Here is a 57,671-nt window from a genome sequence, read left to right as displayed (position 1 = left end):
TCTACTTGACGAAGCACATGTCGCTGTGACCCCTGGATCCTTCTTCGGCGAATACGGTGAAGGCTACGTCCGGATCAGCTTGATTGCTGACGTTGAACGTCTAGAAGAAGCCGTCGATCGAATCGGAACGCTCAACCTGTTCCGGACACCTGTTGCGGAATAATTCTGAAAAAACATTTGACAGATGGGAATCATTTCCGTTAAAGTAAGTCCCAACAGCATAACTACTTATCGAGAGCGACCGAGGGATTAGGCCCAACGACGTCCGGCAACCACCTGTAAGGAACGGTGCCACATCCTACAGAATGATTTTCATTCTGAGAGATAAGTTACGAAATCTTACACTTTCGTCGCTTTTTTCTGGTTGCTCCGCTACTAGGAAAAAGCGACTTTTTTTGTATGAGGAGATGAGCGGATGATTGAATTCAAACATATTACAAAACGGTTCGTTCGAGATCGGACCCCGATTTTTGCATTACGGGATGTCGATTTGACGATTCAAAAAGGAGAAATCTTCGGAATCATTGGCGAGTCTGGTGCCGGTAAAAGTACGTTGCTTCGCCTAATCAACGGGCTCGAGCATCCGACACAAGGAACCGTCAAGGTCGACGGTGTCTCGCTCGGCGGGATGTCAAAAGCAGATTTGCGTCAACTTCGCTTGCGGACAGGAATGATCTTTCAGCATTTCCAATTGATCCAGTCGCGCAACGTCGCGGATAACATCGCTTTTGCGCTCAAGGCCGCTGGCGTCAAACGAGCAGATTTCCCGGAGCGGATTCGCGAACTCGTCTCGCTCGTCGGACTTGAAGGATTTGAGACGAACTTCCCGAGTCAATTAAGCGGTGGGCAGAAACAGCGCGTCGGGATTGCCCGGGCACTCGCAAACAATCCGACCGTCTTGTTATGTGATGAAGCGACATCCGCTCTTGACCCCGTTACGACACTACAGATCCTTGAACTGCTGAAGGATTTGAATGAACGACTCGGGTTGACGATCGTCCTCATCACGCATGAGATTGATGTCGTCAAACAGATTTGCCATCGTGTCGCGGTCATGTCACAAGGTGAAGTCGTTGAAGTCGCCTCAACCTATGACTTGTTCAGTCAAGCTAAGCATCCGGTGACGCAACATTACGTCGATACGGCACTACAAATCGAATTGCCGGAACGCATCTTACAGGCAACCCCAGGCAAGATCATCCGCTTGCAGTTCACGGGCGAGAAGACCGGTGAGAGTACGTTATCAGAAGCGATCCGCCGTTACGATATCTCAGTCAGTATCTTGCACGGCAAGGTCGACTATATTCAAGACGTCGCCTTCGGTGTCCTCATTGTCAGCTTGACGGGATCATCCGATCAAATCGCTCCTGCCCTCGACTGGCTCGCGACGGAACTTCATGCACTCGAGGTGATTCAGGATGTGGCTTGATCGTATTCAAACGATGTTACCTGAACTCTTGAAGGCACTCGGCGAGACAGCATGGATGGTCGGAATTTCACTTGCTTTCGCATTGGTCGTCGGGATTCCGCTCGGAATTCTCTTGTTCGTCACCGACCGCGGATTATTTTTTCAAAACCTTGCCGTCCGCCGTGTTCTTGACTTCGTCGTCAACATCGTCCGGTCGCTACCGTTCATCATCTTGCTGGTTGCCCTCATTCCGTTGACGAAGTTCTTACTCGACAATACAATCGGTCCGACGGCAGCATCTGTCAGCCTTAGTGTCGCAGCGATTCCGTTTCTCGCACGCCTTGTCGAAACATCACTCCGCGAGATTCCGCCTGGTTTGATTGAAGCAGCAGAAGCATGTGGGGCGAAACCCTTGCGGATCATCGTCAGTGTCCTCTTACCGGAAGCACTCCCTGGCATCATTCAGGGCATCACATTAACGACGATCAGCTTGATCGGCTTCTCAGCGATGGCTGGTATCGTCGGCGGCGGTGGTGTTGGTGACCTCGCGATCCGTTTCGGTTACTATCGCTACGATAATCTCATCATGATCGTGACGATCGTCGTGCTCATCGTCATCGTTCAAAGTATTCAAGCACTTGGCAATCAACTGGCGCGAAAAACAGATAAACGCTAATCATACATGCAAAGGGAGAGTGCAATCATGAAAAAACGATATGCCTTTTTAGCAACAGCCTTACTCGGTGCAGGAGTCCTCGCAGGATGTGGAGACAGCAGCGCTGATGAAAAAGACAAGACGATCAAGATCGGGGCGACGAGCGGTCCGTATAGCGACATGGTCAAACAAGCGATCCAGCCACAACTCGAAAAGAAAGGCTACAAAGTCGAAATCGTCGAGTTCAGCGATTACATTCAACCGAACATCGCCCTCGGTAGCGGCAATATCGACGCCAACTTGTTCCAACACTCGATCTATCTCAAGACGTTTTCTAAAGAAAAGAATCTCGACTTAAAAGGACTGATCACGGTTCCGACAGCACCGATGGGACTATACAGCAAGACAGCGAAGACACTTGACGACGTCAAGACAGGTGCTGAAGTCGCGACGCCGAATGATCCGACGAACCAAGCACGGGCACTGAACTTGCTTGCGGAACAAGGCTGGATTGAACTCAAGCCGGATGCTGATCCTCTGACCGTTTCAGAAAAAGATATCGTCAAGAATCCGAAGAAACTCGTCATCAAACCACTCGAAGCGGCTCAACTGCCACGCGCTGTCGAAAGTGTCGATATCTCAGCCGTTCCAGGGAACTTCGCACTTGCTGCGAAATTCGACTTACTTGATGCGTTAGCACTTGAGACGATGGACGAACAATACCGGAACCTCGTCGCTGTCCAAACGAAAGATGCGGACAAACAAGTCGCAAAAGACTTAAAAGCAGCCGTCGAATCGGACGCCTTCAATGAAGTTATCGAAAAATCATTCAAAGGCTTCAGCAAGCCTGAATGGGCAAACTGATGTAAAAAACGACCGGAATTCAAGGAGAGATCATCTCTTTGAATTCCGGTCGTTTGGTGTTAGAACCGATACCACATCAGTTCTTCATCATGATAGGTATCATCGATTTTCAGCGCCCGTGGTTCAATCGCGTATGATTCAAAACCAAGCGACCGATACAACGCTTTAGCAGCTTCGTTCGTCCGGACGATCGAGAGATGGACTTGCTCAATTACAGGATGCTGCTTTAATGTACGTAATGCCTCTTCTACAAGGCGTCGTCCGACCTGTTGTTTTCGGGCGCGTGGCGTGACGTACATCGCAAATACATTCGCTCGATGTCGCATCTTGAACGGCTCGGAGCAGACGATAGTGACGACACCGACGAGTTCATTTTCATGAAACGCACCAAACGTCATCGACTGTTCGCTTTCAAGACGAGTTGCGTACCGTTCGACGGATCGATCTTTTTCTGATTCATAATCAGAGCCAAATGCCTCAGGATGGTTTCGTAAGGCTTCTAATCGCAACGCTTTATAGAGTACTGCATCTTCTGGATTCAATCGACGGATTTCCAACATCCCCACCTCCTGCCTTTAGTGTAAAACACATCGCTTCATGAAAAAGAGGACGACATCGTGAAATATCGTCCTCCATTTTTCTATTTTAAGGTGTTCGGAAATTAATCGTGAAGTATGGCGCGTTACTCCGGAAAGCCACACCGATGTCAGCTTGTTTGTATTCTTTTTTCAAAATATTTTCTCGGTGCCCTTTTGAATTCATTAAGCCCCAATGTGATGCAAAGACATTCGGATAGCCCATTGATAGATTTTCACCAGCATAGCTGAACCTGATTCCTTCACGCTTCATCCGGTCGAAAGGATCACGCCCTTGCGGATCCGTATGTGCGAAGAAATTATTCTTCGCCATATTTTCGCTATGACCGCGTGTCACTGGCTTCAGTGCCGTATACGGAGCCAACGGATTTAACTTGTAGTCAGCCCGTTCCCAGTTCATCAATCGTAGCATCAGCTTCTCATCCGTCGTTCGTAACGCATTCGAAGCCGTACCATAGAAACCCTTTTTCTTCGCTTCGACGTCTTTCGGAATCGACAGTGTCGCTTTCACCTTATTCCCATCATGTTGGTCGAAGAAATAGGTGACGTAATTCCCCTTCTTCTCATAGACGGCTGCATGATCCAGGTTCAACATGTAGTTCGTGTTGCCTTTACGGTAGGACTTCACTGCGGTCCATCCTTTTTTCTTCAGCGATGATTCCGTATCCTTGTTCAAGACTGCCCCTTGCGTTGTTATACCATTTTTAAATCGGTACTTTCCGTATTCCTTACCGTCCTTCGTCAACGATACGAATTCTTCGCTGGACGTCCGCCTGACTTCCCAGTCGTAACCTGGATATTCACTGCTATATCGATCAATCAGCTTGCCGCCACTTTTCGGATAATCGGCTTCTGCCTGTTCCATTGGAATGTTCTCGTAGCCGAAAAAAGCTACTGCTGCTACTCCGACGATCAACCATTTTTTCATATCTTCGTTTCGCCTCCTTTAATCATTACCTTTATTTTAAAAGAAAATGATTCTTTCGAACAGTCATTGGCTCTTAATTGTCTAAATCACATTTTCCGTTCACAAATTAGACACGTTTTATGAGAACGTTCTCATATTATTAAAATGCTTTCGTTAAGAGGATTCTTAAAAGTATTTAGTACATATACTAAACCATCTTTCCCTTTTCTTAAAATGTGTGAACATTCTTTTATTTCATCATTCGAGATTTTTGATTGCTCTCGGAATTCTTACTCGGTATCATTAGAATTCGTAAGCCAAACTTTCAATGCTTTTCCAAATAACATAATGAAATGAAGGAGTTGACCTATGGTTTTACTGTATTTCATTTATGAGTCCATCGCCTTTTTACCGATTCAGCAATATTTATTTTCTGGATGGATGATTCTCGTCGTGTTGACGGTTTCATTCAGTTTAGCGAATGCACACGAAGATGTACGATTGAATCAACGACTCGGTTTTGAGTTACTCGTTCCTGGTTCTGGTATGTTGCTTTGCAAACAATTCATTCCTGGTCTCGCCATTATCCTATTTTTGATCATGGTACACTTCACGTATATGTTCCGCGTCATCCCTCTTCCTGTCGCGTTAATCTCGACACTTTCGATTAGCACACTTTCTTTTCTTTCTCTCTTTTTCTCGTCACGCAAAAAAGCGGACCGTTAAGTCCGCTTTTCATCATTGATATTTCGTTGTTTCTTTCAAACGATAGAAATGAGAACGTTCTAACCAAATCGTTTTTCCTTTTTTCGTCTTCACTTGAATATATGGTCGATCTTGCGATACACGCAGTGCGAGCAACTCACCTTGTTGCTCTCCAGTTGTTCCGCTCGCTTTTAACCAATGACGACCTAATTTCCATTCGAGGAAGATATGTTTTCCTTTTTGAACGGCACGCCATTTTCCGATTTCTGCGATGCCTTTGACCGGAACGGCTGTCTCTGCACCTTGAATCGAGATGATCGCCGGATCGTGGTCACTCGCGCTACCGTCTGCTTCCATATACTCCGAGTTGATGTTGACGATATCAGAAGACGTATAACGTTTTAAGTTGTTTGAGATCAAGATGTGATCGAGCACTTGAGCATTTCCGTTATAGACGTAAGAGTATCGCTCGGATTCTGGAAGATCATCGACTGTATTCCAGAGGTTTTTCCCTTTCAGGATATTTAGCGTTTCTGAGAACTGGAAGTCGTTCAAGTCACCGAGAACGACGACGTTCGAGTCTTTGACTTCCGTTTTCAATTCAGAGACGAAATCTTGGACGATGTTCGCGATCGCATGACGCTGGACTTCACTCTTACGTACGACCGGTTGGTTCTTACCGAAGTCAGCTCCGTCGCCACCTTTTGAGTTGAAGTGGTTGACGATGACGTGATACGAATCACCGTTGAAGAGGAATTCCGCGACGAGTGGTTTTCGAGAACTGGCGAAGTTCGGATCCGTCGGCTGGATGCGACCCGGGTTTTTCGTCAGCTTGCCGTTCTCCACCGCAACAGCTTCCGTTGCACCACCTTTTTCACCTGGTGCGAGCGATACACGCGCCGGGTTGTAAAGGAATCCGACACGGATGTTTCCACCCGGCTGTCCACCGTCTTTCTTATCTTCAGGCGCGATGTCCGTATAGGCATAGCGGACACCTGTTTTTGCTTCGATTGCTGCAATCAATGTCTCGAATGATTTTGATGCGTCGACTGTTCCGCTATCCGTCGCACCATCATTATCCTGCATCTCTGTCAAACCGACGATGTCCGGCGTCTTCAGGAATGTCGCGATGCCTTCTGAGACACGATCGATTTTTCCAGCGTCTGCCGTTGAGGCGAAATTCTCGACGTTGTACGAAGCAACCGTCAAGCGTGATTCCCCCGTCTTGATGTTCGTCGGTTGACGCTCCACTTCGCTCGTGACGAGTTTCGGAAGGTCCGCTGCTTTGGCGAGTACTTTATAAGCCGAATAGTTATAGCTCATGACGCCTTCGATTGTTCCATCGAATGTATCACCAGCTTTCGCACGGTACGACGAGCTGCCCATCTCGACAAATAGACGTTCTGGGTTGACATTATCCTTCGTCAGGATTGGTGTGCCACGTTTTGTGTAGACCTTGTTTGCGTCTGTTTGTGTCCGAACTGGGATTGTTCGGTTTGCTTGCGGCCCTGTGACGATTGCGTTCGGTAAAGCGACACGCATACCTTCTAAGCTTTCGTATAAATCGATCGCATCTTCTTTTGGATCAAACTGCGCGAAGGAATCATTGTCGACGACTTGCGTCGGAATCAAGACCCCTTTATCACCAAGAACGATACTTGCTGGTAAGCCTTCATTAAGCGCACCCTTCACGAGATTGACCGTACTGATTTCCGTGACAGCAAGGTCTGTATCTGCTTTATCGCTGTATCCGCCAAGTAACCACTCTTTGACATATCCTGTCGTCGCGATCTGTTGTCCAACAGCAGCACCATGGTTTTTCGCATAGACGAGAATCCCTTCCGATGTCCGGCTGTCGTTATCCGGATTCGGATCTTGCATGTAGAAGTTGTTCGCATCGACGACGTACGTGACGACACCTGTCGTCCGGACGAGCTGTTCTGCATAAGGCGACGTATGCGCAATACCTTGGATGTTGCTGATTTTCGTGATTGGTGGTGCGATATAGTACTTGAATGTCGAAACCGCTGACGTTTTACCGTCCTTGACGGCAACTGCTTGAATCGTCACTTCATCGTTGATTGTAATCGGTGACGTGTACACCGGACTGTCGACAGTTGGTGTCGTGCCATCGACCGTATAATGAATCGTTCCTTCACCTGATAATGTCACTTGATCTCCACGTTCAACTTCACCGACTGGAGAAGCTGTAGGTGCTGCAAGAACGTCGCCCGCTTCTGTCTGATGACTGCCGAGATTCGTCAGTGTATCGACCGGGAAGCTCGTCCACTGTGATGGTTCGTACGTTTTAGCACCAGACGTGACGCCGGCATTCCGGACGAGTGTCGTATCTTTTGCGAAATCCGTTGATGAACCAAGTGGTCCGATGATATCAAGAACAACATCACCCTTTTTCAGTGCGATGGGATCATTTCCGTTAAAGTTCAATGATCCCGTCGTCAATTGTGCTTTTGCTTTGATGTCCGCATTCGCACTCGAATTCGCGATGACGAACGTCTTCCCTGGATCCACTTTCCCCGATAGTGTGATTTTCGCTTCTGACGGTCCACCGTTCGTATATTGAACGAGTGTATAGTCTGCTAAATCAATGATTTGCCCCGACCCATTATATAGCTCAATTGCCTTGTTATTACTTGTTCCTTCTATGTATTCAGACAAGATGACGCCTTCGCCTTCTGCCCCGACAAGACCCGCTTGTGGAAGGATTCCTGCTGTTAATACTCCGGCCAATGCCCACTTTCCAAACGTACTGCCGTATTTCATGATGAGACCCCCTATTGAATTTTCTGACACTTCTTCATAATATCAGATTATATTCTCAATAGTGTATATTTTTCGTAAAAAAAGATACCATCCTTCGTAAATGAAAGAAATGGTATCGCTTACAACTTTTTATTGTTCGTCTTTGTGACTTTCGTACCATTTTTCAGCTTGCGATGTCGCGATCGGAATGGCGCGTCCCTCTTCATAGCCGTCTTTTAATAACGCGTTCGCGATTTCGATCGCTTTCTTTCGAAGCGGCGGATCAAAGTTCTTGAATGACTCCGGATAGTCGTTCTCATTCCATGGCATGTCGTCACCCCCTTCTTTCAGCATTACCCGAAAAAAGGCACAAAAAAAACGCCTCATCAGCGTGTCGTTGTTTTTGGTTGTCATGAGAATCGAGGATTACAGGTGATCAAAACACCTGAAACGACGAAAGCCCTACCTCTCTTTCGTTGTTACGGCTCCTTGGCCGCGCCAGCTGAATCAAGCATTTTAGCAAGAATCGTGATGCGTCTGCAACGGACGCATGATACTGGGATTTTTAGAAATAGCTCGGGAATGAGCGGAAAAGTATCGATTGGAAGGTTTATCTTGCTGGGTCAACTTCTCCTCGTAGTATGAAGAAGGACAAAATAAAAGCGATGACTTATGTCTGACTCATTTGTCAGTAGCGGTCTAAAAATCCTGACCTGTCGATTTAATTGTATGATATGGATTGAAGATTCTCACATGAGTGATCATCCCCGATTCATGACTTATATTAATCTATCACACTTTCTTTTATAAAGTCAATCTTTCTTTTTAAAAATCGTTTTCTCCTGTCTCAGAATTGGAGTTGCACCTGCCGTAAAAGCCGAGTATCGTGAAGAGGACTTATTATTATAGAAGAAACGAGGGAAATCCATCATGTCGAATCGACTTATCCATGAAACGAGTCCCTACCTATTGCAACATGCTCACCAGCCTGTCGATTGGTACCCGTGGGGCGAAGACGCCTTCACTGCCGCTCGAGAAAGCGGCAAGCCGATCTTTTTATCGATTGGTTATTCGACGTGCCATTGGTGCCATGTGCTGTCTCATGAGAGCTTCGAAGATGAAGAAACGGCACGACTCTTGAACGAACGCTACATCGCAATCAAGGTCGACCGGGAAGAACGTCCTGACATCGACCATGTCTACATGACGGCGGCTCAAGTCATGAACGGACAAGGTGGCTGGCCACTGAGCGTCTTCATGACAGCGGACCAGCAACCATTTTACATCGGCACGTATTTTCCGAAGACGCCTCAGTTCAACCGCCCGAGTTTTCGTCAGGTGACGCTTCAGCTCAGCGAGCAATTCCGCCGTTCACCAGAAAAAATCGCACAAGTCGGTCAGAACATGTCGCAAACGCTTCGCGACGTATTGCAGCCTACGACGTCTACCCATACTTGGAATGAATCCATCATTCACGAGACCTTTGATCAAGCGATGCGCCAATTTGACCGTCAACACGGTGGATTCGGCGAGGCACCGAAGTTTCCGTCGCCAGCCCTGCTTCGTTTCTTGCTTGATTATTATCAATTCGCGGAAGACGAAACAGCGCTCCATATGGTCATGCGGTCACTGATTGCGATGCGTGACGGCGGGATGACGGATCAAGTCGGCTACGGTCTGTTCCGCTATACGGTCGATGCCGAGTGGCAGATTCCTCATTTCGAGAAGATGCTGTACGACAATGCTTGGTTTGCAACCCTATGTATCGAGACGTACCAAGTGACCGGACAAATACGCTTCCGACGTTACGCGGAAGAAGTACTGACGTTCGTAGAGCGTGAGTTGTCTGCACCGGACGGCACCTTCTACGCCGCCTTGGATGCGGATAGTGAAGGAGGCGAAGGACATTATTATACGTTCACGGCTTCTGAACTGACCGACTTACTCGGACCAGACGCGCTGTTCCCGCGCTTTTACCATGCCTCCCAGTCCGGGAACTTCGAAGGAAGGAATGTCTTTTACCGGACAGGACAAACACTCGAGATGTTCGCACGTGAAATCCACTTGTCACCTGCTGAGACAGCAGCGCAACTCGAACGCGAGCGACAAATTCTTCTTCGTGCGCGAAGTGAACGCCCGCGACCATTTTGTGATGATAAGCGCCTGACATCGTGGAACGCGATGATGATCTCGACGTTCGCTAAAGCCGGTCGTGTCTTTGGTGAACCGCATTATACACGTGTCGCCACGCGTGCGATGACATCACTCGAGCGATTCGTCCGCACGGAGAATCAACTTGCTGTTCATTACCGAGACGGACAAGCGACCGGTCACGGATTCCTCGATGACTATGCATATTTGATCGATGCACATCTTGAACTATTCCAATCAACACGACGGGCGCTTCATCTAAAGGAAGCTTTAGCATTCGCAGATGTGCTGCAGGACCAGTTTCAAACAGCAGATGGTTATTTTTATCTGACGTCGTCACGCTCCGATGAGCTACTCGTTCGTCCACTCGATCTGTATGATGGCGTCACACCTGCTGGAAATAGTATTGCCTTAAACGCCTTCTTCACGCTCAGTCGTCTGACTGGTCGTCTCGTTTATCAGGAAAGTGCCGAACGGGCGCTCGCAGCTTTAATCGAAGAAGTCGAGCAACAACCGACCGGATTCGCCTCACTTGTCAGTACCTTCACCTACCGGCAGATGGAACCGAAGGAATTGATTATCTTGATTCCAGAAAACGTAGACATCCCGGTCGAAATCGATCAACTGCAACAGATGCGCTTGCCGGAAGTCGCCTTGTTAATTGGTACGAAGCGTGACCTTTTGCCGCACGTCTCTTTGCTCGCGGATTATCCAGAACCAGAAGAGCCAACGGCGTATCTCTGTCATGATTTTACTTGTGAACGCCCGACGACGAATTTAACAGAAATCCTCGCACGTCTCACTATCTGATCCTATTCCCTCTTGTTTAAACAAACAGGAGGGTTTTTCAAAAAACTAAATCCCTTTTTTCAAAAAAACCCAATATTTTCTTCATAAAAATCCGATATGGTCGATAGTAGGAATAGGCATAAGTACGTACACCTTAGACCAGACATCCTAGAAGCCGATTCCGTCCGCTTGGACGAATATCTACTAGGAGGAAAGATACTTTGAATACGACATCCATCTCGAAACCTTTGAAGGTGTTCGCGAGTCTTCTTATCGTGTTTAGCATCATTCTATCATCTCTACCGATAGTGAACGCAGCAACAACGAAAGTAACGGCTTATCGTCTATCGGCAGATACGGATCTGTATGATAAGACGACATCTTCACGGAAACGCTTGTTGACGATCAAGACCGGAACGGTCGTTTCATCCGCATATGATGCCGGAAGCTACAAAAAAGTAACATATGGCGGAAAAACGGGATATGTCGCTTCAAAATATTTAGTGTTGTATGAGAAAAAGCAAACGATCTCTGGACAACGCTATATCGTCTCTACGAATACGGCGATTAAAAATGCGGCACGCACGACAGCAACGACAATTGGTACCTTGCAAAGTAAAGATGTGTATTATACGACACAACGGATTACCGATCCATACGGCAAAACGTGGTATCGCCTGAACTACGCAGGAAAAACAGGATATGTCCCATCTGGTGCCACTCCTGTTTCCTATCAGAAGATTGCGAACGAAACATCACGTACGACGGATACCTACACGCTACATACTTATGCAGGAACGGGTTATCCAAAAGTCGAATCGATTCCAGTTGGGACAAACGTTGAAGTAGTCGGAAAAATCGACGGCTGGTATAGCGTTCGTCACGGCAAAAATAGTGGATACATGCACCGTGACGCTTTTTTACAAGTCTCTAAACAAAGTGTCAAAACGATTCCTACTACACGTGTTCTCTTGAAGAAATCCGTCGAAATCAAATCATCTGCCTCTTCGACGAGTAAAACGATTGCTTCTTTAAAAACAGGCGATGCGTATTACACGACGACACTTGCAACGGATTCTCGAGGTAGCACGTGGCACAAAATTAAAAAAGACGGTCAAACCGGCTATCTTTTAGCGAATCAAGGAACGATTGTGAATTATGAAAGCCTGAAGAACGTCTCTTTCGTCACAACAGCTAAAACGACACTTCGCTCTTATGCAGGCAGTTCGTATGCAGGAATCAAGTCGATTCCGGCCGGTGCAAAACCGCTCGTCTCTGGTCGAATCGGTACATGGTATCGTGTCACGTACGATGGTGTAACAGGATATGCGTCGGCTTCGACGTTTAAGACAGCAGCCCTCGTCCAAACCATTTCAGGTACACGTTTCGCCGTCACATCATCCACCGATATCTTAGTCGCTCCTGAAGCAGATGCGTTTAAAATCGCTACGCTTCAAGAGGGTGATATCTATTACACGACACGTCTCGTCACACTTGGTTCTAAAAAATGGTATCAGATCAAAAAAGACGGAAAGACCGGTTACATCGCTTACGGAACAGGAGAAAAAGTCTCCTATCAAGCGGATGCCGTGACGATGAAAACAACCGACGCTACAGGATTAAAGTCTTATGCTGGCGTATCTTACGCTTCCATCAAGTCTATCCCAAGCGGTACGAAGGTATCCGTAACAGGGGCTATCAATGAGTGGTACCGTGTGACGTATGCAGGAAAAATCGGATATGTTCATCAGGATGATTTGAACGAATATATCGTAACGTCTACGATCTCAGCAGCGCGTTATGTATTAAATACATCCATCGACGTCAAAACGACGTATCAGGCGGATGCCGATACATGGAAGACGCTAAAAAGCGGAGATGTCTATTACACGACGCGCCTTGTCACGAACGGTCACGGTCAGTCGTGGCATCGTATTTCAGTAGACGGGAAAACAGGATATATCCGAGCGAATCAAGGAAGTCCGATTTCATACCGTAAGATTTCAGCCCATCGCTATAAGACGGTACAAACGACTTCTCTGAAGTCATATGCTGGTCCGACATACAGCGAAGTCTCATCGCTTACGAAAGGAACAGTCGTACAAGTGAATGGTTCAATCGGGACATGGATGAACGTAAGTGTTAATGGAAAAACAGGGTATATCGATGGCGCTCTTTTAACACCTTATACAGAAACGAAAAAGATTAGTGGCGCTCGTTTCCTCGCGAACGAGAACTTAATCATTCGAAATTCACCTTTAGAAGAAGCAACAGCACTTACGACACTAGCTAAAGGAAACGTCTACTACACGACTTCACTGATTACGTCACATACGAATAAACAGTGGCATAAAGTAACGATCAATGGAAAAACAGGGTATGTCGATACGAACGCATCTACAAGTAAGATTGACTATGTATCGAAAGATTCGTTATACGTCCGAGCTACAAGTCCTACTCCACTTCGCTCGTATGTCGGAAGTTCCTATCAAGTCGTGACGACGATTCCTTCGAACGTCGTCGTCAGCGTCACCGGACAAATCGGCCAATGGTATAAGATTTCCTATCAAGGTAAATCAGGCTATGCGTATAATGGAACACTTGTAACGACATCTTCAAAACTAAATGTCTACAACTCCATTGCGACACCGTATACATTTGATAACTTCATCAGCACTCAAATGAAGTTAAATCCTTCACCTCAAACCGATTTGTATAAAAATAAGATGATGTATGTCAGCTCGATGTATGTTCGATTCGGTGGATCAGAAGACCCAGTCAATGGTACACTCGCGACCGTATCGTCAACGACACCACTCAACATCCGATCGGGTGCGGCGACGGATAGCCATATTTATGGACAATTCCAGCCGAAACAGATGATTAAGGTCTATCAACGAATCGGTGATTTCTATACGACGTATCCGCGTGTTTACACGTCTTCCACTGGATACTGGACACTCAGTTGGTTGAATGCACTCGAGTCCGATGTCCGGAACGTCGCTGACCCATTAAAAGTCAGCCGCTCTTCAAAGGAATTCTTCCAATTCCTTGATTTATCGAAGACGACAGGCGCATCTGCCGCAACATTAGATAAGATCATCAGTACAAAAGGCATCTTTGGTAAATGTACGACTGGAAGCTGTGGACAAGCATTCATCGACGCTGGTACAGCCTTTTCCGTCAACGAAATCTACTTGATCTCCCACGCGCTACTTGAGACAGGAAATGGAACGTCAACTTTAGCGAATGGCGTCATGTGGAATGGAAAAATGGTCTACAACATGTACGGCATCGGTGCTATCGATTCAGATCCAATCAACGGTGGAGCAAGAACAGCTTACGAAAAAGGATGGTTCACACCGGAAGCAGCCATCATGGGTGGAGCCGAATTTATTGGAACCCAATATATTCACCATGCATACAATCAAAACACACTCTATAAAATGCGCTGGAACCCAATGAATCCTGGTCGTCATCAATATGCGACAGACATGGGATGGGCAGCGAAACAAACGACTCGCATCTATGATTTATATCAACAAATGGATAGCTATACAGCTGTCTTCGATATTCCAGTCTTCGCTCGTTGAGGAAACGATGAAGCCGAGTCTTTAAATCATTGAAATGATTCCAACAAAAAAAGGAAAGACCGTTCTGGTGACTTCACTGGAACGGTCTTTCCTTTTTGATTGATGTAGAACGAAAAATGTCATCCTCCACTCCTACAGGATAAAAAAGCGCGCTCGGCGCTTTCGTCAGGGTTAGGTAAGACCCGGCAGACCGCATCAAATGCAGGGATGCCGCGGCTTACCTCCCGCCCTGAGGACAGGGAGAATGACCGACTCGTTCGTCTTGTGAAACGACAAACTTCGAAGAGAACCCCTGCATTTACGCGGAAGGGCTCCCCTAGCGTTCCATGTCATCGGCAACGATTTGAATATCAATCCCGCGGACATGACGCATGATTTCATTGATGATTGATCCGCGCCGAATTTCCTGCCAACGGGTCCGTGCGGATTGACCGAGGACGATTTGAGTGATGCGATGATGCTTGGCAGCTGCCGTGATCGCTTGGGCGATCGAGCGCTCGCCTTGGATTCGGATTAGAACTTCTGCTCCGAACAAGGAGCCGCTCTCGCGTACCATCGCTAAGACTTCTTTCTGTTTCGCATTCAATTGATTTTCCGCTGCCGGTAAAATCGTTAGGACATACAGTTCTGCCTTCAATCGACTTGCCATGCGAAAGCCGCGATAGATCAACTTCCGCGCGTTGTCGTTGAGTTGGATACAGACGAGAATTCGTTCTTGTAGCGACGCCGGATCTTTTTCGATCAGCAAACGTGATTGATAGACTTGATCGTCGACTTCGTCCGCGACCTGACGCAGCGATAGCTCACGTAAGCTCGCAAGATTCTGAAGCGAGAAGAACGAATTCAAGCTCTGTTCAATCTTTTCTTTTTTATAGATCTTTCCTTGCTCGAGTCGTTCCCGTAACGTCTGTGGCGTGACGTCGACGAGTAGAATCTCATCGGCTTCCCCGAGAAACGGATCCGGGATGCGTTCCCGCACTTCGACACCCGTCACTTCCTTGACTTTAAAGAGCAAGCTTTCGAAATGCTGGATGTTGACGGCCGAATAGACATTAATTCCTGCTTCAAGAAGTGCTGCGACATCTTGATAGCGTTTCTTTCGTACCGATCCTGGCGCATTCGTATGCGCCAGTTCATCGATCAGAACGATATCGGGGCGACGGGCAATGATCGCGTCCACGTTCACCTCGGGGAATGTCTTGTCCTTGTAGACGACTTCAAGTAGCGGGACTTGTTCGAGTTGCCCGACCATCTCCGCCGTCTCTTTTCGACCGTGTGTCTCAATCAGACCGATGACGACATCCTTGCCTTCAAGCGTCAATGTTCGTGCATCGGCAAGCATCTTATACGTCTTTCCGACACCAGGAGCTGAGCCGATGTACAGCTTCAGCTTTCCTCGTGTCATGACTTACTCCGATCAAGGGCTAAGTTCAAACGCAGGACGTTGACGTAATCAAGTGTTCCTGCTTCCTTCGTGATCAACTTCCGTACTTCTTCACGCGACAGGTCGCGCGCGGTTGCGATACGCTTCGCCTGAACCAAAGCATAATCGACTGAGATGTGCGGATCGAAGCCAGAACCGGATGTCACGAGGGCATCGTCCGGAAGCGAAGCGCCGTCCACTTGGTTCTGTTTCTGTAATTCCGCCATCTTCGTGCCAAGCTCCGGGTTCGACGCTGCTAGGTTATCCCCAGCAGACGCTCCCGCTAATTGATCGACCGCTGATGGACGTCCGTGAAAATACTGTTTCGACGTGAACGGCTGGGCAATCAATTCCGATCCGATGAATTTTCCGTTTTCTTGTACTAAAGAACCTTCAGCTTTATCCGGTACGAGTAGTTGACCGAACAGGGTCAATAAAGCGGGAAAGACGATCCCGCATAACGCCGTGACGAAGACCGTCACACGAATGGCTTGTTTCATGATTCGTTTTCTCCTTAGAGGATGCTTGCAAGCAAGACATCGATGATTTTAATCCCAATGAATGGAACGACGACACCGCCAAGACCGTAGATCAGTAAGTTACGACCGAGTAATTGATCCGCCGTCATCGGTTTATAGGTAACTCCTCGCATCGCAAGCGGAATCAACATCGGAATGATGATCGCATTGAAGATCAAGGCAGACAAGATCGCGCTCGTCGGGGAATCAAGACGCATGATATTGAGTACTTCCATCTGCGGGATTGCGACCATGAACATTGCCGGGATGATCGCAAAATATTTCGCGACATCGTTTGCGATCGAGAACGTCGTCAACGCTCCTCGTGTCATCAAGAGCTGTTTCCCGATTTCGACGACTTCGATGATCTTCGTCGGGTTCGAATCAAGATCGATCATGTTCGCCGCTTCTTTTGCGGCTTGCGTTCCGCTGTTCATCGCGAGTCCGACATCGGCTTGAGCGAGTGCCGGTGCATCATTCGTTCCGTCTCCTGTCATCGCGACGAGGTGACCGGCTGCTTGTTCCTGCTGGATGACACGAATTTTATCTTCCGGCTTACATTCCGCGACGAAATCATCAACGCCTGCTTCGCGGGCGATCGTTGCTGCCGTCAATGGGTTGTCACCCGTACACATGACCGTCTTGATCCCCATCTCGCGCAACCGATCGAATCGTTCGCGCATGCCCGGTTTCACCGTATCTTTTAAATAGATGACGCCAAGGATCGTTGCGTCGATCGCTACGACAAGTGGTGTGCCACCAAGACGAGAGACCGCATCTACTTTCTCTTGCAAATCATTCGGAATGGTTCCACCTTGTTCCTTGACCCATTCTTGAATCGCTTGCCCCGCCCCTTTCCGTACACGGCGACCATCTCTTAAATCGAGTCCGGACATCCGTGTCTCTGCGCGGAACGGTACGATCTCTGCTCCATCTAACCAGTGTTGTTCCACCGGCATCGCGCGAAGTTCAGCGAGTTCAAGAACGGAACGTCCTTCTGGTGTCTCATCAGCGAGTGAGGCGAGGATTGCCCCCTCAAACGCCTGCTCGGCAGTGCGTCCGCCGACCGGCGTGATTTCCGACGCCATCCGGTTACCGAACGTGATTGTTCCTGTTTTGTCCAAGATGATCGTTTGGATATCGCCTGCTGCTTCGACCGCCTTCCCGCTCATCGCGATGACGTTGAAGCGGGTAACACGGTCCATTCCGGCGATTCCGATTGCTGACAGTAAGCCACCGATCGTCGTCGGGATCAAACAGACGAGTAAGGCGATCAAGATCGGACCTGACAGATCAAATCCAAGGTAGTTCGTAAAGACAGGTAGTGTCATGACGACAAGTAAGAAAATCAATGTCAAGCTCGTCAAGAGCGTTGATAACGCGAGTTCGTTCGGTGTCTTTTGACGACTTGCGCCTTCAACGAGGGCAATCATCTGATCGAGGAATGACTCACCTGGATTGCTTGTGATCCGGACTTCGATCTCGTCACTGACGACGAGTGTGCCGCCGATGACCGATGAGAAATCACCGCCTGCTTCTTTGATGACGGGTGCGGATTCACCGGTGATCGCCGATTCATCAATCGAAGCAAGTCCTTTGATGATTTCACCGTCACCCGGTACATACTCTCCTGCTCGGACGAATACGATATCGCCCTTCCGAAGTGTCGCGGACGAAACGCTTTGAATCAGTTGTCCGACACGTTTACGTGCCATGACATCTGCTTTTGACGCTTTCAGTGAGTCCGCCTGGGCTTTCCCGCGTCCTTCCGCGATCGATTCCGCGAAGTTCGCGAACAAGACCGTTAAGAAGAGGATGATACTGACCGTCAAGTTAAAGCCACGCATCTCATCAATGAAGATCGTATAGCCGATTGCGAGCAAGCAGCCGATCCAGACGACGAACATGATCGGTTGTTTGACCATGTTGACGGGATTTAATTTTTTAAAGGCATCGATCGTCGCTTGACGCGCGATCGAGCCATTGATTGCTGATTTGGATTGGTGTTCCGGCTCCCCGTTCGGTTGGTGTTCCTCGGGCGTCGGATGCATGATTCGTTCCATCATATGCTTTTATCTCCTGTTCACATCGTCAGCCAATCCGCGACTGGTCCAAGTACGAGCACTGGCAAGAATGTCAATGCACCGACGAGTACGACCGTACCGAGGAAGACTGTTCCGAAGAGTGGTGTGTCTGTCTTAAACGAAAATTCATCTTGCGGAACCGATGGCTTCGCTTTAAGCGAACCAACGATTGCAAGCATCAAGATCAATGGGATGTAGCGTCCGAAGAACAACGCGAATGACGTCGAGACGTTCCAGTAGACGTTTGCGTCACCGAGTCCTTCAAAACCTGATCCGTTGTTCGCCGTCGCGGACGTGAACTCATACAAGACTTGCGACAGTCCGTGATAGCCTGGGTTCGAGATGCCGGCGACGCCTGGTGCAGCGTACATCGAGATTGCCGTTCCGACGAGAATCAGGAATGGCGGCACGAGTAGCGCGATCGCGATCATCTTCACTTCGAACGTCTCGATTTTCTTCCCGAGGAACGTCGGTGTCCGACCGATCAAGAGACCTGTCAGGAAGACCGCGACGAAGGCATAAAGCAAGACGTTCAAGAATCCTGCACCTGCTCCACCGTAAACGACATTGAGCATCATATTACCGAGCTGGATCAATCCAGCAAGTGGATGCAGTGAGTCGTGCATCGCGTTGACCGCACCGGTTTCAGCCGCCGTCGTGATCGAACTGTAGAGCGCCGTTCCGATTTGACCAAATCGTAATTCCTGACCATGTGCCGTCGGATTCGCAAGTAAGCTCCCTGCCATCCCGACCGTCATCATGATGAAGAGAAGTGTCATGACACCAAGGAATAGTCGCCCTTGTTTCGCGGAACCGATGATTTTTCCGTAAGCGATCGGAAGTGACATCGGAATCAGTAGCATCAAGAACATCTGGATGAAGTTGACGAACTGGTTCGGGTTCTCGAATGGATGCGCTCCGTTGGCACCAAAGAAACCGCCACCGTTGTTACCAAGCTGTTTGATGACTTCAAAAGCAGCGACTGGTCCGCGGTAGATCAACTGTTTTGCTCCTTCGAGCGTCGTGACGCTGACTGCTCCTCCAAATGTCTGCGGTACACCGAATAGGATCATCGCTAAACCGAAGACGAACGAAATCGGTAAGAGAATTCGGAAGATGAAGCGGAAGAAGTCGGCATAGAAGTTACCGAGTGGTTTGTTCGCAAGACCACGAATGACAGCGATACAGACCGTGAATGCCATCGTCGGAGCGACGAACAACATCGTTCCGAGGACGAACGTTTGCGAGAGATACGAGAGTGCCTCACCCGAATAATGTTGTTGATCGGTATTCGTCATGAAGCTGATCGTCGTATGCAGCGCCGTAGACCAGTCGAGATTCACAGCACCATTCGGATTCAAGGGTAGACTGCCTTGGAAGCGAAGTAACAAATATCCACCGATGAAAAATAACAGGTTGACGAGCAAGAGGCTCTTCGAATAGCCGACCCACGATTGATCGTGTTTCTTTTCATCGACACCGAGTAACAACAACAGTCGTCGTTCGACCTTACCAATTTTATCGACCCGGCGCTCTGCGACAGGTGCGAAGTATATCCCGATGTAGCGACCAAGCAAGACCGCCGCGCAAAGTGCGATGACGAGTAGGATCCAAAATTGGATCATGAATTGAGTCCACATGTTTTTCTTTTCTCCTATGCGATTAGAATTTTTCTGGATACATCAGACAATAACCGAGATACAAGAAGACGAGGCAGCCCGTCGCCAGTAAAAACCATGTCATTTGCGGTCACCTGCTCTCCACTGGACACGCTCGATCAGATGAATCATCCCGAACGTCGTACCGAAGAAGAAGGCAAGTAGTAAGATACTCCACAGCTCTCCCATTATGAAATTACCCCCATATTATTCAATATTTTTACAATTAAACACGACAAAAAGGCGATGTGAGGCGAAAAACGGCCCCAGCATCGCCTTAATAACTTGGCATACTGAAAAAGAGTCGTTCCCTCCTAAAAACGCCTGCGAGGTTAGCTGTCGGATTCGGGCATACCTAGGAATTAGCCCTACCTTTCCCGTTCGGAAAGGATTCACCCCGTGTCACGGTTCGTGACGGTTGGGTCCCCCGCTTCAATCATGAATTCGGCGTACTTTGAGATCGAAGCATTAACATGTTAGTGTTCGTTGATGAGATGGATATTACTCCGATTTTTTAAGGTTGTAAATAGAAAAGTTGAAAAAAAAATAGTCTGATTTTTTAATGACTTACTTTTGAAAAATAGTGTTTTTCGTCCCTATGCTATAGAAGAAAAAAAACCGCAGAAATCGATTCCTTCATCTAAAATGGAGGAGCTCCATTTTAGCGAGAATCGTTCCGCGGTTTCATGAACAAACAATGATTATGATTGCTGATTCATTTTGGCATGGACCGTCAAAGGAGCTAGCATCGTCACCCATAGGGCAACCACTCCAGAAACAAGAATCACAATATCGCGTTCGAATCCAAGCGTCAGTAAGGTAATACAACTTCCGACGAGGACGAGACAAAGCGTCGCGATCATGACGAACCGCGATTGTTTCAACATTTTTCTCATGTGGCATCTCTCCTTTCCTTCCATATTCCTTTTCATCGTAACAAAGATTCGTCGAAAAAGCGTCGCTGACACCCGATTGTGATGTTTCTGTCATCTCGCAAGTAGCGATAGAAGACGACGGGAAAACGGATTTGTTACACTGGAGAAGTACTTAAAAAGGGGGAATCGATATGTTACAAGATCATTCATTTCAACGCGTCGACGGAACATCGTCATCCTTAAGTGACTACCCAGCTCAAGCATGGCTGATCGTCAATACAGCCAGCAAATGTGGCTTGACGCCACAGTTCGAAGGACTCGAGCAATTGCATCAAGATTACCGTTCACAAGGATTGACCGTACTTGGTTTCCCATGTAATCAGTTCGCGAACCAAGATCCGGGAACGGACGAGGAGATTCAGTCTTTCTGCCAAGTCAACTACGGCGTGACGTTCCCCGTCTTTTCAAAAATCGATGTCAACGGTGAGCAAGCACATCCGTTATTCGAAGAACTGAAAGCACAAGCACCAACGACGGACGGTGCAACAGACATCGAGTGGAATTTCACGAAATTCCTCGTGACCCGTGATGGAGAAGTGACGCGGTTCTCTCCAAAAACGAATCCAACTGATTTGACGGCAGCGATCGAACGATTGCTCGTTCAAGTCTAAAAAAATAAGCTTCCCTCCTTCTCTCTTGAAGGAACGGAAGCTTATTTTCATGTTGTCCCCGGCTCGAGATGACGGCTGATCATCTCTTCCGCCAATCGTTTGACGTCATCGATATCGCGCATTTCCGTGAACGGATGCCCCCAGACGATCAGCTCTTCGATTTCTTCAATCGGTTGCGTCGTATAGCGTGTACCATCGGCAACGAACTCTTGCGCAATCGTAGATTCAAAGGCTGCATATTTCAGGAGCCATGGTTTCTCGCTTAAGATCTTTTGCGCATGTTTCGCTTGCTTGAACGCAACATCACCGACGAGGACGACCGGATCGAATCGTTCATGGAGCGGATGCGTATATTGAACAGAGATCAGCAATCCATGTTGGTTCGTTTTTTCTTGTTGCCGGACATACGTCCGAGTTAAAAAGTGCGGCACGAGCGACTCGGCACTCTCCTTCGTCTGATGGATGCTCAGACCATGCTCCGTTTGGACGACTTCCGGGAGAACCGGTTCGTATCCACGGTTTGCTAATTGTTGATCAAGCTCTTTAAATAATAGCAGGGTATGTTCGACCAATGCTCGAACTTGGCGAAACGATAATTGAATCGATTGATTGATCATACGATGACCTACCTTCTCTAAAAGTATGGCAATATACAGTTATTTACCCAAACTTTTCCGACTTCATCCCTGTTCCCGTAAAAGTTCTTTTAGCCAGATCGAGGTCTGCTCTGTTAAGCGAGCAAACGTCTGCTCTTTGTCTAACGTAACGGGTCGATCGACATGAATCGATCGACAATCCAGCGCACCGGGTATCTTTTCTTCGACGATACCCGCAAGAATAAGACATGGAACTTGAGCAACTCCAGCAGATCGCACGATTTCTCCTGTTATTTTCCCTAATTGACTTTGGCGATCGACTTTCCCTTCACCAGTCCAGACATAATCTGCTTTCCGTAATCGTTCTTCGCATCCTAAATACGCGAGGATGGACTGGGCACCCGACACGATCGTTCCCCCGACAGCATGAATCGCACCACCCAGTCCACCTGCGGCTCCTGCACCTTGAATATTTTCTAGCTTAAGAATCGTTTCCATTTCTTTCAATCGTTGATCCAAATATTCAATCTCATTTCGTCGCAACCCTTTTTGGTGTCCAAATAGATACGCTGGACCGTCTTGGCCAGAGTAATGGGAACGAACATCTACCAATGCCTCCAACGAAAATGGAACGTCTATACATGTCAGCCGTTGCGTCTCGACTAGCGGATTCGTGTGAAACCGAATCGGACGATCTTCCGCATCTCGTAAAGAACATCCCATTTCATGTAAAAAACCAAGTCCGCCATCTGTCGTTCCTGTTCCTCCAAGAGCGACTCGAATCTTTGTCATGCCTTTTCGGCGTAACGTCTGGACGAGATGACCGACTCCTTTGGTGTGTAGCAAAAACGGATCGTCTGTTTCATGTCTCATCGATAATCCGCATATCTGTGCGACTTCAATGACGGCTTCTTGTCCATGTTGCGCATACATCACTTCACAAGGGCGTCCGGCTAAGTCCACCGTCCACTCCGTCCGCATCTCATAGCCCCCTGCCGCGTACACGGTGAGTGTTCCTTCTCCTCCATCAGCGACAGGCGATTGATCGATGATCGCGGATGGATCCCGTTGAAGAATACCTGCAGCGACCGCCTCTGCCGCTTCTTTCGAAGCGAGGCTTCCTTTGAACGTATCCATTAAAATCAAATGACGCATTCTTCACACCTTCTTTATAAGTTAATTCGCCTTTTTCTGTAACCACTTACATTTACTTTTATGGTATGTTATTGTGTGTTAAAAATACCATCTTCTTTTACACATATTAGGAGGTTTTGTTATGAATGTATCACATCTGTTTTTGAGAATGGCACGGTCCGGTAAAACGATCTTACCGAAACGCTCTTCTTCTAAAGAACGGAAGACTAGCAAACAGCAGATCACTCTTATGTCGGACGAACATGCTTTATCCTTATCGGGTCATTTGACCGATCCGGATTTAGTCGTCGAGTCCCTTTGTATTTATGACCGGAATCAGCTCCTCGTCACGGAGCTCGTGAATCATCAAGCACGTTCAACCTTTTTCCGATTCGAATTCAATCCATCCCATATTCACCTTCTGATCGACCACCTCATTCAGCATCAAGACACTCACCTAGAACAAGAAGATTTTTTAGAAGAATCAGCTCTTACACCTGAGACGTTACTGCCTCATGGTCGATTTTCCCTATATCTCAAATATCGTAAACCGCTTGCGGCCATTCCACCGGAAACACTTGAGAAGTGGCAAGAGAGCGGTCTTCCTTCGCGATCGACCATTACTAATGAGTCATATGTACGAGAAATTACATTAGGTCGTTTCTTACGTACTACTATTCCTTCACCACTCTCGCCTCTTTTTGATGAAGCGAAGCAACATCGCGTCTTTTTATACACAGACTTGAAAGGAAACATCCGATTATTGCTCAACAAGGAACCCGTCATTAAGTCACGGCTTCAGATTGATCGGATCGATAAAAAACACTCTCACGAAACACATATCGAAGGGAAACTTTTTTCACGTCATTCTTTTTTAAAGAAAGGACAGCTCATCCTCGTCCATCGTGAAACCGGAGATCGGATCGCACTGCCTGTTGATTGGTTCTATGATCAAGAGGCAAGTCAACGTCGGTTTGGTCTATATCGCTATACGTATCGCACACAGATTGATTGGTCCGCCTTACAATCGGAGCGTCTTCTCCATGAAGGCATCTACGATAGCTTCATGGAACTGACCTACTACCATCGTCTGATTCCTCGCCTCGTCCGACTCGGAAGAGCTCGTTACATCACACGTCATCTCACAACGGAACTTACTGGGCGCAACGCGACACATACGATGCATGTCACACCTTATTTCACTGTCGGTCATCGGAACCTCTCGTTTGAATTAAGTGCGTTCACGAACGAAAATTATCGTTACCTTGAGCATATGATGACGTTTGCCCCTCTCTATCGTCTCTTTGCTGACCGAAAAACATGGTTGATCGGGGAAAGACCTTATAAAGCACAAGATAACGGGTATCACTTTTTCCGGTTCATGCGCGAGCAACATGCAGAACATCCTGCTTACTACATGATTGATCCAAATTCACCTGAGTATGATAAGGTCGCGATTCTTGGAAATACCTTGCCTTTCCGTTCGAAAGAACATATTTATCATTCGTTCATGGCAAGTAAATTCGTTGGAACCCATCATGCCGACTATCTTTATCCCCTTCGCTCACCGCGATTCAAGCGAAAAATGAAAGCCGACCGGATCTTCATTCAACATGGAGTACTGGGCGCTAAAAATATGGAGAATCAGTACGGCAAATTCGCATTATCGTTCGATACCGATCTCTTTTTAGTGAGTTCTGAACGGGAACGTCGATTGGTCATGCAGGATATGGGCTATCGTCAAGACGAGATTCGAATTACGGGGCTCTCACGCTTCGACGCCCTCTTGAACGGTGACACGCCCGTCAAACGGCAAATCTTGATCATTCCGACGTGGCGTTCGTGGTTGCAAACACCTATTCAGTTCTTGGAATCGGACTATTTCGCACAGTACTCCGCTCTTTTAGAACACCCGCGCCTCCATGAACTCGCACACGACCATGATTTGGAGATTCTGTTCTGTCTACATCCGAATATGCAACAGTACGCGAGCCATTTCGAGCGTTTCCCAGTGACCGTCATCTATCAAGGCGAACGGGATGTCCAAAGTTTGTTGAAGGAGAGTCTCTTACTCATTACAGACTACTCGAGCGTCGCCTTTGATTTTAGTTTCTTAGGACGACCGGTTCACTATTTCCAATTCGATGCTCGCAGATTCATCGGTCCGGTCGGTTCGCACCTTGATTTAGCGAAAGAGTTACCCGGTCCCATCTCGACTACAGTCGATGATTTAATCGCTGACCTCGAAGCGACGGCCTCACGTGATTTTGCGATGCTTCCGTCTTACAAGGAGCGGGCTGCGGTCTTCTTAAAACCAACAGAACAGTCTTATTCCGAAGATATCTACCAAACGATTCTTGATTACAAACAGCAGCGCCATGTTTGGGAAACGATACAAACAAAAGAAGCATCACTCGTGTTATTCCGACTTTTCCGTCGGAGTCGCTTCTATTTCCCAATCATGAAAATCAGCTATCGCTTGATGAAAAAATTACCGGTACAAGAAAATAAAATCGTGTTCGAGAGCGGGCTCGGTAAACAGTACGGTGATAGTCCCCGTTATATCTATGAAGAATTGCGTCGCCTCGGCAGCACCCATCAAGTCATCTGGGTGCATAATAAACGACTCTATCTCGGGGATGATCATGTTAACGTCATCAAACGTCTTTCACCTCGCTACTTTTATCATTTAGCGACGGCCAAGTATTGGGTGAACAATCAAAATTTCCCTCATTACATGACCCGTCGTAAAGAAACGACCTATATTCAAACATGGCACGGCACACCACTGAAAAAGATGTTATTCGATTTAGAGGAAATTCATGGTCGAGACGCCGGGTATGTCGACCGCGTCACCCGTTCGATCCAACAATGGAGTGTGCTTCTTTCGCCGAGTAGTTATGCGACAGCGATCTTTAAAAGTGCTTTCCAGTATGAAGGAACGATCCTTGAATCCGGCTATCCACGTAATGACTTATTCTTTGCAGATGCTACGAAAAAAGTCGACGACTTGCGTGCACAACTGAACATTTCGCCGGATAAGAAGGTCATTTTATATGCTCCTACGTTCCGAGATCATCATGCATTAGGAAACGGAAAATTTTTCTTTGATTACCCGTTCGAATTCAGTCGTGTCGCTGAAGCACTAGGGGATGACTATGTATTCCTCATTCGGACCCATGTACTCGTGACGAAAAAACCGAAAATTCCAAGTGAGTATCGAGAACAGTTCCTCGATGTCACCAACTATCCCGACATCCAAGAACTCTATTTATTAACTGATTTATTGATCACTGACTATTCATCCGTCTTTTTTGATTTCGCCAATCTGAATCGTCCAGTCCTGTTCTATGCTTATGACCTAGAGCTCTATCGCGATACGTTGCGCGGTTTCTACTTGGACTATCAAAAGGACTTACCTGGTCCGATCATTGAAGAGGAACTGTCCTTTTACGAGGCACTGGCGACGATTCCATCTTGGTCGAAGGATTATCAAATAAAGCTCGATCATTTTCGGGAAACGTTCTGTGCGAAAGAGGATGGACTTGCCGCTAATCGCGTAGTACGCACCTACTTCTTGGATGATGCTCCACTCGAAGCGTCCGAGACAGCGGAAGGAATCTTCGTAACGGATCCGTTGAAAAGTACGTAAATGAAACAGTAAAGAACTCATCCATTATCAAGCTGGATGAGTTCTTTTTCATGCTTTGATTACGTTTTCAATTAATGATAAGATGGAAATGATTTCAATAAATAAGATACCGACAAGAAATTGAATTTCATACACTTAGGAGGACTTGTCTTATGGAACGTTGTTCACTTTGCGGAACACCTCTAGGCTACGAGGATGACGCGTGCTCCTATTGCCAGCATCCCGTCATCGCACGGAAGCGTCCTGAAACGGAACCGACTTCATCTGCATTTCGTCCTGTTCTACTATGCATAATCATTTTTTTCGTCTTAATGACCTCGAGTTTATTTTGGTATATGACGAAAGATGCCTCTTCTTCAGAGGTCGTACCTTCTCCAGTCCAGACATGGAGTCTCTCGGAATGGTCAGATGAACAGGTTGCCTATAATCAAACCTATTCGAAAAATAAACCGCCTACATCGTATGATGTATTACGTTTCGTCCGTCAGTATACAGGAACCGTCCCTGAACTCATCACCTTTTCAACACGTTATGATTCGATCGAGACATTCTCTTCGATTCAATATATGTCTTCTCGCGCATTCAAATCTGAACTTCAGGCACTGACCGCTCTACGCCAAAAAGCAACTTCTGCTGCACCACCCCGCATTCACACAGTTGAATTCCAGGATTTTTCATCCGATGGTTCCATCTATGAACTTCGTACGCTAGAAACGTATCAAACGACACAAGGAAACGAGCCTTCATTTGTCACCTATCGCGTGCAGTATCGTATTCAACTGCATACGGATCATCTCCAAATCACGCACACTACACGAACTGAGGTGAAAACATGAGATATACATGGATGCTTCTTTTCTGTTTGATTTTATCAGGTTGTAAAGAGACACCCTCTAACGTTCAAAGGGAAATGGAGAACGATGCCTACACTCAAGTCGTCGAGCGCGCGACAACTGAGCAGGATAGTCAAGCGGCTCAAACGATGGTGAAGTTGGAGCAACAGTTCGCTAGCTATCATTTCAAAGAAGTAATCCGAACTGCCCGTACGATTGAACAGTCTGATTTAGCGCCGGATCACCCGATTCGTGAACGGGCTCAGTTGATTGAACAAACCGCTCAAGAGAAAATCAAGCAAGTCCGGCAGTTTGAAGGAACGTATGAAGTGGAGCGAAGTACTTTCGAAAATGAACCGTTTGAAGGGAGCGGTCGTATCCACGTTTCGTTTGATTCACGAAATACCTTTGTCGCATCCCTTCAATTCGATCACTTCGGAACAGCTGGATCTTTTCGAAACGATACAGAGGTCATTCGATTCGAGCCTGACCTTTCAGCTCGCCTTTTCTTTTCAGAAGGAAGTGTGACCTATCGATTCGTTCGTTCCTCGCTTCGTCTGACCTTCGAAGGACCAGGCGGAAAAAAGACGTATCAGCTTTATGAGGTGACGTGATGGTAGAAGACCCATTCCTCGATTCCATCCATAGAAAAGCCGTACTCTTCTTGATTCCAGAGTACGGCTTTCGTTTATCTCATCACATGTTGATAGATGTGATGACAGAGTTCATGAGTTTCTAAACTATCTGAAGCCGTGACGGACGCAGACGGCTCACCCGCTATCGTTTTCAAGAATGCATCAATCAAGGCAATGAATCCTCTTCGACTCAATGTCGATTCCCAGTTATCTAGCGGATAGACAAGCGTTCCTTCACTCGTTTGTCGTTCGTGCATCGTCACGTCTGTAGCGATCCGCTTTTCATACGGTCCCATCACTTCTACCCGCTCTTCCGTGATACCATTGTTCCGGTTCATCACTCCGATGGCAGTAATTCCATTTGATTCGAATTGGATCGTAACGTGATGCAACCCACTCGTATCCTGCTTACTCCGGATATGCAGGTTTTCGATTTTTCCACGTCCCGTCAAATAGCGCAGCGTATCCGCAACATGGATGAAATCATCAAACAAAAAAGGTTGCGCGCCCTCAACAGAAGGCGTTCGATTTTTTTGCATGATGATCATATTCGGGGATTCAACTTCTAACAGGCGACGATGTGCGGACGCGAATCGTCGATTGAATCCTGTAATGAACGGGACCTTCTTTTCCTCTGCCAATTGAACCAGCTCCCGAATTTCCTCGATGTTCATCGAAATCGGCTTATCGACGAATACAGGAACCCCTGCTTCGAGTGCTTGCTTCGCTTGTGTTGCATGCGCTTTTGTTGCGGAATGAATCATGACAGCATCCATTCCCTCTGACAACGCCGCTTCTAAAGTCGGAAACGTACCTGAAAAACGATACATCGATTGCCATTTTTTCGCTTTTTCCTCTTCGCGCGAAATCAAATGAATGTCCACGTCTTCTCTTGCGGCATATACAGGTAAGTATGCTTTTTGTGCGATATCTCCGATACCTACTACGGCTAATTTCATCTACTATCTCCTCCATTCATCTGCTCCATTATTCCCTTTTCATCACTATTATATTCGAATGCATCAATTTTTTTGAAAACAAGTGAATTTCCTTTTTTTGTTTTATGATGAATCTATATTTTCAAAAAGGAGGGAATGATTTTTTATGAAGCCATTTTTTCGAATGAGTCTGATACTCCTGATCCTGTTTACACTTTTCCTACCAGCTTTACCGGCGCAAGCTGCCAGTTATCAAGTCGTCGTCACATCCAAATCCGGAGGAAATATTCGTTCTAAACCAAGTACGAGTTCCTCTGCAACTATCGTTCGCCTCGCTGCGTATCAATCGAAATTCACAGCAGTATCGTATTCGAACGGTTGGTACAAAATCAAAGATGGCGGCACATACCGTTATCTGTCCAATCAAGTCGCAAAAAAAGTGACCGGTCCGAGTACATATGCTCTCGTCGTCACCTCTAAGTCTGGCGCGAACATTCGCTCCAAACCAAGCACGTCCTCTAGTAAGACGATCGTTCGGCGTGCTGCTTACAAGAGTGTGCTACAAGCAGTCTCCTATTCCAAAGGATGGTATAAGATTAAAGACGGAGGAAAGACACGCTACGTTTCCAATCAAGTCGTCCGAAAGAAAACAGCAGCTAGTAAATACCCGGTTGCCTCTTTACGCTATTTTCAACTCGGTTCTACTTCCTATATTACGACGAAACAAAGTAATGTCCGACGGTATCCGGCAAGTACGACCAAGTTGTTGACTGCCATCGTCGGATACGAAGTAGCCGCTCGAAACGGTACACTGGATCAACCTTTTACGCTCACGTATTCCATGATTTCAGTACCGTATGGTAGCAGTGTGGCGAGTTTACGCTCGGGAGATCGTGTCACGATGCGCCAACTCTTGAATGGCATGTTGATTCGCTCGGGTAATGATGCCGCTAAAGCGATTGCCGTTCGGACCGCGGGTTCTGAATCAAAGTTCGTTTCGTTAATGAATAGTCGTGCTCAAGCACTCGGCATGACAGCAAGTCATTTTTCTAATCCACATGGTTTTCATGAATGGAATCACTATACGACAGCTGCCGATATGCAAAAACTCGCGAACACATACGCGAATTATAGCTACCTGATTACAGTAAGCGGTCGAAAATCATATAAAGCAAGCATCAAAGGACCTTACGCTCGGACGTTAAAGTGGTATCACACAGATAAAACCTTACCTAAGGAACCTCGTATTTATGCGAGTAAAACGGGATATACTCCTGAAGCGAACAATACGCGCGTCTTTTTCCTTAAAAAGGGGAATGTCCGTTATGGATTGGTCACACTCAAAGGTACTCCCACTCAAACGGAAACGACACTCCGCTCTGTCTTGAAACAATAATTGCTCAATCAACAACCTGATTCCCTTTCCGGGAGTCAGGTTATTTTTCATTTTGTCTCTAAAATTATGCTTGCGCTGAAAACGAATTCATCTTAGAGTTAAGTTTAGAATCAGACGTCTGACGTCTTAATGAAGGAGAGTTTTACGTGGGAAATGTCAGTTTGTTATTTGGGGGCGTCGCGCTCTTTTTAAATAGTTTGACCTTGTTCGGAAAAGTCGATCTCCGTAGCGCGGGTGTCTTCAGTCTCATCACCGGTTTATTGCAGACGTTCATCGCAACCTATCTCGTCATCGGTGCCGCTGGCGATCCAGCGTTGACGTTCGGATACGCGAGCATCTATCTGTTTGCCTTTACGTACGTTTACGTCGGGATCACGTTCTTGTTTAATCTCGACGGGAGCGGGGTCGGTTGGTTTTCCTTGTTCGTTGCGATTGCCGCCTTGTTTTATGCGTTCGTCAGTTTCACGACGAATGACATCATCGGTGGTGTGACGTGGTTGTTCTGGGCGTTGCTCTGGAGCCTGTTCTTTCTCGGAATGGGAATGAATCGCCCGATTGATGCAATCACTGCCCGTGTCGCCCTCGTCTTGAGCTGGTTGACATTAATCGTACCGGCACTGATCGGGCTTCGATTCGGCTACTTCAGTTCAGCGTATCAATGGTTATGGAGCGGTGCTGCCCTTCTGACTACCGTCTATTTCCTCTATACGATGATGAAATTCTCGATGCTTCGGACGATCCGGTCGTCGTGATACGCTCATCGATTCATCAAAAAAAGATGTCCATTTTCGGTTATGAATCGGAGATGGACATCTTTTTTTGTTTTATTTGTAGTATACGTCAAACGAAAAGCAAAATAATTTGTTCGCTCGACATCGCTTCCTAGGGAAAAACAAGCAAGAGTGACCCTGCAGCGAAGCGAAGCGGCACGATGCTTGTCCCAGGAAAACGATGCGAGACGAACAAAGCATACGCTCGTTCTTGCCTCATGTCATTCCAATGCTTCCTTTAGTTGAGCTTGAACTTCTTTCAACGACTTATCCGTCGGATGCCAGTAGTAGATTCCGTCCGATTCGATTCCCCCTTTCCCGTCGAGTGATAAGGTCTCGACATTTCGTAAGGCATCCCGGTAATCCGTCGCGACGGTCCGGGCAACGGAAAATGGTACGTTCGTCTTGACGTTTTTCCCGAGTGCGTCGAGGACAGCATTGAAGCGACGAATCGAGAAGTCCTCCGTCATCTTATCGGTGACCGCCTGAACGACTTGCCGTTGACGGATCTGTCGTCCAAAGTCACCGCGTGGATCATCATAGCGCATCCGCGCATAGGCAAGTGCTTCTTTCCCGTTCAGCGACAGTTCCCCTTTTGGAAATTGCATCTCATAATATGAGAAATTGATATCGTTCTCGACGGTGACACCATCGACGGCATTAACGAGATCCGTGAACCCTTCTAAATTGATCTCTGCGAAATAGTCGAGTCGGATATCCAGCAGATGACTAACCGTGTCGAGTGCCATCTGTGGACCACCGAAGGCATACGCATGATTGATCTTATCGTTCGATCCATTGCCGATGATTTCTGTTTTCAAATCACGCGGGATACTGATCATTTGGCTCTTATTCGTCTTCGGATCAATCGTTACGACGATGATCGTATCACTGCGTCCTGTCTCGTTTTTTCGTTGATCGACGCCGAGTAATAAAAAGGAGAGCCCTTTTTTCTGTTCGACGGCTTTCTCTGTCTCGACGCTCGCCTTGACTGGCACTTGGACTTGAACTTCTTTCATCGTCTGGCTCGCTTTATGGTACACATACCCGCCTGAACCGAAGAGAAGGAGCAGGCATATCCCCGTCAGTGTCAACACGATCCATTTCCACTTCTTCATCATCCATTCCCCTTTTCTTCGATCTGAATTCAGGACGGTCTCTGCGCTTCAAGTACGAGCAACGCATTGCGCCAGCTACCGAACAAAGCGGTGATGACGCCGATGCTTGGCGCATCACGTCCGATGCTGAACCGTTGGTAACTTGCGATCGTCAGATGTTCCGTTTCTTTTGCAGCTGCGGCGAGCACGTCGAGTACCTCCTCTTCCCGCCAGCGTTTTCGCGGAAATTCGATGCCGATGATTTCAAGGGCGTTTGACCAAGAGCCGTACCGGCGAGCAATCGTTGCGACGGTCGGACGATTTTGACCAGCCGCCCACTTCGTGTAGGTCTGGCTCGTCAAGACCGGCAAGGCACCTTGCGCTTCAAGTAATGACTCGATGATCCGTTGTTCCATTTCCTGGATGCGTTCCTTTAAGATATCCGCTTCTGACAATGCCTGCTGCCACGAGTTGAATTGATGGACGATATCCGTCAGGCTAGGTGCTTGCTTTTGTTGCGCCCATTCGCGGTACGTCGCGCTCGTGAAAGGATCGAGTTCCTCCCGTGCCTGACGCAAGGCGTCAATGATTTCCGATTTCGTGAACGTCAAGCGGGCTTGTCCGATGCCAGCTCGTTCCAAGGCGATCTGCCACGACCCAAACAGCATCAGGATTTCCGCGACGCTTGGATGAGTGGTGTTCAATTGCCAGCGGAAATAGGTATTGGCCGTCAATTCATTCTTCCCGTTCGCAGCGAGACGGAGTGCGTGGATCGCTTCCTCCATATCGCGCATGACGATGTCCCCTTCCCATATATTCATGACTGGACGTTCCGGCGTACGTTCGTCTGTAAGGTATGACGAACGTTTCGGATGACGACGGCTTGTTCGGTGAACGTCATTTGTGAAGCAGACGGGAGGCAGATTCCGTCTTCAAACAGACGACGGCTGACATCCATCCCTTCTGCTGTGATGAATGGTACGTCGCGATAGACGGGCTGCAAGTGCATCGGTTTCCAGACCGGACGGGACTCGGCATTCACCTGTTGTAGCGTCTGGATCATTTCGTCGCGTTGCACTTGACCGCCTGGTAAGAGAAAAGCACTGAGCCAACGGTTGGCGAATGTTCCGGTCTGCTCGACTTGCGACGTGACGCCGTCCGGCGCAAAGGCACGATCGTAACGATCAAAGATTTTTCGCCGTGCATCGACGCGTTGATCGATGACTTCGAGTTGACCGCGTCCGATCCCAGCAGCGACGTTGCTCATCCGGTAGTTGTAGCCGACTTCCGTATGCTCGTAATGGAGGACCGGTTGTCTCGCCTGTGTCCCGAGATAGAAGGCACGTTCGATCAAGACTGGATCATTTGCGACGAGCATTCCACCACCTGACGTCGTGATGATCTTGTTGCCGTTGAAGGAGTAGATCCCGAACGTCCCGAATGTCCCCGTCATCCGCCCGTTGACGCGTGTTCCAAGTGACTCTGCCGCGTCTTCGATCAACGGAACATCGTACTCTTCACAGAGCGCAGCGATCTCCTCGATTTGTGCCGCGACTCCGTATAGATGAACGACGATGACGGCTTTCGGAAGTTTTCCTCGCGTTGCCGCCTGGATCAACGCGCGTCGGAGTGCGACGGGTGACATGTTCCATGTCTCCTCTTCCGAATCGATCAGGACGGGACGAGCACCGACGTAACGAATCGGATTCGTCGAAGCGATGAACGTCAAGGACTGACAGAAGACGTCATCCCCCGTCGTGACACCAAGCGTCGCGAGTGCCAAGTGAATGGCTGCCGTACCACTGCTCGTCGCAAGCATTGCGCGAGCTCCCGTGTAGGCTTGCATCTCTCGTTCGAAGGCGTCGACGTTCGGTCCAAGCGGTGCGACCCAGTTCGTCTCGAGTGCTTCCGTGACGTAACGTGCTTCTTGACCACTTAAGTGCGGAATGGAGAGCGGGATGTGTTTCATGATGTTTCCTCCCTTCGAGGTGACAGCTGACGGAGCGGCGTCCGGTAGATCGGGAACCACTGTCCTGTCTCGATTTCCGGATGTTGTTGTTTGATTTGTCGCGCGAGCCGGTCATAAATCGTCGGATCAAGAATCGATGTCCCGAGTCCAAAAAATGTTCGATTCGCTTCACCAAAGGATCGTTTGTAGGCGAGTAAGCTATCTGCATCGGATCGTGTCGTTCCGCCACCGAGATGTAACGCTTGAAGACCAGCTTGTTTTGCCCAGCGAATCATCTCCGCGAATAATAGATGATTCGGGCGAAGCGACAAGTAGGCAGGATCTGAAGCACCGAGATGATAATGTGCGAACTGGCGACCCGTCAGGACGATGCACCCAGCGATGATCCGCCCCGCTTGTTCGGCAAGCAACAGGACATTTTTGATCCGTCCTTCAGCGAAGTGATCGAAGTAGGTCTGATCAAAGTAATACCGCGCATCGGCTTGATGTTTATCCATCGTCATCTGATAGAGACGGGCGAAGTCGCAGTACTCTTCCGGACGTCCGAGGCGAATCGTGACGCCTTCGCGGCGTGCTTTCCGGATGTTACGTCGCGTCATTTGCGAGAATCCACCTTCGATTGTCTCGAACGGATCCGTCAGCTCAAGTGTCACCGTCGGCTGCAAGATATCCGTTTGATGGCACCAGTGTTGACCGAGTTCCTGATTGTGTAGCAAAGGGTGGAAACGAACCGTCTCGGTGACGATTCCGGTTTCACGACAGTACTGTTCGAATCGCGCGCGGGCTTCGCGAATCTGATCAAGTGACCAGATACCCATGAAATAAGGACCACCATAGCCGTACGGCGTCGTGATGTCCTCAAAGCGTGTGCCTGGAATCGGTCGCCGCAAGTACGGATAGATCAACGCCCCAAACTCCGTCGGATAATAAAATAATTCAGGAATCTCATCGGGCCCCTTCGCAAGTTCGAAGTAAGCATGTTCGTAATAACAATCGAGTTGATAGGTCGCGACAAGTGCGTCCCATTCGCGTGGATCCCGAATCAACCGTTCATCGCTTAGCGACATCATGGGGAACACCTCCGTCGAGACCCTTGAACTCACCCATGCCGGTCTGGTGAGCCGTCGAGTTCCCTTCTGACGAGATGACCATTTTGAACGTCTTGAATAGGATGTAGAGATCCAGTCGGAATGTATGATTGGCTGCATACCATTGATCTTGCTCGAGGCGTTGCTGCCACGTCGTTGCGTTACGACCGTGAATCTGTGCCCAGCCTGTCAGACCAGGTAAGACATCGTGTCGTGCCATCTGCTCCTTCGTATAGTGGTTCAAGTAGCTGACGAGCAACGGACGCGGTCCGACGAAACTCATCTGTCCGCGGAGGATGTTTAAGAACTGCGGGATTTCATCAAGGCTCAAGCGACGAATCCACTCGAGCGATGCCGGAATCCGGTCCGCATCCGGAAGGAGTTTCCCTTCGGCATCCGTTTCATTCGTCATTGTGCGGAACTTATAGATCTTGAACAATTCTCCCTTATAACCAGGGCGGACTTGATTGAAGAAGATCGGTCGTCCAAGCTTCGTGTAGATGACTAAGGCGACGACGGCGTAGACAGGAATCAAGATGAGGATGGCGATCAGACTAACCGTGAAGTCGAATGTGCGTTTCATGATGACGTCCTCCTTTTACATAGCTGAAAAGAGATCAAGTTGTCGTTTGATGACGTCGGCTTCGTTGAAATGTTTCATGGCACGGTCAAATCCATTCCGTCCCATCTCGTTGGCACGGTCAGGATGTTCGACGAGTGTATTCATCCGTTTGGCGAGCTTCGCGATGTCGTGGACTTCAACGAGATACCCCGTTTTCCCCTCGACGACCTCTTCGCGGCAGCCGCGGATGTTTGTTGCAATGACGGGCTTTGCGCTCGCCATCGCTTCGATGATCGAACGTGGGACGCCTTCGCGATGCGATGGTAAGACGAAGGCATCGACTTGTTGAAACAAGCTCGGTACGTCTTCGACGAACCCAAGGTAATCGACATTCGGAATCTCGCGAATCCGTCGTAAGAATAAGTGTTTCGTCGTCTGATCCCGCTCGCTTGCCATCATCTCACCAGCGATGACGAGACGGGCTTCCGGGTGGCGATAGACGACGTCCTCGAACGCATCGAGCAGTTCGAGAATCCCCTTTTCTTTGACGATCCGACCGATGAAGAGGAACGTAAACGGCGCTCCGGCTTCACGTGGTCGTGGGTAGAAGCGGGTCAAGTCAATCCCATTTCCAAGGTGCATCAGGCGGGTATTCGCCTTAAAGCGTTTGCGCTGAGCGAGTTGATAATCTTCTTCGCTCTGGAGGAGAAGGTAATCGGTCGCGAAACGAGCTAGCCACTTTTCAACGGAATACGTCAGCTGGTACGTCACCCGCCCCATCTTCTCGTGGAAGTAAAAGCCGTGTGCCGTGTAGACGATATGCTTCGTTCCGGCCCGTTTTGCGGCGACGCGTCCGAGGGCGGCAGCGACTGGTGTGTGGACATGGACGGCGTCGTAGCCGTCCTCCTTCAAGATTCGTGTGATTTCTTGGATCGTCTGCCAGTTACTCGTCCAGTCGATCCGGCGCTCGATCGGGATGTCGTGCATCCGGAATCCCTTTGCAGCCAGTTTCACCGAGGCACCGGTGTCGGCACAAGCAATGCCGACGTCGTGCCCGGCGTTTTGTAAAGCGAGTAAGAGCGGCTGTAACATCGTCTCTGCCGTCGTATCAAGGGCACAGACCTGAAGAATTTTTAAAGGCGCCATACGTGGACCCCCTCTGGCTGTTCTGACCGTGGCAACATGCCTTTGATGTCGACGACGATTCCGCGTCCGACCTTCAGTAAGTGTTGCGCTAGATTCCAACCGCCTTCGACGTATTCTTCGTGTGAGACGGCGAAGATGACGACGTCGGCTGGTTTGAGTTCGCTCATCTCGAGCAAGTCGATGCCGTACTCGCGTTTCGCCTCACTCTTTTCGACGAGTCGATCTGTCACCTGGACGTCGATGCCGAACTCTTCGATTTCGCGGACGAGGTTCGCGACTTTCGAGTTCCGGATATCGCTGACGTTCTCCTTGAATGATAAGCCGAGGATCGTGACACGAGCACCGAGGACCGGCATGTTCTGTTTAATCAGGTTCTTGACGAGCGCCGTTGCGATGAAGCGTCCCATCGTATCGTTGATCCGGCGTCCGGCGAGGATGACTTCCGGGTGATAGCCGAGTGACTCGGCTTTCATCGTCAGATAGAATGGATCGACGCCGATACAGTGACCACCGACGAGACCCGGGCGGAACGGGAGGAAGTTCCATTTCGTACCGGCTGCTTCGAGGACTTCGAGCGTATCAATGTCCATCCGGTCGAAAATGATTGCCAGTTCGTTCATCAAGGCGATGTTGAGGTCGCGCTGTGTGTTTTCGATGATTTTTGCGGCTTCTGCAACCTTGATCGACGAAGCCCGGTGGACACCGGCTTCGACGACCGCTTCGTAAACTTCCGCGACGATATCGAGTGTCTGTTCATCCTGAGCCGAGACGATTTTTTTGATTGTCTTGAACGTGTGCTCGTGGTCACCCGGATTGATCCGCTCCGGTGAGTAGCCGACGAAGAAGTCGACACCAGCGCGTAAGCCGGATGCTTCTTCAAGGACCGGGATACAATCTTCTTCCGTCGCTCCTGGGTAGACCGTCGACTCATAGACAACGATATCGCCTTTATTGAGCTGGCGACCAACGAGGTGTGAGGCGCGTAAGAGCGGCGTCAAGTCTGGTTGATTCTGCGCATTGATCGGTGTCGGAACGGCGATGATGATGAAGTCACTCGCTTGTAGTGCTGATGGATCCGAGACGTAGTCGACGGTTGCGTTCTTCAACGTGAACGGACTCAGTTCGAGTGTCGCGTCGATTCCTTCTTGCAGTTCTTGAACGCGTTGTTCCTTGATGTCAAAGCCGACAACGGCTGTTTTTTCGCCGAAGGCGACAGCGACGGGAAGACCGACGTATCCGAGTCCAACGACGGCAATCGAACGGTTGGCAATGGGAAGTGAACCAGTTTGGGCTGCTGTCGTATCTACGATGTGTTTGACTGCCTTGTTCATGGTGGGTTCCTCCTATTTCATCGACTGTTTGACGATCAACGTTTTTCCGTTCGGTTCCTGTTTGACTTGTTCGACAGGCTCAAGGACGATTTTCATCTCGGATCCGAGCAACTTGCGCATCTCGTTCAAGAGGATCTGCTCGTGTTTTGGATGGAAACGCTTCGCATCTGGAATATACCGAAGTGTCACGTGATTGAGCGCGTGCTGCTCGACTTGGAGTCGCAAGACGGAGTTCGGAAGTTCTCGGGCAATCGTCGTGATATCCCCTTCGAACACCTTGCCCCGCTTTTCGCTGACGATATAACTCGTTCCCCGTCCATCGATCGAAGCGATGACTGGTCCGTTTAAGCCACAGCTACAGGTCTCGTCACTGAGCGTCATCCGGTCACCGATCCGGTAACGAATCAGTGGTGTGCCCCGTGTCGTAAAACACGTGACGACGACTTCTCCGTCCTCTCCATATGGTTCGATGATGCCCGTCTCATGATGGAGATGAAGTTTTCGATGACTGCATTCTGAGATGATTGGTGCGCCTTCTGAAGAACCATATTGATCGAAGACCGGTGCGTTGAAGGCTTCCTCGAGAACCGAGCGCATCTCCTCCGTCACCGTTTCCGATGTCGGGAAGATGGCGATCAGCGGGATATCCAGCTTTATATGATGCTTCAGCATATAGCGGGCGATTTCGACCATCGCTGTCGGTGTGCCGTCAAGTGCTTGCGGCTGGAATCGATTCAGCTCCTCGATGTAGGCCGGGAAATTCTCTTCCTTCATGTGAAAGATCGAGACGAGCAACTGATTGAGTGGTCGGTTCATCCGCCAGAAGATTGGTTTCTTTTGATCGACAGCTGTCAGCGTCCGTCCGGTGAAACTCGCTCGGCGCATTCCGGCGTGGAAACCATGACGTTCTTTGAAGTAATCGAGATGTGCCATCCGTTCCTGGACATCCTCGCGCATGAACGCCACTTGAAGTGACTTCCCGCTCGTCCCCCCCGTCCGCCCTCGAACCGGCGCATCGACGCGGGACATGAAGGCGTCATTGTTTTGACGAAGTGTTTCTTTTTCAAGGATTGGAATTGTCTTCAGTTGCTCGAGTGACGTGAACGGTAATTGGATATCATGTTCGTGAAAGAGTTGCGCGTAGTATGGCGTATGCGTTGCAACAAAAATGAGAAAGGCATTCAAGCGATCGAGTTGTTCCGCTTTATAATCTTGCGTCCGATCTTTTTTCCGGAGTTCCTTCATCTTCTGTTCATAGAGGGGACCGTATCGTTCTTGCATTAACTTCCGACCGTATAAGGAGGTCAGCCAATTTTGGATGAAGATTGGGGATCGATAGTAGAATTCCTCTTTAAGCGCCATCTTGAATTTCCTCCTTCAGCAAGTAGTGACTCTCGTACCAGTCGATGAATGCATTGACGCCCGCTTCGACCGTCGTCTGTGGACGGTAGCCGATCGTCTCGAACAGTGATGAGACGTCAGCAAAGCTTTCTGGAACATCGCCTGGTTGAAGCGGCATCCCGTTTTGGATTGCCGTCTTGCCAAGGCGCCGCTCAATCAAAGCAACGAATTCATTGAGACGAATCGGGCTGTGACTGCCGATGTTATAGACACGATACGGAACGTTGCTGCGGTCCGGTAAGGGATTTGAGGCATCGAACGATTCATCGACTTCCGGTTCAGTCTGGAACAGGCGGTAGATGCTTTCGATGATGTCGTCGACGTAAGTGAAGTCCCGCCCCATCTCACCGTAGTTGTAGAGGTCGATTGGTTCGCCTTTCGCGATTGCTTCCGTGAACTTGAACAGTGCCATATCCGGGCGTCCCCAAGGACCGTAGACGCTGAAGAAGCGAAGGCCTGTCGTCTTGATGCCGTAGAGACTGCTGTAGGTGTGTGCCATCAGTTCATTCGCTTTCTTTGAAGCGGCGTAAAGACTTAGCGGATGATCGACGGCATCCGTCGTCGCAAACGGCATCTTCGTATTCGATCCGTAGACGGAACTTGAGGAAGCGTAAATCAGTTGTTCGACTGGGTAATGCCGACACGCCTCAAGAATCGAGAGAAAGCCGACGATGTTTGACGTCATGTAGACGTCCGGTCGATCGATGCTATACCGTACCCCAGCTTGTGCTGCCAGATGGAGAACGAGATCGATCGATTCCTGTTCAAAGATCCGCGCGACGGCTGCTGTCTCTTCGAGTGAGACCCGGTAAAACGTGTAGTCCGTTCCAAGTTCAGTGAGCCGGGCTTCTTTTAACGTTGGGTCGTAATAGTCGTTCACTTCATCGAGTCCGATGACCCGGTAACCCTCCCGGATGAAACGACGTGCGGCGTGAAATCCAATGAAGCCTGCGATACCTGTAATTAAGATCGTTTTATTCGGCACGGTGTTCGACCTCCTCGAAGTAGTGGCGCGCTTGCCAGCGCATGTAGTGAACGGATGTGTAGACGATGAGTAACATCGGGAACAACTTATACCGGTGTCGGATGGCCGTTCCGACATTGCCGGTTCCAAGACCGAAGATGACGGCGTTAAGTGCAAAGAGAAGGAAAAAGAAGAAGAGGACGCTGCCGAACGGATGCTGACGGATCAGTTTAAAGGACCTGACGATCGCAAAACAGGCGATGAAGTAGAAGACGGCGTCAAGGAAGAAAATCAGAATGTTCATGACGCTCGACCATTGCCACGGGAATGGTGAGAACAGGAAGTAAATCGTTCGAATCGGCGAGTAGAGAATCATGTCAACTGGACCTGTCACCGTCAATCCGTTCAGATAAGCGGAGCCGCCACGGTCGTAACTCATCCCGCTGAACAACTGACCGTTTTCTGAGACGTGGGTGAACTTTGCAAACAAGACATCCTGGAAGCTGTAGACGATGAAGCCGACGATCAGTACTTGAAAGATTAGTCGCCGCACCTTCGTCGGTTCAAAATCCATTCGTCGTGTCTCATGGCTATAAAACGAGAAATAGACGAGTAAGACGATGATCCCGACAGCAAGTCCGGAGTGGAACATTGTACTAACGAAGTAGCCGAGATACGCGAGCGTCATATGCCATCCGGACTTCTCTTCCGTCCAGCGCACCATGTAGTAAAGTGTGTAGACGATGCCCAGAGCGACGATCTGGTCACGCAAGAGAATCGGTGAGAGCAACAATCCTTGTGGGAAAAATGCGAAGATCAGTGTAGCTGCGAACACGTATCGTTCCGGTAAGCGTAACCGTTGTAGCGTCTTCGCTAGGATGACGACAGCGACAACACCGAGGATAACGTTCAAGAACTGAGCGAGGATTCGTTCAGGACCGAACATCAGGTAGAAGATTCCGAGAAACTTGGAATAGGTGCCACGAACGACATCATTGAAGGTCGACGGATCGGTGAAGATTTGGACACCTTCGAGATGAAAAGCTTCCGTATCGTCCCCACTGTGTGGCGGTAAACGGAACAGCTCGAGATCGATGAACATCAGGACCAGCCGGACGAAGAAAGCGGTGATGAAGACGAGAAAGAGTGGCGTCGTCTCTGCCTGACGGAGTAGATAATAGAGAAACAACACCGAGTTGATGAGCAGCAAGGCGGTCACGTAGGTGTCCGGGAAGAGCGACCGGGCGAATTGACAAACGAGCGCTTCGATGACGATGAGTAGTAGGATTGGTCGCATCTTCTTCCCTCCTTAGCTGCTTTGTTCGACGACGAGCGTGACGTCCCGTGGATACAAGGATCGATACAGTGCTGGTAACAATAGGACGATCTGAGTAACGGCGCAGAGGGTGTAAGCGATCGTCGCACCGTATAGACCATACAGCGGAATCAACAGGCTGCAGGCGATCAGGTTGACGACGACACTACCGAAGATCGAGATCGTCTGAATCCGAAATTGCTGGAAGCCGGTCAAGAGTGCCTGAATGACGGTCGAGTTGTAGAAAAAGAGTGAGGCGACCATCATCAAGACGAAAATCAAGTGGTATTGAACGAACGACGCGTTATAGAAAATCGTCAAGCCCCACTTGCCGAAGAAGATCGCTCCAACAATCAACAGGATGCCGACGACGTTCGTCATCAGTAACATCGAGCGGGTCAGCTTGCGCAGTTCCGGTAAACTTTGACGTTCACCCGTCTCAGACGAGAAGTTCGGTAGTAAGACGGCAATCAAGGAGTGGATGAAGAGACTGCCAAGTACGAGTAGATAGGCGATGCTAGCGTAGTAACCGAGCTCTTCCGTTCCGATTGCGTGACCGACGAACAATCGTGGAATATTTGCGTTCAAGGCGATTAGAAGAGCGACGAAGCCGAGTGGCATCGCTTTAAGGAACAGCTCCTTGCCTGACCGGTACCGTAAGTCAAGCGCTTGATTGTCAAAGCCGCGACCAATGCGACGAATTGTCGGTAAATCGTATGCGAGTAGCATGATCAAGTTTCCAGCGATCAAGGCGAGTACGAAGCCGTGGATTGAATGGGTCGTAAAGAGGACGAGTGCTGCGCCCGAGACGTTCAAGAGACTCCGGAAGATTTTCGAGACGGCGACTTCCTTGAAGGCAGTGTGTCCTTGCAAGAAACCGTAAGCGAGATCGGCGAACGATTCCATGTACTTATTCAGGTAGACAAGCAGTGTCAGGAGTAAAATGTCCGCTTCACCGAAGAAATAATAGACCCCAAGGAGGACGAACACACCTGCCGAGAGGAGTGAAAAACGAGTCTTGATGAAGAGCCAGAAGTTGGTCAGTCCAGCCCGTTCTGCCGTCAGGATCGTACTGGCGTTCAGCCAACAGAACATGACGATCGGTGCGGTGATGGCAAGGGCGTAGTTGAAATAACCGATGTTGAGCGGTGTGCTCCATTTGATCAGGAGCGTCAAAATCATCCATTGATGGAGCGAATACGCCGTATCGGCAATGAAGATGAGATTGAAGCGGGACAGCCGGGCCGTTTTCATCGTTTCCCCTCCTCTCTATTTGCGAGCGATCCGCATCGTCGGTGCGACCGGGTCGGCATCGGTTTCGTTCGTGACGTCTAACAAATACTGGCGGAGTACCTCGTCCTGACCGAGCGCTTGGGCGATCTCACGCAAGTACGGGTCGACGGATCCAAAAGGTCGTGTCTTACCGACAAGAATTTTATCGAAGACGAGTTCGTCATGCACTTCATCACGAGCGAGCAGTTCCTCGTAGAGTTTCTCCCCTTTTCGAATGCCGCTGTAGACGATTGGGATCTGCTCTTCCGTGAATCCACTCAAGTGAATCAAGTTCTTCGCGAGTGTCGTGATGTGGACCGGTTCACCCATATCGAGGACGAACACTTCGCCACCTTTTGCGAGGACACTCGCTTGAATGACGAGACGACTCGCTTCCGGGATTGTCATGAAGTAGCGTGTCATCCGGGGATCGGTGATCGTGATCGGTCCGCCTTTCGCGATTTGTTCCTTGAACAGTGGAATGACGGAACCGCGGCTCCCGAGGACGTTGCCGAACCGGACGACGGCGAACGTCGTCTCGCTGTTACGCGCCATCTGCTGGATGACCATCTCGGCGATTCGTTTCGTCGCCCCCATCACACTCGTCGGATTGACGGCCTTATCGGTCGAAATCATGACGAAGCGTTTGACACCAGCCGCTTCCGCCGCTCGAGCGACGTTGCGTGTTCCATAGATGTTGTTCTTGACGGCTTCGCTTGGATTATCTTCCATCAGTGGCACGTGCTTATGGGCTGCCGCGTGATAGACGAGATCCGGTTCGAACCGTCGCATGACTTCAAGCATCCGATCACTGTCTTGCACATCGGCGATGACGGATTCGAACTGGATGTCCCGACTGAGACACTCGAGTTCCCGGCGGATCAGATAGATGCTATTTTCGCCGTGTCCGAGAAGGATGAGCCGTTCAGGACGGAAGCGAATCAGTTGCCTGCAAATTTCGGAACCGATCGAACCACCAGCACCGGTGACGAGGACGGTCGCGCTATGAACGCTTCGTTCGATTTCCGTAATATCGAGTTCGACCGGTTCGCGACCGAGTAAGTCAGCGATCGAGACTTCACGAATTTGTTTGATCGAGACCTTTCCGGACGCCAGTTCGACGAGCATCGGTAACGTATGCGCTTCGACTTGGGTTTGTTTAATCCGGTTCAGCAATTCAACCCGCTGCGGATACGGTAACGATGGGATCGCGAGAACGACTGCTTCAATCTTTTGTTCCTCGATGGTGCATTCGAGTTGGTCGATTGCTCCGATGACGGGAACACCGTGAATCCGCATCCCGCGTAGTTCGAGCGAATCATCCAGTAATCCAACGACGTTTAAGATATGCGATTTCTTTTGTTTCAGTTCTTTTGTGATCATCTGACCGGAGGCACCGGCACCGATGATCAGCGTTCGTTTGCCGAGCGTCTTATTGTCAGGGACGAGTCTTAAGCTACGTCCACGAATCAACAACCGGACGAATAAGATACCGTTTAAAACGAGTCCGGTCTGCAGGAAGATCGCTCGTTCGACCGCGAAGTCGAACAATGCGTATTCAAGACCAAGTAAGACGAAGCTACTGGCGAGGACGACAACGAGGAGAACGGCGAGATCACGAAGGCTTGCGTAACGCCAGATGATTTGATAGAAGCGCATCCAGTGTGCGACGAACGTGAGGGCGACCCACTGGATGAGAGCGATTTCGAGTGCATCCTGCAACTCGAAGTTGACGGTGAGATGGAGCGGATTAAAGAAGTAGAACGTAACGACAGTCGCGAGTGCGATGATTCCGGCGTCGATCAGGCGAAGGAGTCCGATCTTCAACTGCCGACGGTACGGGGTGAGCGGGGAATGCTGCATGACGGTGTCTCCTCTCCTCTCTCATGAATGGGTGCGGGGAATTGCTTTCGGATAACTATCAGTGGATTCACGTGTCGATTCCTTTTTGCTTAACGAGCGAGAATAGACGATTAGGAGTCCGAGCATCAGACCAAGGACGCCACCGATCCCTGTATTCATCAGAATGTTCGGTGATACGGGGTTCGTTGGAATCCGTGCACTCGAGAACACTTCCGTCTTACTCGTGTTAATCAGTTGCGGGAGATAGTCCTGGAAGACTTCCGTCATCGTATTCGCTTGAATCGCTGCCTGCTCCGCCGAACGATCTGTGACGGATAAGGCGATGACTTGCGAATCGAGATTGCTCGAGACCGTCAGACGATCCGTCAAATCGAATAACCGCTTGTCGGTGACGTTCATCTTTTGGGCGACCTGATCGACGACCTCTGGGCTTCGTAAGATATCTTGATAGGTACTGACGAGTGTCGGCGTCGATGTCGCCTCAGCGTTCGCTTGAGGAACGACGAGGATGTAGGCCGTCGTCTCGTATGTCTTTGGAATGACATACATGCTGAGTGCATATCCAGCACCCGCGAAGAGAATCATGAAGAGTGCGAGTAGCCACCAGCCGCGTCGGAGCGTCGTCAAATGATCTCCGAAGGTTTTTCTTTGATGCATCGAGCTCACTGTTGTTCACCTCTTTCTAACTTGACCGAATGGATGGACATTGGTTATATCTACACCTTATTTCCAATCGAATCCCAAAACAATTAGAGCTTGGTGGAAATGATTATATTTTTTTCGGTAGCTATCTCGCTTGCGCAACACTAGTTCACCGTATGAATTCATGTCACGAAAAAAACGCGATTCACGAAAAAATGATCATGTTTTTCTTAATCTTTTTTCATTTATCTGCATGATGTTTTGAAAGATAAGGGTAAATACCAATTTGATGATTAAAAAGTGTTCGAATCGGTAATAAGTCCTATATGAAGGGTGGATAGTCTTTAGAAATCATGTTAAAATCAGCCAATATACCCACATCGTTTGCCTTATCCATCCTAGTCGCTTGGATCATGCTCGATGCTTGGATTCGTCCCTTATCCTTCACGGACGAAGTGTTGCCGAAACAGTGGTCTCTTTGGTTGCTTCCGGTCTACATCGTTCTGTTCAGCGTTTGTTGGCTCATCTTACGACCGTTCTATCGCGCCAATCGGGCGAGAGGACATCAAATCGCACTAATTTTTCTGATTTATCTGACATTTAATATCGTTTTTTTCTTCTTTAACACGAATACGGATCGTATTCTTGCTTCGCTTTACCTCATCTCGACTTGGCTGTTCGTTGGCATCGTCTCTTCGCTCTCGCGTACATCAATCGAACAATGGCAACGGCTGTTGTGTCACTTTCTTTATGGACAAGCCGTCTTTCTCGCTTCCTATGCCCTCATCGTCTCATTTGGTTCAGAGTATGTTCCGGTCGAAAACCTGCAATGGCTTCGGATCGGTCCTTTGTCATTTCCTCAACTGTACGTCGGGGAACAAGGTTCATTCCTTCGCCTCGCTGGTCTGATGAACAATCCGAATACGCTTGCAGCATGGCTTGTTCCAGGCGGACTGTTTGCTTGGTTCTACTTGCTCAAACAGTTCCCGCGTCGGCAAAGCTTTCTGCACGCCGTCCTCCTCCTTCTCATCATCATCGCGTTACTCAGAAGCGGTTCGCAGACAGGAATCTATTCTTTTCTCCTCCTTGCCCTGCTGACGAGTATTCGAATGGTTCCGGGAACGAGACAGCGGGTGCAGGTGACAGCGTGTTACGTAACGGGCAGCTTGATCCTCCTAGCCGTCTTTACGTTTCAAGGACTGCTTCCCCGTTTGCTCAGTCTCAACGGACGATTGACGCTTTGGCAAGCCGGATGGCGCGCTTCCGCTGATTCGCTTTGGTTCGGGCACGGGATCGGAAGTGCCCCACGCGGACTGGAGGAACAACTGAACGAACAAGTTCTCTATACGTTCCACAGTACACCGATCACTTATCTCTATGAATTTGGACTCATCGGTTGTTTGCTGTACGGCGCAGTCTTTCTGTATCTTTTCTATCGACTGTTTCGGATTCAGACAACGGATCTCGCGTTTCTCGCACTGTTGCTTGCAAGCTGGCTCGGACTACTTCAATTCACGGAAAGCATTCTCGTTAGACCGAGTGGATTTTATTTCATTTGGCTCAGCCTTCTCGCTTATACGTCGCTTCGTCGACTTCCACCTCACGACAGTACCCACACCTAGAGCACCTACATGAAAGGGGTATGACATCATGAAGAAATGGACAGAACAACAAGTCATCGATAGCCTAATCGAAGCTAGTATCGAATATCCCGCTCTCGACGCAAAGACGTATGCGCGCTGGTCGGTCGGAAAAGACATTCCATCGATCACGACGATTATCAATGTATTTGGCTCTTGGCGTGAAGCACTCCAAGCGGCTGGTCTCTCATCAATCCGTCCGTACTTTTCAGATGAAGAGATTCTTGCTTTCATCAAGGAAGCATCGACACGCTTACACCCGTTCCATAGCAACAGCTACCGGGAGTGGGCAAAGGCGAAACATGGCCCCTCCTTGACATTGATCAACTTACGCTTCGGTTCTTGGTCACGTGCACTCGAAGAAGCACACATTGAAATGACACGTTCTATCTCGATGACAGAAGAACGTATTATCACGGCACTGCTCGAAGCTTCAGATGTCCTTCCACGTCTGACGACACAGACGTATGCGATTTGGGCACAGGAAAATGGTCATCCGACAGTCGCGACGATTGCCCGTAAATACGGTTCATGGGCAGATGCCCTCGCTTGCCTCGACATCGCACCGCCTCGCCGGAAATGGGTCGAAGAAGATGTCCTTGAAGCACTACGGCAGGCACAAGAAGAGTTACCTTCGCTCAGCATCATTCATTACCGGAAATGGGCAGAAGGTCGCTCGGTTCCGAGCACCTCAACGATCAATGCTCTCTTCGGTAGCTGGACCTCCGCCGTGCAATGCCTCAAGCGTGCACGCGTCTCTCTTTCCTGATTCTGCTCTTCTACCTAAAAGGAGTGATCCGGTCTCGACCGGATCACTCCTTTTTCGTGCCTATGATTTTTTGATTTGCTCAAGCAGCGAGGCAGGCAGTAGCGTCACCGTATCGTGCTTTAATAAATAGATGTCTTCCACATACGCTCCGATGCGTCGGGGATTACGTTGCCCGTGGAGATTGTTTTGAATCGCTTTCGGAAAATTGACGCCACATTCATACGCATGCGGGTACCCCCCACCGAATCGCGGATTGATCTCTGATAGGTAAAGCGTTCCGTCCACATCGAACAGGTCAAAATCAAGCGGACCGATAAGACCGGTTCCATCTAAGACGTGCTCGACCAGTTCAAAGACATCATCGCGTTTAACGGAACGACTCTTATCCGTTTCTCCTGCACGCATGACGAGTTTCTCCTTGATGAAGATATCGGTCACTTCATGCGTCAGCCAGTCGACATAGACATCGACACCGAGCTCTTGTCCTCTTAAGTATTCTTGAATCAATAAATCTGGATAGGTAGCGAATAATCCTTCGACGACCTCAAGTGAAGAAACCGCCTGGACATGGAGACTGGCACTCCCATTGCGTGGTTTGACGAAGACTGGGAACTGGACCTCCCCTTGCGCAAGTGCGCTCCGGAATGCTTCGAGCGTCACGTATGTCCGCGCATGCGCGATCCCTTCCGCGACACAATACGTATACATCGCGTACTTGTCGAAACAGAGACGACAGGCATCCATCGGTGAGACGAGGACCGTGACACCGATGGCTTCAAACTGTTCCGTCGCCGCTGCAAGTAACTCCAGTTCAGGATCAATCAATGACAATAATGCTGTCACCTGTTCCCGCTGGCACAATTCAAGTAAATGCTCGATATAATCCGGTGCATCGATCCGTGGTACGAGATGATGGCGTTCCGTCATATAGAGACCCGGTGCAAGTGGACTACAATCCGCGGTACTGACATGACCGTTTGACATCTCACGGACAAAATACTCGACCAGTTTCGTCCGACGACCAACGCTCGTCATCAATAAATGGGAAGTCTTCATAAGGCAGTCTCCTTCGTTAAAAGTGATGCCTGTTCTTTTCGTTCCAGAAGGAAAGACTTCCTGCTTGGCGTCGTACTTTTTTCCTATAGACGAGTAGATAACATCCAATTCCAATTAATGCCCCCATTCCATCGAGTAAGACATCTTGAATGAGTCCTGTCCGGTCCCCTGTCAAAATCTGATGAAACTCATCAAAGACCGCTACCGTGATTGCTAACGAATAGGCAAACAAGACGGCCAGTCCTGTCGTTAGGCGACGACGCGTCAAATCAATCAATCCCACACCTAACACAAGAAATGTTGAGACGTGAGCGGCTTTTCGAATGAAAAATTCAATGAAGCCACTCCGTCCGAGGGCAGCGACACTGACTTCTCCGTGATACGAGAAAGAAATGAAACGCAGATGATCGACGAATCCTAACGGAATGAAGCGCGATAACCCTGGTTTGATGGATTGTGCCTGGTACGGCATCGAACTTGAGATAAAGAGGACTAAGAGAACGGCGAGGACAACATAGCCAGACCATGTAATTTTTTTCATGAAGACACTCCTTTTTTTCACATACACCTTAGAATAGCATGTGATTTACCTCAGCATGACTATCGTTTTAAAAGCCAAATTTAGTATTTCACTATCTTTTTATTTCCTTATTCAAACGTTTTTTACATTTCAAAGGTTTCTCCCGTACGATAATTGGTTAATTAGTACTATACACGATGACCTGAGGAATAGGAGTGAAGCGCTATGAATCGCGCACTTGGAAAAAAAATCATGCAACTACGAAAACAGCACAAGTACACCCAAAAGCATCTAGCCGAAAAATGCGGTGAAACTGCGACGACGATTTCCGCATATGAACGCGGACAACGGATGCCAACTCCCCAATCCCTCGAACGCTTAGCACTTGCTTTAAATACAACAATCATTGATTTGATTGATCCAAAGCATGTTCAGCACCCATCTCTGAATGAATTCATACAACAAGCGCTCGAACCGACGAAACCTCTTGATTTGAAGCTCGTATTAGAGGATTTACTTGTTCACTTGAGTTTATCTAAAGAAATTTATTTCGATGGTAGACTGATCTCAACTACAGTTCGAGAAGAGATGGCGACTTCGATTGATCATGCGTTAAAACGCGGATCAGCATCGATCGAAGCCTAAAAAGAGAAAAGGCATGGGGCGTAATCGCTCCCATGCCTTTTCTTTGGATTAATCGGTTTTTACGACATGATCGATGTACAATTGATTTTCTTCATATGTTGCCTCCAACAGCCTTCGGAAAAAAGTGTTTTGTTTAGTTTTCTCCGAAACAAACACACGATCATATCGTTGATGTGTCTGTTTGAGAAGACTGAATTTTAGCGTTCGAAGTTCTGAAGAAAAAAACAATTGAATACCGTGATGTCCGAAAGCATCCATTGCTCTCGATTCTTCTAAGAAGTGAAAGGATTCGTCTGGAAACAAAGTCTCAATGAACGATAGACAGCTTTTTTGAAAGGTAGTTTCGTTCTGATTTTCCATGATGGTCCGGCTCCTCTTTCTCATGATGTACTTTGAATCGCAATACAAAACTTCTGTATCTCAATACCCTGCCTTTAGACCTATTCAAACTAAACTAGGAGATATATTTTTAATTTATTCTCCTTCTATTCTATCAAAAGCTTATTGTTTATTGAATTCAAGAACGACAATTGTTTTTCCTTCATATATTGATCGACCTTCATAACGAGAGAGTTTCGCGAATTCAAATAAGGTTTCAGGTTTGTATAAGTAATCGATTGCATAGCTTACTTTTTCTTCGCTACCTGATTTTAAATACGCATTAAATAAGAGTCGTTCGCCATCTACATGATGACCAAAGAACATTAAAGTATCATGTATCCGTCGAGTCGAAATGGACTGCTCTGATTCTCTTAGATAAGGAATATCGTGCAACGAAACGAGCAGTTTTCCATGTACACCTAAAAGTTGACGTATGTTCCGAAAGAATAATAGCAGTTCCCCACGGTTGTAATGCATGATGGTCGTACCAGGAAGAACGATCCGATCAAAGAATTCAGGACCTACGACGTCTGTCACATCATGGCTCCAGCCATATACTTTATGACGGTACGGTGTATCGATTTGATGTGTCCGAATCATTTCTGACTCGATCAAATATAAATCGTATCCTTCATCAGATAAGAGATTAAAGAGTTTTGGATCGAACGTGCCGTAAAACAGAACCTTCTCTTCTTTTTGTAGATAGCGTCGATAAAACGTCAATTCATCAATTTCTGTGACTTGCTTCGCTTCTTGATACAGTTGCCCAAAACGTTCATCCGCATAAACGTGATCGAGTACTTCAACACGTGAATAGCTTCCCTTTCTTAAAAATGGACCAAATAATACGTCACTCATGATACATCAACTCCTTATAGTATCGAATCGCTTCTGCATAGTCTGCTCCAAGTCGTTCTGGTAATACATCAAATTGTTCTTTTTGATCAGCTTCAAGAATCCACAAAAATGCTTCGTTCGTTTCGAATAGTTGCATCGATGTTAAATCGAAAGCGAAATACCCCTCTTCGTTTTGAATACCAATCAACGTGAGTGGACCGATACGTCCAATCGTTCGTGGTAATTCTAAATCTGAATAGGGTGTAACAAATCGACTTTCACCTGAAAATGATCCTGCGAGTTGATAGAGTAACGGAAATAACTCGAGTTCCTTTGGTGTGGCCATTGCCTCTAACTGCCCTGCTCTTTGCTCAACCATTAGAGAAATGTCCGAACTCAACCGATCGGTTTTCTGACGATCCGCATAGATACCATCTTCAAAGAAAAAAAGACGATATGAATTTTTCAATCCAGCTTGTGTCGCATAATCCAATATACCGGCGAATCGTTCGTTTTGAATCCACCCGGTATCCTTCCAGCGCTCCAACTGACGAGCGAGTTCTGCCCGAGATAAAACATCAAGTCGTGTTTCAAGCGGAGGGGACAAGGTATCAACGAAAGCAAGAAGGACTGGCGTCCGACTCATTAATTCAATGATTGGTAGATCGTGACGCATCGGATGATCGAAATACACGATACTATTCACTGTCATCGATGTGAAAAAAGATGCCGGAATACGATTCAACAATGAGCTATCTTCGATATAGACATGCCGCAACGGTTGCGGTTGGAATAGTGAAGCATATCGATGAACGCCCGTCATCAAAGACAATAACTCGTTTTGAACGATGGGAAGTACTAACTTTTCATCCTCAAATATGAGAGGTAGTTCCAAACCATTTAGAAAATCGGGTTGTCCAAATACGATATCACCTTCCGCTCGAATTAAATGAAACTGAACGTGAAGCATCTGCTGCTGCAAATAAGCAACCAGTCGTAATGTCCGTTCTCCTTCACCTTGTAGAATAAAGAGATAATGTTCATATTCTTGAAAATCCATATAATCCAGTAAATCCTCGAACGTATGCATGTCGTAATCAAAAACATCTAAAGAAAAACGATGGGTTTCACAAAAGTGTCTCATCGCTGAAGAGGGACGTGAGCGTTGTAACCAACCATTCTGTTCTGATACGATCGTAATTCCTATCATGTGATTGCTCCTTTCTGATGAAAATCATGCAAAAAGGACTTCATCCCACATACGAATGAAGTCCTTAGAATGATTCAAGCAGTCTTGTTTCTATCTTTCTTAGACTTAGCAATAGTTTGATCCATTTCCCGATGAGCCAAGGGGGCGACTGAGACGGTAGCAGCATTGAGACACCAAGCGCAAGAAGTCATGTTACGTCGCGTTTCTTTTAAGATGAGTGTCATGGGTGTACCCCTTTCTGAATCAAATACGGCGGGCGATGAAACATTGATATGAAATCAAGTAAATCTATGGTATCCCTTTGCAATCACTTCTATAATAGAAATGGATACTGAGTAACAGTTCAATTTTCATGAAAGGACGAGGATCCAATGGATCATTTCACGTCACCGCAAATCGGTTTAGCGTTACGTCGTCTCCGAAAAAAACACAACTTGACACAAAAGGACTTGGCAAGTGGAATCTGCAGTCAAGCAGAAATTAGTAAGATCGAGAGTGGTACACATTCGCCAACAGTTGAGTTGTTATATGCGTTATCAAAACGATTACAAGTTTCAATTTCTGCTTTTTTAGATCCTAATCGTCAACAAGATTCACTTAAGACGATCGACGAAGATTTATTATATCGCTTTAGAAATTTAGATTTTGAATCTATCTATAAAGAGAGTCAAAAGATTTTAAAGCAGCATGATTCTTCTTTTGAATATGTCTTACTCTATAAATATTACTATTATATTTGTTCATATCGGCTTCAAAAAATCGATTATCGAACCTGTATCGTAGAGCTCCAAAACTTATCAACAGAATACCTAACATCTCACTATTCGCCTAATATGTTGATTCGTATTAAATCAGCTATTGCGAATCTATACTCTGAAAATAAAAGTTATCAACACAGTATTAATGTTTATGAGGAAATCCTAAAATTAAACTTTGATAGTGATGATTTAGTGACTGAAAAAATCAGAATCATGTATAATTTTTCTAAGATTTTATTAGAGTTCTCAAAAAATGATCAAGCTTTACAATTAATTGATGAAGCAATCGAAGAAAGTCTTAACTTTAAAGATATGTCTCTCCTAGGGCAACTGTATTCCCAAAAAGGAGATTGCTTAGAGAGACTAGGTGCTTCGAAAGAAGGTATACTTGATGCGTACGATAAGGCGTATTTTTTGTGTGATTTGCTCAATATGAATCACTATAAAAAAATTATTGTTTCAGTGCGAAATAACTATTTAAAAAATATAAGTGAATCGATTGAATAATTACGCCCGCTTCGTAGCGTATTCTAATGGAAGACGTTCAATCGCTACGTCACGCTTGACTGAGTACTCAAGTGGTAAACGTTCGATCGCTACGTCACGTTTGACTGAGTACTCAAGTGGTAAACGCTCGATTGCTACGTCACGTTTGACTGAGTACTCAAGTGGTAAACGCTCGATTGCTACTTCTTTATGATCAAGTTGATTTGCAATGCCAACTCCAACAGTAGCAGTCAATGAGAAAGCAGCAATTGCTAAACTTAATTTCTTTTTCAAGTTCATATAAATAACCTCCTAATTTTTTTCGTCTGGCTTTGTAACAACATCATATATCCTTAGACCCCCTCTAAATATTCGAATACGAATATTTATGTTATTTTACACATTATTCATTATAACCATTACTTTTGACACGTATCATATGTCCTGAATACTGTCCTTTTTTTACAAACTATCCATCAAAGTGTTGAATTTGTGTATGAAAATAGATTCTTTTGAATATTCCATCGCTTTATTTTTTCAAATCTAAATAAAGATGCTCGTTCAACTCATTAGAGTCGAACGAGCATCTTTATTTAGATGATTGTCGTAACGCAATGACGTAAAAGATACCGAGTACTACAATCACGCCTAGTAGTATCGAACTAATTGTCGTCCGAGTCGATGTATCGGGCATCCATATCCCAAGTCCTAAATTGATTGCTGCGATGATTAGGACGAGCCAAACAATTGTACGTGGTCGCATATCGATCTCCTTTCCATTCTGCCTTCCCATCGTCGAATATGCTATGGTGGAAACAACGAAGGAGGTTCTTTCATGAATAGACTTGCTGTATTTTGTGGTTCCAAAGATGGTGCCGATTCACTCTTTCGAGAGGCGGCAGGAAAACTCGGTCAAGCGCTCGCCGCGCGCGGCATCGGACTTGTATATGGAGGATCACGCGTTGGAACGATGGGCGCAGTCGCAGATGCTACGCTCGCTGCTAAAGGTCAAGCAATCGGTGTTCTTCCCCACTTTCTTCAGGAAAAAGAACTTGCGCATCCTGGACTAACCGAACTGCATCTCGTCCACTCGATGCATGAGCGAAAAGCCAAAATGTCAGAGCTCTCTGATGGATTCATCATTCTCCCGGGTGGTCCAGGAACGATGGAAGAATTTTTTGAAGTCTTCACTTGGGCACAGCTTGGACTTCATGAAAAGCCATGTGGTGTACTGAACATTGATGGCTACTATGATCCCTTGATTTCCCTATTCGATACGATGGAACGTCAAGGATTCTTGATTCCCGAACACCGTACAATGTTGATCGTCGAGTCAGATGCTGAACGTCTTTTAGAACGTTTTGCAACGTATGAAGCACCGCGCGTCAAAACCTATATGGATCGTTCACAAACCTGATGAAAACGGAGTCTTGAACTCCGTTTTTTTTTGATTACATTTCTTGATTTGCGATGATTCCTTCTTTTTCCACTCTCCTTTAGCATTCTTCACTCCTTTTACTAATTCCTACTTACATGATATAAAAAGCCAGATACCGATTGGTACCTGGCGCAGAGAATCAAAAGAAATTTAAGATAGCGTCGCTTAAATTCGCCAAAGATGGCGTCTCATCAACGACCATTAAGCTTCCTGCTGCAAGTACAAGAATACCTAGCGCAGATAAGATCAATGCCGGATGTTTGATGTTTTCCTCTGAATCCGTATTTTGTTTCCCGGAACGAGCATTAGCAGCTTGTGCTTTTAAACGGTCACGCCGAAATTGATGTTGCTCCTCTTTCGACCATTTTTTATATTCCGCAAGAAACTTTTTATATTCCGGTAAGACATCTTTGGTTGTTCCGTCGAGTCGTACTTGACCATATTCGAGCCAAATGACGCGTTCACAAAAACTCTTGATTTGTGACAATGAGTGGCTGACGAAGATGATCGTCTTTCCTTCATCCTTGAACTCGTTCATCTTATCGATACAACGATTATAGAAGGTTTGGTCACCAACGGAAAGGGCTTCGTCAACGATCAGAATGTCGGCGTCGACGTTGACCGCGATCGCGAAGCCGAGGCGCGACTTCATCCCACTCGAGTACTTCTTGATCGGCTGATCGATGAAATCACCGATATCAGCGAAATCGATGATGCCTGGCATCCGACGCTCGATTTCCGCATCATCCATCCCAAGCATGAGACACTTCAAGCGAATGTTCTCTCGCCCTGTCAGGACATTCTTTAATCCTTGTGAGACGGCGATGATCGCGACTTCACCATTAATGGCGACGTCTCCTTCGTTTGCATAGATGATGCCTGAAATCAAGTTCGAAAGTGTAGATTTACCGGAACCGTTGATTCCGACGAGTCCAACGACTTCACCCGAGCCGATTTCAAGCGAGATATCTCGCAGTGCAGTGAATGTTTTAACGCTCTTGCTTTGATTCTTGAACAAGAGCTTGAATTTTTCTTTCGTAGTCGTAACCATGTCGAAGCGTTTCGTGACATGGTCGAGTTTAATCATAGACATGGCGATTTCCTTCCCTTAGACGAGCTCAGTGAATGATTTACGGAACTTGATATGCAAGAATGTTCCGGCTGTGAACAAGAGGAGCGTCACACTCCAGAAGTACAGTCCAGTTGGCCATTCCTGCCAGACCCAATGTCCTCCGAGCAGACTCGCCCGGTATCCCTCGACAAGATAGTAGACCGGATTCAGGCGAAGGACACCGTGCAGGGCGTCCGGGAACCGCTCAATATTCCAAAGAATCGGTGTCATATAAAAAAGCATCCGCATCATCGATTGCAAGAAGAGCTGAATATCTTTGACGAGCGTAATGAGCGTTGAAAAACAAAGTGAGAATGCGTAGACGAAAATGTATGTCGCAATCATGTAATAAGGCAACTGAAGTAGTTTCCATGTAATCGGAATCCCATTTGCAAGGATGACGATGAATACGATCACAAGCATTGCGAAGTGTTGATACATCCGTGACAAAATAACGTATGACGGAATGGCACTCATCGGGAAACGCATCTTCGTCACCATCGCAAGTCGACTATTGATCGAGTTCGATCCACGTAATAAAGCATCGTTGATAAAG

General features: G+C 47.8%; 52 protein-coding genes and 2 riboswitches (2 of these 54 running past the window's edge). Of the genes, 18 read left to right on the top strand and 34 right to left on the bottom strand.

What is annotated here, in order from left to right; translation table 11 throughout:
- The 4 genes from KNQ14_RS01305 to KNQ14_RS01290 form a co-directional block, all read left to right on the top strand.
- Positions 1 to 163, top strand: the 3' portion of a protein-coding gene (locus KNQ14_RS01305; RefSeq protein WP_058264623.1) for an aminotransferase class I/II-fold pyridoxal phosphate-dependent enzyme. It extends 1,025 nt beyond the left edge of the window; only the last 163 of its 1,188 coding nucleotides appear in the window; its start codon lies beyond the left edge, outside the window; it ends in the stop codon at positions 161 to 163.
- Positions 164 to 225: 62 nt separating this feature from the next.
- Positions 226 to 331: riboswitch (SAM riboswitch) on the top strand.
- Between the two features lie 84 nt (positions 332 to 415).
- A complete protein-coding gene (locus KNQ14_RS01300; protein WP_058712982.1) occupies positions 416 to 1,429 on the top strand; it encodes a methionine ABC transporter ATP-binding protein in 1,014 nt (337 codons plus the stop codon).
- On the top strand, positions 1,419 to 2,084 hold the full coding sequence (locus tag KNQ14_RS01295) for a methionine ABC transporter permease (RefSeq protein ID WP_023469366.1): 666 nt from the start codon (positions 1,419 to 1,421) through the stop codon (positions 2,082 to 2,084). Before KNQ14_RS01300 ends, KNQ14_RS01295 begins: the two co-directional genes overlap by 11 nt.
- Positions 2,085 to 2,111: 27 nt before the next feature.
- Entirely contained in the window at positions 2,112 to 2,927 is an 816-nt protein-coding gene (locus KNQ14_RS01290; protein ID WP_214859349.1) for a MetQ/NlpA family ABC transporter substrate-binding protein, read from the top strand.
- Between the two features lie 59 nt (positions 2,928 to 2,986).
- Here the strand turns inward: KNQ14_RS01290 and KNQ14_RS01285 are convergent, their stop codons facing one another.
- Positions 2,987 to 3,487 (bottom strand): GNAT family N-acetyltransferase, encoded by a 501-nt coding sequence (locus KNQ14_RS01285; RefSeq protein WP_251138256.1) that lies wholly within the window; start codon positions 3,485 to 3,487, stop codon positions 2,987 to 2,989.
- 85 nt (positions 3,488 to 3,572) lie between these two features.
- The gene (locus KNQ14_RS01280) at positions 3,573 to 4,451 is read right to left on the bottom strand and encodes a CAP domain-containing protein (protein WP_023469369.1); all 879 of its coding nucleotides are present in this window, start codon (positions 4,449 to 4,451) and stop codon (positions 3,573 to 3,575) included.
- 348 nt (positions 4,452 to 4,799) lie between these two features.
- On the opposite strand from KNQ14_RS01280, the gene KNQ14_RS01275 reads away from it, so the two are divergent.
- Complete coding sequence (locus tag KNQ14_RS01275) at positions 4,800 to 5,156, top strand: hypothetical protein (RefSeq protein WP_023469370.1); 357 nt, start codon at positions 4,800 to 4,802, stop codon at positions 5,154 to 5,156.
- Between the two features lie 12 nt (positions 5,157 to 5,168).
- On the opposite strand, the gene KNQ14_RS01270 is transcribed toward KNQ14_RS01275, so the two are convergent.
- Positions 5,169 to 7,919 (bottom strand): chitobiase/beta-hexosaminidase C-terminal domain-containing protein, encoded by a 2,751-nt coding sequence (locus tag KNQ14_RS01270; RefSeq protein WP_214859347.1) that lies wholly within the window; start codon positions 7,917 to 7,919, stop codon positions 5,169 to 5,171.
- A 129-nt stretch (positions 7,920 to 8,048) separates the two neighbouring features.
- A complete protein-coding gene (locus KNQ14_RS01265; RefSeq protein WP_035396111.1) occupies positions 8,049 to 8,228 on the bottom strand; it encodes a DUF2188 domain-containing protein in 180 nt (59 codons plus the stop codon).
- A 600-nt stretch (positions 8,229 to 8,828) separates the two neighbouring features.
- Here KNQ14_RS01265 and KNQ14_RS01260 point away from each other — a divergent pair.
- Together KNQ14_RS01260 and KNQ14_RS01255 are read left to right on the top strand one after the other, a co-directional pair.
- Positions 8,829 to 10,859 carry a thioredoxin domain-containing protein gene (locus tag KNQ14_RS01260; protein ID WP_217448918.1) on the top strand — a complete coding sequence of 677 codons (2,031 nt, stop codon included), beginning with the start codon at positions 8,829 to 8,831 and terminating at the stop codon, positions 10,857 to 10,859.
- Positions 10,860 to 11,059: 200 nt separating this feature from the next.
- Positions 11,060 to 14,431, top strand: a complete 3,372-nt coding sequence (locus KNQ14_RS01255) for an SH3 domain-containing protein (protein ID WP_214859340.1) — start codon at positions 11,060 to 11,062, stop codon at positions 14,429 to 14,431.
- Positions 14,432 to 14,747: 316 nt separating this feature from the next.
- Here the strand turns inward: KNQ14_RS01255 and KNQ14_RS01250 are convergent, their stop codons facing one another.
- The 5 genes from KNQ14_RS01250 to KNQ14_RS01225 form a co-directional block, all read right to left on the bottom strand.
- A complete protein-coding gene (locus tag KNQ14_RS01250) occupies positions 14,748 to 15,836 on the bottom strand; it encodes a universal stress protein (protein ID WP_023469374.1) in 1,089 nt (362 codons plus the stop codon).
- Positions 15,833 to 16,354 (bottom strand): K(+)-transporting ATPase subunit C, encoded by a 522-nt coding sequence (kdpC, locus tag KNQ14_RS01245; protein ID WP_214859338.1) that lies wholly within the window; start codon positions 16,352 to 16,354, stop codon positions 15,833 to 15,835. Before kdpC ends, KNQ14_RS01250 begins: the two co-directional genes overlap by 4 nt.
- A 14-nt stretch (positions 16,355 to 16,368) precedes the next feature.
- Positions 16,369 to 18,438, bottom strand: a complete 2,070-nt coding sequence (kdpB, locus tag KNQ14_RS01240; protein ID WP_023469376.1) for a potassium-transporting ATPase subunit KdpB — start codon at positions 18,436 to 18,438, stop codon at positions 16,369 to 16,371.
- A gap of 17 nt (positions 18,439 to 18,455) precedes the next feature.
- Entirely contained in the window at positions 18,456 to 20,096 is a 1,641-nt protein-coding gene (kdpA, locus tag KNQ14_RS01235; protein WP_214859336.1) for a potassium-transporting ATPase subunit KdpA, read from the bottom strand.
- Between the two features lie 324 nt (positions 20,097 to 20,420).
- A riboswitch (cyclic di-AMP (ydaO/yuaA leader) is annotated at positions 20,421 to 20,574 on the bottom strand.
- Between the two features lie 241 nt (positions 20,575 to 20,815).
- Positions 20,816 to 21,010: a hypothetical protein gene (locus KNQ14_RS01225; RefSeq protein ID WP_023469379.1), complete on the bottom strand. Its 195-nt coding sequence runs from the start codon at positions 21,008 to 21,010 to the stop codon at positions 20,816 to 20,818.
- 170 nt (positions 21,011 to 21,180) lie between these two features.
- Between KNQ14_RS01225 and KNQ14_RS01220 the strand changes: the two genes are divergently transcribed.
- A complete protein-coding gene (locus KNQ14_RS01220; protein ID WP_214859334.1) occupies positions 21,181 to 21,660 on the top strand; it encodes a glutathione peroxidase in 480 nt (159 codons plus the stop codon).
- Positions 21,661 to 21,707: 47 nt separating this feature from the next.
- Here the strand turns inward: KNQ14_RS01220 and KNQ14_RS01215 are convergent, their stop codons facing one another.
- Positions 21,708 to 22,277 (bottom strand): hypothetical protein, encoded by a 570-nt coding sequence (locus tag KNQ14_RS01215; RefSeq protein ID WP_047392959.1) that lies wholly within the window; start codon positions 22,275 to 22,277, stop codon positions 21,708 to 21,710.
- 63 nt (positions 22,278 to 22,340) lie between these two features.
- Positions 22,341 to 23,411: a glycerate kinase gene (locus KNQ14_RS01210; RefSeq protein WP_214859332.1), complete on the bottom strand. Its 1,071-nt coding sequence runs from the start codon at positions 23,409 to 23,411 to the stop codon at positions 22,341 to 22,343.
- Between the two features lie 121 nt (positions 23,412 to 23,532).
- Between KNQ14_RS01210 and KNQ14_RS01205 the strand changes: the two genes are divergently transcribed.
- The 3 genes from KNQ14_RS01205 (at position 23,533) to KNQ14_RS01195 (ending at position 28,489) form a co-directional block, all read left to right on the top strand.
- Positions 23,533 to 27,042 (top strand): CDP-glycerol glycerophosphotransferase family protein, encoded by a 3,510-nt coding sequence (locus tag KNQ14_RS01205; RefSeq protein ID WP_214859330.1) that lies wholly within the window; start codon positions 23,533 to 23,535, stop codon positions 27,040 to 27,042.
- 152 nt (positions 27,043 to 27,194) lie between these two features.
- Positions 27,195 to 27,878 (top strand): hypothetical protein, encoded by a 684-nt coding sequence (locus KNQ14_RS01200; protein WP_035396091.1) that lies wholly within the window; start codon positions 27,195 to 27,197, stop codon positions 27,876 to 27,878.
- A 74-nt stretch (positions 27,879 to 27,952) separates the two neighbouring features.
- Complete coding sequence (locus KNQ14_RS01195) at positions 27,953 to 28,489, top strand: hypothetical protein (RefSeq protein ID WP_035396089.1); 537 nt, start codon at positions 27,953 to 27,955, stop codon at positions 28,487 to 28,489.
- A gap of 74 nt (positions 28,490 to 28,563) precedes the next feature.
- Here KNQ14_RS01195 and KNQ14_RS01190 read toward each other — a convergent pair whose 3' ends face one another.
- Positions 28,564 to 29,469, bottom strand: a complete 906-nt coding sequence (locus KNQ14_RS01190; RefSeq protein WP_214859328.1) for a Gfo/Idh/MocA family protein — start codon at positions 29,467 to 29,469, stop codon at positions 28,564 to 28,566.
- Positions 29,470 to 29,632: 163 nt separating this feature from the next.
- On the opposite strand from KNQ14_RS01190, the gene KNQ14_RS01185 reads away from it, so the two are divergent.
- Together KNQ14_RS01185 and KNQ14_RS01180 are read left to right on the top strand one after the other, a co-directional pair.
- A complete protein-coding gene (locus KNQ14_RS01185; RefSeq protein ID WP_235147599.1) occupies positions 29,633 to 30,844 on the top strand; it encodes an SH3 domain-containing protein in 1,212 nt (403 codons plus the stop codon).
- 146 nt (positions 30,845 to 30,990) lie between these two features.
- Positions 30,991 to 31,596 carry an AmiS/UreI family transporter gene (locus KNQ14_RS01180; RefSeq protein ID WP_035396083.1) on the top strand — a complete coding sequence of 202 codons (606 nt, stop codon included), beginning with the start codon at positions 30,991 to 30,993 and terminating at the stop codon, positions 31,594 to 31,596.
- A 239-nt stretch (positions 31,597 to 31,835) separates the two neighbouring features.
- Here the strand turns inward: KNQ14_RS01180 and KNQ14_RS01175 are convergent, their stop codons facing one another.
- From KNQ14_RS01175 to KNQ14_RS01115, 13 genes are read right to left on the bottom strand one after another with little or no spacing between them, the layout of a single operon-like run.
- Complete coding sequence (locus tag KNQ14_RS01175) at positions 31,836 to 32,735, bottom strand: LCP family glycopolymer transferase (RefSeq protein WP_251138255.1); 900 nt, start codon at positions 32,733 to 32,735, stop codon at positions 31,836 to 31,838.
- Between the two features lie 26 nt (positions 32,736 to 32,761).
- Positions 32,762 to 33,505 carry a hypothetical protein gene (locus KNQ14_RS01170; protein ID WP_035396081.1) on the bottom strand — a complete coding sequence of 248 codons (744 nt, stop codon included), beginning with the start codon at positions 33,503 to 33,505 and terminating at the stop codon, positions 32,762 to 32,764.
- A gap of 23 nt (positions 33,506 to 33,528) precedes the next feature.
- The gene (locus tag KNQ14_RS01165) at positions 33,529 to 34,680 is read right to left on the bottom strand and encodes an aminotransferase class I/II-fold pyridoxal phosphate-dependent enzyme (protein WP_251138254.1); all 1,152 of its coding nucleotides are present in this window, start codon (positions 34,678 to 34,680) and stop codon (positions 33,529 to 33,531) included.
- Complete coding sequence (locus tag KNQ14_RS01160; RefSeq protein WP_214859326.1) at positions 34,677 to 35,750, bottom strand: lipid II:glycine glycyltransferase FemX; 1,074 nt, start codon at positions 35,748 to 35,750, stop codon at positions 34,677 to 34,679. The genes KNQ14_RS01165 and KNQ14_RS01160 overlap by 4 nt, the downstream gene beginning before the upstream one ends.
- Positions 35,731 to 36,351 (bottom strand): sugar transferase, encoded by a 621-nt coding sequence (locus KNQ14_RS01155; protein ID WP_035396072.1) that lies wholly within the window; start codon positions 36,349 to 36,351, stop codon positions 35,731 to 35,733. Before KNQ14_RS01155 ends, KNQ14_RS01160 begins: the two co-directional genes overlap by 20 nt.
- Before the next feature lie 15 nt (positions 36,352 to 36,366).
- Positions 36,367 to 37,476 carry a glycosyltransferase family 4 protein gene (locus tag KNQ14_RS01150; RefSeq protein ID WP_214859324.1) on the bottom strand — a complete coding sequence of 370 codons (1,110 nt, stop codon included), beginning with the start codon at positions 37,474 to 37,476 and terminating at the stop codon, positions 36,367 to 36,369.
- Positions 37,464 to 38,807 carry a nucleotide sugar dehydrogenase gene (locus KNQ14_RS01145; protein WP_023469395.1) on the bottom strand — a complete coding sequence of 448 codons (1,344 nt, stop codon included), beginning with the start codon at positions 38,805 to 38,807 and terminating at the stop codon, positions 37,464 to 37,466. The genes KNQ14_RS01150 and KNQ14_RS01145 overlap by 13 nt, the downstream gene beginning before the upstream one ends.
- 12 nt (positions 38,808 to 38,819) lie before the next feature.
- Positions 38,820 to 40,169: a phenylacetate--CoA ligase family protein gene (locus KNQ14_RS01140; RefSeq protein ID WP_214859323.1), complete on the bottom strand. Its 1,350-nt coding sequence runs from the start codon at positions 40,167 to 40,169 to the stop codon at positions 38,820 to 38,822.
- Positions 40,159 to 41,193 (bottom strand): NAD-dependent epimerase, encoded by a 1,035-nt coding sequence (locus KNQ14_RS01135; protein ID WP_058264602.1) that lies wholly within the window; start codon positions 41,191 to 41,193, stop codon positions 40,159 to 40,161. The genes KNQ14_RS01140 and KNQ14_RS01135 overlap by 11 nt, the downstream gene beginning before the upstream one ends.
- Positions 41,183 to 42,469: a glycosyltransferase family 39 protein gene (locus tag KNQ14_RS01130; RefSeq protein WP_058264601.1), complete on the bottom strand. Its 1,287-nt coding sequence runs from the start codon at positions 42,467 to 42,469 to the stop codon at positions 41,183 to 41,185. Before KNQ14_RS01130 ends, KNQ14_RS01135 begins: the two co-directional genes overlap by 11 nt.
- A 12-nt stretch (positions 42,470 to 42,481) precedes the next feature.
- Positions 42,482 to 43,741: an oligosaccharide flippase family protein gene (locus KNQ14_RS01125; RefSeq protein ID WP_055969136.1), complete on the bottom strand. Its 1,260-nt coding sequence runs from the start codon at positions 43,739 to 43,741 to the stop codon at positions 42,482 to 42,484.
- Positions 43,742 to 43,756: 15 nt separating this feature from the next.
- Positions 43,757 to 45,622 carry a polysaccharide biosynthesis protein gene (locus KNQ14_RS01120; protein ID WP_214859320.1) on the bottom strand — a complete coding sequence of 622 codons (1,866 nt, stop codon included), beginning with the start codon at positions 45,620 to 45,622 and terminating at the stop codon, positions 43,757 to 43,759.
- A 21-nt stretch (positions 45,623 to 45,643) separates the two neighbouring features.
- Positions 45,644 to 46,279, bottom strand: coding sequence for a YveK family protein (locus tag KNQ14_RS01115; protein WP_251138253.1), 636 nt, complete (start codon positions 46,277 to 46,279; stop codon positions 45,644 to 45,646).
- A gap of 338 nt (positions 46,280 to 46,617) precedes the next feature.
- Between KNQ14_RS01115 and KNQ14_RS01110 the strand changes: the two genes are divergently transcribed.
- A complete protein-coding gene (locus tag KNQ14_RS01110) occupies positions 46,618 to 47,886 on the top strand; it encodes an O-antigen ligase family protein (RefSeq protein WP_214859316.1) in 1,269 nt (422 codons plus the stop codon).
- 28 nt (positions 47,887 to 47,914) lie between these two features.
- The gene (locus KNQ14_RS01105) at positions 47,915 to 48,673 is read left to right on the top strand and encodes a homing endonuclease associated repeat-containing protein (protein ID WP_023469403.1); all 759 of its coding nucleotides are present in this window, start codon (positions 47,915 to 47,917) and stop codon (positions 48,671 to 48,673) included.
- A 60-nt stretch (positions 48,674 to 48,733) separates the two neighbouring features.
- Here KNQ14_RS01105 and KNQ14_RS01100 read toward each other — a convergent pair whose 3' ends face one another.
- Positions 48,734 to 49,729, bottom strand: a complete 996-nt coding sequence (locus KNQ14_RS01100; protein ID WP_174316591.1) for an ATP-grasp domain-containing protein — start codon at positions 49,727 to 49,729, stop codon at positions 48,734 to 48,736.
- A gap of 16 nt (positions 49,730 to 49,745) precedes the next feature.
- Positions 49,746 to 50,270, bottom strand: a complete 525-nt coding sequence (locus tag KNQ14_RS01095) for a VanZ family protein (protein ID WP_214859314.1) — start codon at positions 50,268 to 50,270, stop codon at positions 49,746 to 49,748.
- Between the two features lie 204 nt (positions 50,271 to 50,474).
- On the opposite strand from KNQ14_RS01095, the gene KNQ14_RS01090 reads away from it, so the two are divergent.
- Complete coding sequence (locus tag KNQ14_RS01090) at positions 50,475 to 50,894, top strand: helix-turn-helix domain-containing protein (RefSeq protein WP_023469406.1); 420 nt, start codon at positions 50,475 to 50,477, stop codon at positions 50,892 to 50,894.
- Positions 50,895 to 50,942: 48 nt separating this feature from the next.
- Here KNQ14_RS01090 and KNQ14_RS01085 read toward each other — a convergent pair whose 3' ends face one another.
- From KNQ14_RS01085 to KNQ14_RS01075, 3 genes are all read right to left on the bottom strand, one after another.
- Complete coding sequence (locus KNQ14_RS01085; protein ID WP_023469407.1) at positions 50,943 to 51,254, bottom strand: hypothetical protein; 312 nt, start codon at positions 51,252 to 51,254, stop codon at positions 50,943 to 50,945.
- Positions 51,255 to 51,395: 141 nt separating this feature from the next.
- Entirely contained in the window at positions 51,396 to 52,133 is a 738-nt protein-coding gene (locus KNQ14_RS01080; RefSeq protein ID WP_035396050.1) for a class I SAM-dependent methyltransferase, read from the bottom strand.
- Positions 52,126 to 53,322: a hypothetical protein gene (locus KNQ14_RS01075; protein ID WP_214859312.1), complete on the bottom strand. Its 1,197-nt coding sequence runs from the start codon at positions 53,320 to 53,322 to the stop codon at positions 52,126 to 52,128. The genes KNQ14_RS01080 and KNQ14_RS01075 overlap by 8 nt, the downstream gene beginning before the upstream one ends.
- Positions 53,323 to 53,693: 371 nt before the next feature.
- On the opposite strand from KNQ14_RS01075, the gene KNQ14_RS01070 reads away from it, so the two are divergent.
- Entirely contained in the window at positions 53,694 to 54,587 is an 894-nt protein-coding gene (locus tag KNQ14_RS01070; RefSeq protein WP_023469411.1) for a helix-turn-helix domain-containing protein, read from the top strand.
- Here the strand turns inward: KNQ14_RS01070 and KNQ14_RS01065 are convergent, their stop codons facing one another.
- Both KNQ14_RS01065 and KNQ14_RS01060 read right to left on the bottom strand, forming a co-directional pair.
- Positions 54,588 to 54,866: a hypothetical protein gene (locus KNQ14_RS01065; protein WP_214859310.1), complete on the bottom strand. Its 279-nt coding sequence runs from the start codon at positions 54,864 to 54,866 to the stop codon at positions 54,588 to 54,590.
- A gap of 289 nt (positions 54,867 to 55,155) precedes the next feature.
- Positions 55,156 to 55,329 (bottom strand): hypothetical protein, encoded by a 174-nt coding sequence (locus KNQ14_RS01060; protein ID WP_023469413.1) that lies wholly within the window; start codon positions 55,327 to 55,329, stop codon positions 55,156 to 55,158.
- Between the two features lie 72 nt (positions 55,330 to 55,401).
- On the opposite strand from KNQ14_RS01060, the gene KNQ14_RS01055 reads away from it, so the two are divergent.
- Positions 55,402 to 55,983, top strand: a complete 582-nt coding sequence (locus tag KNQ14_RS01055) for an LOG family protein (RefSeq protein WP_035396042.1) — start codon at positions 55,402 to 55,404, stop codon at positions 55,981 to 55,983.
- A gap of 160 nt (positions 55,984 to 56,143) precedes the next feature.
- Here KNQ14_RS01055 and KNQ14_RS01050 read toward each other — a convergent pair whose 3' ends face one another.
- Together KNQ14_RS01050 and KNQ14_RS01045 are read right to left on the bottom strand one after the other, a co-directional pair.
- Complete coding sequence (locus KNQ14_RS01050) at positions 56,144 to 57,097, bottom strand: ABC transporter ATP-binding protein (RefSeq protein ID WP_035396040.1); 954 nt, start codon at positions 57,095 to 57,097, stop codon at positions 56,144 to 56,146.
- A gap of 15 nt (positions 57,098 to 57,112) precedes the next feature.
- Positions 57,113 to 57,671 carry the 3' portion of an ABC transporter permease gene (locus tag KNQ14_RS01045; protein WP_235147601.1) on the bottom strand. The gene runs 239 nt beyond the window's last position, so only the last 559 of its 798 coding nucleotides appear in the window; the start codon falls outside the window, past its right edge; its stop codon occupies positions 57,113 to 57,115.

It is taken from the genome of Exiguobacterium sp. s161 (assembly GCF_018619045.1).
In the GTDB taxonomy this organism is placed as follows: domain Bacteria; phylum Bacillota; class Bacilli; order Exiguobacteriales; family Exiguobacteriaceae; genus Exiguobacterium_A; species Exiguobacterium_A indicum.
This window is presented reverse-complemented; position numbering and strand designations above follow the sequence as displayed.

Excerpts from the sequence above, each read along its gene's own strand:
- KNQ14_RS01185 (WP_235147599.1), top strand. The coding sequence starts at position 29,633 with ATGAGTCTGATACTCCTGATCCTGTTTACACTTTTCCTACCAGCTTTA.
- KNQ14_RS01050 (WP_035396040.1), bottom strand. The coding sequence starts at position 57,097 with ATGTCTATGATTAAACTCGACCATGTCACGAAACGCTTCGACATGGTT.
- KNQ14_RS01120 (WP_214859320.1), bottom strand. The coding sequence starts at position 45,622 with ATGCAGCATTCCCCGCTCACCCCGTACCGTCGGCAGTTGAAGATCGGA.
- KNQ14_RS01225 (WP_023469379.1), bottom strand. The coding sequence starts at position 21,010 with ATGAGAAAAATGTTGAAACAATCGCGGTTCGTCATGATCGCGACGCTT.
- KNQ14_RS01295 (WP_023469366.1), top strand. The coding sequence starts at position 1,419 with ATGTGGCTTGATCGTATTCAAACGATGTTACCTGAACTCTTGAAGGCA.
- KNQ14_RS01115 (WP_251138253.1), bottom strand. The coding sequence starts at position 46,279 with ATGCATCAAAGAAAAACCTTCGGAGATCATTTGACGACGCTCCGACGC.
- KNQ14_RS01125 (WP_055969136.1), bottom strand. The coding sequence starts at position 43,741 with ATGAAAACGGCCCGGCTGTCCCGCTTCAATCTCATCTTCATTGCCGAT.
- KNQ14_RS01275 (WP_023469370.1), top strand. The coding sequence starts at position 4,800 with ATGGTTTTACTGTATTTCATTTATGAGTCCATCGCCTTTTTACCGATT.
- KNQ14_RS01270 (WP_214859347.1), bottom strand. The coding sequence starts at position 7,919 with ATGAAATACGGCAGTACGTTTGGAAAGTGGGCATTGGCCGGAGTATTA.
- KNQ14_RS01290 (WP_214859349.1), top strand. The coding sequence starts at position 2,112 with ATGAAAAAACGATATGCCTTTTTAGCAACAGCCTTACTCGGTGCAGGA.
- KNQ14_RS01190 (WP_214859328.1), bottom strand. The coding sequence starts at position 29,469 with ATGAAATTAGCCGTAGTAGGTATCGGAGATATCGCACAAAAAGCATAC.
- KNQ14_RS01100 (WP_174316591.1), bottom strand. The coding sequence starts at position 49,729 with ATGAAGACTTCCCATTTATTGATGACGAGCGTTGGTCGTCGGACGAAA.
- KNQ14_RS01285 (WP_251138256.1), bottom strand. The coding sequence starts at position 3,487 with ATGTTGGAAATCCGTCGATTGAATCCAGAAGATGCAGTACTCTATAAA.
- KNQ14_RS01080 (WP_035396050.1), bottom strand. The coding sequence starts at position 52,133 with ATGAGTGACGTATTATTTGGTCCATTTTTAAGAAAGGGAAGCTATTCA.
- KNQ14_RS01260 (WP_217448918.1), top strand. The coding sequence starts at position 8,829 with ATGTCGAATCGACTTATCCATGAAACGAGTCCCTACCTATTGCAACAT.
- KNQ14_RS01220 (WP_214859334.1), top strand. The coding sequence starts at position 21,181 with ATGTTACAAGATCATTCATTTCAACGCGTCGACGGAACATCGTCATCC.
- KNQ14_RS01265 (WP_035396111.1), bottom strand. The coding sequence starts at position 8,228 with ATGCCATGGAATGAGAACGACTATCCGGAGTCATTCAAGAACTTTGAT.
- KNQ14_RS01160 (WP_214859326.1), bottom strand. The coding sequence starts at position 35,750 with ATGATGTCGCTAAGCGATGAACGGTTGATTCGGGATCCACGCGAATGG.
- kdpA (WP_214859336.1), bottom strand. The coding sequence starts at position 20,096 with ATGTGGACTCAATTCATGATCCAATTTTGGATCCTACTCGTCATCGCA.
- KNQ14_RS01155 (WP_035396072.1), bottom strand. The coding sequence starts at position 36,351 with ATGAAACGCACATTCGACTTCACGGTTAGTCTGATCGCCATCCTCATC.
- KNQ14_RS01150 (WP_214859324.1), bottom strand. The coding sequence starts at position 37,476 with ATGGCGCCTTTAAAAATTCTTCAGGTCTGTGCCCTTGATACGACGGCA.
- KNQ14_RS01065 (WP_214859310.1), bottom strand. The coding sequence starts at position 54,866 with ATGAACTTGAAAAAGAAATTAAGTTTAGCAATTGCTGCTTTCTCATTG.
- KNQ14_RS01060 (WP_023469413.1), bottom strand. The coding sequence starts at position 55,329 with ATGCGACCACGTACAATTGTTTGGCTCGTCCTAATCATCGCAGCAATC.
- KNQ14_RS01095 (WP_214859314.1), bottom strand. The coding sequence starts at position 50,270 with ATGAAAAAAATTACATGGTCTGGCTATGTTGTCCTCGCCGTTCTCTTA.
- KNQ14_RS01175 (WP_251138255.1), bottom strand. The coding sequence starts at position 32,735 with ATGATGAAGAAGTGGAAATGGATCGTGTTGACACTGACGGGGATATGC.
- KNQ14_RS01085 (WP_023469407.1), bottom strand. The coding sequence starts at position 51,254 with ATGGAAAATCAGAACGAAACTACCTTTCAAAAAAGCTGTCTATCGTTC.
- kdpC (WP_214859338.1), bottom strand. The coding sequence starts at position 16,354 with ATGAAACAAGCCATTCGTGTGACGGTCTTCGTCACGGCGTTATGCGGG.
- KNQ14_RS01300 (WP_058712982.1), top strand. The coding sequence starts at position 416 with ATGATTGAATTCAAACATATTACAAAACGGTTCGTTCGAGATCGGACC.
- KNQ14_RS01205 (WP_214859330.1), top strand. The coding sequence starts at position 23,533 with ATGAATGTATCACATCTGTTTTTGAGAATGGCACGGTCCGGTAAAACG.
- KNQ14_RS01140 (WP_214859323.1), bottom strand. The coding sequence starts at position 40,169 with ATGGCGCTTAAAGAGGAATTCTACTATCGATCCCCAATCTTCATCCAA.
- KNQ14_RS01075 (WP_214859312.1), bottom strand. The coding sequence starts at position 53,322 with ATGATAGGAATTACGATCGTATCAGAACAGAATGGTTGGTTACAACGC.
- KNQ14_RS01110 (WP_214859316.1), top strand. The coding sequence starts at position 46,618 with ATGTTAAAATCAGCCAATATACCCACATCGTTTGCCTTATCCATCCTA.
- KNQ14_RS01215 (WP_047392959.1), bottom strand. The coding sequence starts at position 22,277 with ATGATCAATCAATCGATTCAATTATCGTTTCGCCAAGTTCGAGCATTG.
- KNQ14_RS01210 (WP_214859332.1), bottom strand. The coding sequence starts at position 23,411 with ATGCGTCATTTGATTTTAATGGATACGTTCAAAGGAAGCCTCGCTTCG.
- KNQ14_RS01195 (WP_035396089.1), top strand. The coding sequence starts at position 27,953 with ATGGAGAACGATGCCTACACTCAAGTCGTCGAGCGCGCGACAACTGAG.
- KNQ14_RS01130 (WP_058264601.1), bottom strand. The coding sequence starts at position 42,469 with ATGCGACCAATCCTACTACTCATCGTCATCGAAGCGCTCGTTTGTCAA.
- KNQ14_RS01105 (WP_023469403.1), top strand. The coding sequence starts at position 47,915 with ATGAAGAAATGGACAGAACAACAAGTCATCGATAGCCTAATCGAAGCT.
- KNQ14_RS01200 (WP_035396091.1), top strand. The coding sequence starts at position 27,195 with ATGGAACGTTGTTCACTTTGCGGAACACCTCTAGGCTACGAGGATGAC.
- KNQ14_RS01165 (WP_251138254.1), bottom strand. The coding sequence starts at position 34,680 with ATGAAACACATCCCGCTCTCCATTCCGCACTTAAGTGGTCAAGAAGCA.
- KNQ14_RS01250 (WP_023469374.1), bottom strand. The coding sequence starts at position 15,836 with ATGACACGAGGAAAGCTGAAGCTGTACATCGGCTCAGCTCCTGGTGTC.
- KNQ14_RS01145 (WP_023469395.1), bottom strand. The coding sequence starts at position 38,807 with ATGAACAAGGCAGTCAAACACATCGTAGATACGACAGCAGCCCAAACT.
- KNQ14_RS01090 (WP_023469406.1), top strand. The coding sequence starts at position 50,475 with ATGAATCGCGCACTTGGAAAAAAAATCATGCAACTACGAAAACAGCAC.
- KNQ14_RS01055 (WP_035396042.1), top strand. The coding sequence starts at position 55,402 with ATGAATAGACTTGCTGTATTTTGTGGTTCCAAAGATGGTGCCGATTCA.
- KNQ14_RS01070 (WP_023469411.1), top strand. The coding sequence starts at position 53,694 with ATGGATCATTTCACGTCACCGCAAATCGGTTTAGCGTTACGTCGTCTC.
- KNQ14_RS01170 (WP_035396081.1), bottom strand. The coding sequence starts at position 33,505 with ATGCGCGATATGGAGGAAGCGATCCACGCACTCCGTCTCGCTGCGAAC.
- kdpB (WP_023469376.1), bottom strand. The coding sequence starts at position 18,438 with ATGATGGAACGAATCATGCATCCGACGCCCGAGGAACACCAACCGAAC.
- KNQ14_RS01280 (WP_023469369.1), bottom strand. The coding sequence starts at position 4,451 with ATGAAAAAATGGTTGATCGTCGGAGTAGCAGCAGTAGCTTTTTTCGGC.